Source organism: Streptomyces tubbatahanensis (genome assembly GCF_022699385.1).
GTDB lineage: Bacteria > Actinomycetota > Actinomycetes > Streptomycetales > Streptomycetaceae > Streptomyces > Streptomyces diacarni.
The window spans coordinates 3,601,611-3,642,500 of sequence record NZ_CP093846.1; the positions used below are offsets into that span (position 1 = coordinate 3,601,611).

Genomic DNA, 40,890 nt, shown 5'->3' on the forward strand with positions numbered 1-40,890 from the left:
GGAGCGGGAGCTGAGGGACGGCGGAGCCGAAACCCTCGCCACCTCGCTGCGTGATGTCCTCCTCACCGTCGACCCCCTGGCCCACGTGTGAGCCACCACCCCGCTGCCGTGCCAGGACCCCGCCGCATGCGGCCCGGCCGTGAAACAGAGCCGGGCCAAAACGGCGCGTGTGCCGCCACCGTCCGTACGCTGGCACCATGACCGACGCACCCACCCCCGAGAGCGACGAGCCCGCACACGACCCCGAGGTCCTGGAACTGGCCCAGAAGGTGTTCGACCTGTCCCGGCACGGCGACACCGACACCGTCGCCGCCTACGTCAACGCGGGCGTACCCGCGAACCTGACCAACGACAAGGGCGACTCCCTCCTCATGCTGGCCGCCTACCACGGCCACCCGGACACCGTCCGCGCCCTCCTCTCCCACGGCGCCGACCCCAACCGCGCCAACGACCGGGGCCAGACCCCCCTCGCCGGCGCGGTCTTCAAGGGCGAGGACGAGGTCGTACGCGTGCTCGTCGAGGCCGGTGCCGACCCACGGGCCGGCGCGCCGTCCGCCATCGACACAGCCCGCATGTTCGAGAAGCAGGAACTCCTGACCCTCTTCGGCACCCCCTGACGAGCTCCCCCTGGGCGGACACCCCCGCCCAGGGGGCTCTCCCGCCAACCCCCGGGTGCCGCACCGCTGGTGATCACTTCGGTTTGTGGGCCTCGATGAGGAAGCGGGCGGAGTGGGCGACGAACGGGCCGTCGTTCTGGATGCGGTCGTGCAGTTCGCGTAGCCGCGAGCGGTACGACCCGACGGTGAAGCCGGGCACCATCCAGACGACCTTGCGCAGGAAGTAGACGACCGCACCGATGTCGAAGAACTCCATACGCAGCCGCTCCGACCGCAGGTCGACCACCTCAAGACCGGCCTCCTCCGCCTCCGCACGCGCGTCCTCGGGGCGCCGGCGCTCGCGTGCCTCGGGCTGGGGGCCGAGGAAGTACTCCACCAGCTCGAACACGGAGGCGGGCCCCACGTGCTGGGCGAGGTAGGCGCCGCCGGGCTCCAGCACCCGGGCGATCTCCGACCACCACGCCCGTACCGGGTGCCGACTGGTCACCAGGTCGAACGCGCCGTCCGCGAACGGCAGCGGAGGCTCGTCGGTGTCCGCCACGACGATGACCCCGCGCGGGCGCAGCAGAGCCGTTGCCTTGGCGACGTTCGGCGGCCACGACTCGGTGGCAGCCATCGCGGGCGGCAGCCTCTCCGCCCCGGCGAGGACCTCCCCACCACCGGTCTGGAGGTCGAGAGCAGCGGACACGGTGGCGAGCCGGTCGCTCATCCGGCCCTGGTATCCCCACGAGGGGCGCTCCTCGGTCGCTCGGCCCTCCAACCACGAGAAGTCCCAGCCCTCCACGGAGACCGAGGCAGCCTCCTCCACGAGCTCCTCGAACGACCGAGCCCGCTCCGCGTCCGCATGTGCCATGGCCGCATCCTCCCCGCTCCCCCTGCCCCCGGCCAATCGCCTTTCTCCTCGTCAGGCCAGGGGCCTCCGCCTCGCCTACCCGGGGCAGGCCGGGCAGGCGAGACAGGCCGAGCAGGCCGAGCAGGCCGAGCAGGCCGAGCAGGCCGGGTGGCTCCGTGACGGCAACGTCCGGTGGGCGACCACGCCTTACGACCGGGTGGTGCCGAGACGTACCACCTCCCCGGTCTCCAGCGCGACGTAGAGATCTCCTTCGGGGCCGACCGTGAGGCCGTGCGGCTCCGCACCCGGGGACGGCAGGGGATGTTCGGTGATCCGGCCGTCCGGGGTGCAAGCCGCGATCCTGCCCGCCGCCCACTCGGTGACCCAGCACGTGCCGTCCGGTGTCCTCGCCACCGCGTGGGGGCGGCAGGCGCGGTCCGGCAGCGGATACTCGTCCACCCGGCCGTCCGTGGTGATACGGCCCAGCTGCCCCGCGCCGATCTCCACGAACCACAGCTCTCCCGAGCCGTCTTCCTCGCCTGGGCCGCTGGTGATGCCCACGGGGGCGGCACCCTCGGTGGGCACCGGGTGGACGGTGACCGTGCCGTCGAGGTCGATCCGGCCGATCGCGTCCGCCTGGTTCAGCGGGAACCACAGCGCGTCGTCAGGGCCGGCGACGAGCGCCGAGGGGAAGCCGTCGCACGGCAGTGGGAACTCGGTGACCTCACCGTCCGTCGTGATGCGGCCGATGCGGTGGGCGCTGGTCTCGGTGAACCAGAGGGCACCGTCCGCACCCGCCGCGATGCCGTACGGTCCGCACTCGGGCGTCGGCAGGGCGAACGACTCCGCCCGTCCCTCCACGGTGATCCGGCCGATGCGGTGGTCGCGGTAGCGGGTGAACCACAGGGCACCGTCGGGCCCCGGTGTGATGACCGTAGGCCCGCAGCCGGGGGCGTCCAGCGGGTGCGTGGTCACCCGGCCGTCCGGGGTGAGGCGGGCGACCGCACCCGCGTGGACCAGCGTCGCCCACAGGGCTCCGTCCGGACCGGTGACGACGTCGTAGGGGCCCGCCTCGGCGCCGAAGGAGGCCACCGTCCTCACCTCCGCCGACGAGCCGGCGCCCGACGGCGCCGCAGGGGAGGAGGTGGTCGCTGAGGGCGCATGTGCGTGTGTCACGGGCAGCTCCTGTCATCGGCCGCTCCCAGCGGAAGCGGTGCTTTTCCTTCCAGCGCGAGGTGGGCGCCGCGCCAGCGCTGCCGCAGCCTGCGGTCGTGGCTCACGACGACCAACGCGCCGTCGTAGGCCTCCAGAGCCTCTTCCAGCTCCTCCACCAGGGCGGGGGAAAGGTGGTTGGTCGGCTCGTCGAGCAGCAGGACATCGACCGGTTCCGTCACCAGCCTGGCCAGCGCCAGGCGTTGCCGCTGGCCGGTGGAGAGCCGGGCCACCGGCACCTCGAGCCGCTCCGCGGCGAACAGCCCCAGCGACAGCAGCCGTTCCGCGTGCTCCTCGATCGGCCCTGGCCGGCCCTCCGCATAGGCGTGGAGGAGCGACACCCCGGCGGCAGCCGCGATCTCGGGCTCCTGGGAGAGGTGGCCGATGCGGCCGCGCCGCGAGATCCGGCCGGTGCCGGGCTCCGCCCGGCCCGCCAGTACATCGAGCAGGGTGCTCTTGCCCGCGCCGTTCGGCCCCGTGACCAGCAGGCGCTCACCGGCCGCGACCGTCAGGTCCGTACGGGCCAGCCTGCCGCGCACGCTGACGTTCTCGGCGTCCAGCACCGTGCCGCGCAGGCCCGAGCCGCTCAGCGCAGCGGAGAACCGCAACGGCACGGGAGGTGGCGGGACGGGGTCGGCCAACAGGCGGCGCAACCGTTCCTCGGCGTTGCGCACACGGCCGGCGACGGACTGCTGGACACGGCCCGCCGCGCGGTCGTACGCCATCTTGTTGCCGTCCTTCATGGCCCGGCCCGGGGCGACCCTGCGGGCCGTGGTCGCCGCCGTCTCCCTGAGACGCTCCGCCTCCGTCCGCCAGCGCTCGTGAGCCTCCGCCCAACGGCGGCGAGCGGCCGCCTTCTCCGCGAGATAGCCCGCGTAGCCGTTGCCGTAACGGACCACCTGGTGCCGGTCGGCGTCCACCTCCCACAGCGTCGTCGCGACGCGTTCGAGGAAGGTGCGGTCGTGGGAGACGGCCACCGTCGTGCCGCGGCGGGTGCGCAGATGGTCCTCGAGCCAGCGCAGCGCGGCGTCGTCGAGGTGGTTGGTCGGCTCGTCCAGCAGGAGCACCTCGGGGCTCGCCGCCAGCAGCGCGGCCAGCCTCAGCCGGACGCGTTCTCCTCCGGAGAGGCCCCCCACGGTTCGCTCACGGGACAGCACCCCCAGGCCCAGCCCGTGCAGCGCGCGTTCGACGCGGGCCTCCGCCTCGTAGCCGCCACGCAGCTCGAAAGCTGTCAGCAGTTCGCCGTACTCCCGCTGCGCCTTCTGCGAGTTCGGGGACGGCCGCCCGGCAGCGTCGGTTTCCGAGATCGCCGCCTCGAGGACGCGCAGGCGCCGCTCCATGTCGCGCAACTCCCTCAGCGCGCCGTCGATGATCTGCTGGACGGTCAGCGCGGCAGGGAGCCGCTCTTCCTGGGCGAGATGTCCGACGCCGCCCTCGGCGTGGACGACGATCTCCCCCTGATCGGGTTTCTCCTGCCCGGTGAAAAGGCGGAGCAGTGTCGTCTTGCCCGAGCCGTTCTCGCCGACGATCCCCGCGCGTTCACCCGCCGAGAGCGCGCAGCTCACTCCGTCCAGAACCGTCCGGCCCGCATACGACTTCGTCACGGCCGAGGCCGAGATCTGGGTAGGCATCCATGCTCTCCACAGCGATCGAGGGTGAAGCGGCCGGGGCAGGCCGCAGGACCGGGGACACGCTTCGGATGAGCATCGGCACTTTCCTCGTTCCACGTCGTCGTACATGCGGGCAGCGCCCGCCACGGCTTTACCGCGACACCTGTCGCGTTAAGATGGTGACACGACGGCCCCCCGACCGCAAGAGCAATCCGAGGCCGGACCCGAGCGGGGATCCTGCGGCCCGGACGCGAGCGGAGATCCTGCGGCCCGGACGCGAGCGGAGATCCGCGGCCCGGACGAGAGCGGCCCGGACGCGAGCGGAAGAGAGCGGATACGAGAACGTGGGCGGGTGCGTGAGAAGGGCGAGAAGACCGGAGGCGGTGCTGTGGCGGTGACGAAGAAGGAAGCGGAAAGCGGCGGTGAGGTGGCGGACCCGCCGCCACCCGCGGCCCGACGCCCCGGAGGGCGGACGGCGCGCGTGCGCGACCAGGTCCTCGCGGCCGTCGGTCCGCTCCTGGTGGAGCACGGGTTCGACGGGCTGTCCGTGGACGCCGTGGCTGCGCGCTCGGGCGTCCACCGTGCGACGGTCTACCGGCGGTGGCGCGACGTCGGCGGGCTGCTCGCCGACGTGCTGGACGCGGCCGGCGCGGACAGGTGGACCGCGCCGGACACCGGCTGCCTCGAGGGCGATCTGCGGGCGCTGAACGAGGAGGTGCAGGACGCGCTGAGCGAGGAGTCCTCCCTGGCCATGGCGCTGATCGCCGCATCCTTCCGCTCCGCGGGAGCAGCGGACGCGCTCCGCCGGTTCTGGGAGGACCGCTACGAGCGGTGCGCGGACGTGGTGGAGCGCGCCGTGGCGCGAGGCGAACTCACCCCGCCCGTGGAGGCCCGGGGCCTGCTGGTGGCCGCGACCGCTCCGCTCTACCACCACCTGGTCCTGCTGCACGGCACCCCGGACCCGGCGCTACCAGGCGAGGCGGCGCGCACCGCGGTGCTCGCGGCGCGCGCGGGGGCGTTCGGCACGCGGAACCGCCCGGAGTAACCCCCGCAGCCGCCGAGGCGGAGCAACCCGGAATACCCGGCGCGCCCTCCGCGAGGACCTACGGGGCAGCGCCGTCCGCCCGCTCGGTGGTGCACGGCACCGGCTGTACGGTCCCGGAGAAGGGGCGCGGGGAGGGGCGCGCCCCGCCCCTGTTCCGCCACGCCGCCGTCCCCCGCCAGGCGCACCACGCACCCAGCAGACCGGTCAGGGCGATCCCGCACAAGGCGGCACGGGCCTGGCCCTGCGGGGCGGGTCCGCCGAGGTGGACGAGGACACCGACGACGGCCGATCCGACCGCGTTCGAGACGAGTTGCACGGTGTTGATGGCCGCGGCAGCCGTCTCTCCCTCGTGCTCGGCGGCGACCCCTCCCATGACGCGGGTCGTCAGGTGCGGCCAGGCGGTGCCGATGCCCGCGCCGCCCACCAGCAGCGCCACCACCCAGACGAGTGTCGCCCCGCTCTCCATCGTCCCGGCGACGAGCAGTCCCGCGGTCAGGTAGCCGGCCGTCACCAACAGCGGAGCGCCGGACGTCACCAGGCTCTTGGTGTGCGCCCTGGCCACTCCGGCGCTCGGGATCTCCCCCAGCGTCCAGCCCAGCGCGATGGCCGCTCCCGCGAACCCCGCCAGCAGGGGCGCGAGGCCCGCCAACCGCTGGCCGAACAGCGGGATGAACGCCTCCATCTGGGAGGCGACGGACAGCAGGGCGAGGGCCGCGTAGCACCAGGGGAGCGGTGAGGAGCGGGAGAAGGCCGAGCGGGGCAGTACCTGTCCGCCGCGGCGTCTGTCCCACGCGAAGGCAAGGGCGAGGCCGAGTGTGGCGGCCACCAGCAAGGCGACCAGTACGAGGGTCGAACCGACCAGGTTGCCGAGGCTGACGAGCAGGACGGACAAGGTCAGCAGCGCGATCGTCAGGGGCGAGACGGAGGGCGGTACGTCGCCGGTGCGGGTGCCGTCGACGCCCTGCGGCACCAGGACCGCCAGCAGGAGGGTCACCACCAGCAGCGCCACCAACGCGCCGCGCCACATGCCGACCTGGGCGAAGGCACCACCTGCCGCGGGACCCAGGAACGTGCCCACTCCCCACATGCCGGACACCAGGGCCGTGCCCAGGGCCCACAGCCGCTCCGGCAGTACGGACCTGATCAGCGCGTACCCCAGTCCGCACAGCAGCCCGCCGCCGAGTCCCTGCACGAAACGGCCCGCGAGCAGGATCTCCATGCCGGGTGCCGCGGCCCCGGTCGCGGTCCCGAGGGCGAACAGGCCGAGCGCGGCGAAGTACGCGTTGCGGGCACCGAGCCGCGGCAGTACGGCGCTCACCAGTGTGGAAGAGAGCACCGACGCCAGCAGGAAGACGGTGGTGACCCACGCGTAGAAGCGGTCACCACCGATCTCCTCGACGGCCGCGGGCAGCAGGCTCGTCGTGAGGAACACGTTGGTGGCGTACAGGCCGACGCCGCCCGCGAGGACGGCCACCACCCGGCGGTGGCGGCGTCCGAGGATCTCGCGCCAACGCCCCTGTTCCGCACCGTTTCCCCTGGACGAACCATCGCTCTCGGTCGGCATGCGGTGAACATAGAACCTCAGGTTGACCTGAGGTCAATGGCGTATCGTCCCCCCATGCCGTCACAGGAGCGGAGGCCGGGCGCGGGGCGTGGCCCGACGCCCCACCCGGTGCCCGAACCCCGCCCCAACGAGCTGCTCACCGTGGGGGAAGCCGCGTACCGCAGTGGCGCCACCGTCGCCGCGCTGCACCACTACGAGGAACTCGGCCTGCTCACCCCGCAGCGCACCTCGGGCAACCAGCGCCGCTATCCGCGCCACCTGCTGCGCCGCATCGCCCTGATCCGGATGGCGTCCCATGTCGGCATCCCGCTGGCCGACGTACGGGAGGCGATGGCAGGGCTGCCCGCCGACCGCGCGCCCAACCGTGCCGAGTGGCGGCAGTTGACGGGACTGTGGCAGGAGGCGATCGAGGAGCGGCTGGCCACCCTGCAGGAGATGCGCGACCAGTTCGTCGCCTGCATCGGCTGCGGATGTTTGTCCATGGCCCGCTGCTCGATCGTCAACCCGCGCGACCGGCTCGCCCCACGACCGCCGACGTGAGGATCCGACGCAGAGACCCGCCGTACAGATCCGACGGACAGATCGACGTACAGATCCGACGTGCAGAGCGGTACGGGCGCGGCACGTCCGCTCGTCACCCGTCGGCAGCCTCCACGACGTCGGCCACCACGCAGCTCACGTTGTCCGGGCCGCCCGCCTCGTTGGCGAGCCCGACCAGGGTGCGGACCGCGTCGTCAGGGTCGGTGGCCACGCTCAGCGTCTGTCGCACGCGTGCCGTGGGAACCACCGCGGACAGCCCGTCCGAGCAGAGCAGGTACCGATCGCCGAGACGGACGTCGTGGAGCCGCAGCTGTGCGCTCGGCGAGCTGTTCGCCCCACTCACCGGCGCGCTCGCGGTGCGTACGGCTTCCGTGTCGCTCCCGGCGCATACGGCCGTCTCTCCGCTGCCGCCGGTCAGGGCGCGCGCCAGCAGGGCACGCTGGGGGTGGGAGGCGGCCTCCTCGGGGCTGAGGCGCCCCTCGTCGATCATCGTCTGCACGACCGTGTGGTCATGGGTGATCTGGAACAGCCCGCCGTCCCGCAGCAGGTACGCACGGGAGTCACCGATGTGCACGAGGGCCAGTCGGGAACCGGTCCACAGGGCGGCGGTGAGCGTGGTGCCGCTCTCGTGGGACGCGTCGCCGGACGCCGCGGCACCGTGAACGGCGCGAGCGGCCTCGCGCACGGCGTCGCCGAGTACGTTGAGGAGTTCCCCGGCCGAGACGGCCACGGAACCGGACGAGGCGGCCACGGAACCGCTTACCGACGGTTCCGCGCAGCTTGCCGGCAACCCGGCACCGGCTGCCGGCGACTCGACGTCGGTCGCCAACCACCCGGCGTCGGTTTCCAGCCGTTTGAAGACGTCGACGGCTGCGGCGCTCGCCGTGCCGCCCCCGGCGCCGAACCCGTCCGCGACGGCCAGCAGGCGCTCGCCCGCGTACGCCGTGTCCTGGTTGTTTCCGCGTACCCGTCCGGCATCGGTCAGTGCCGCGTACCGGATGCCCAACGGAGCGCGTGGTGTCGGTGACGAAGGGTCGTGTGCGTGCCACCGGATGTTCTCGGTCGTCTCGTTCTGCTCGGTCATCTCGGGCCCTTCCTTTCCTGACAGGTGGTCGATGAGGAAGGTGGCCAGGTCGCGGCGGGCGGTGGTCTCCGCCTCCACCGCGGCCCAGTAGGCCCGCACCTCGCGCGCGGCGGCTCCGGCCGATGCCCCCGGGCGGGCGGAGGAGCCCGGCGCCCCGGCACCGCGGTCCGACTCCGCCAGCTCGCACACGCGTTGGATACGGGCGAGTGGCATGCCCAGGCGCCGCAGCCAGGCGACCAGCCTGGCCCGCTCCAGTTGCGCGGGCGCGTAGAGGCGGTAACCGCTGAACGGGTCCACCCTCGCGGGTGTCACCAGACCGAGCCTGTCGTACAGCCGCAGGGCCTTCGGCGACAGCCGTGACGCCTTGGCGAAGGCCCCGATGGTCAGCAGATCCGTGCCCATCCCACCCGCCCTCCCTCCCTCTTCGTACCGGGCACCGCGCCCGGCCCCGCCGATGCTCTGGTCTTCCCCTGGGTGAAGGTCAACGGCCCCGCCGACGCGACACTTGCAAGCAAGGTGCTTGCAAAAGTTAGCGGGCGGGTGCAGTCTGGGGACATGGCCTCGCTCAATGTCGGGAACCTCGGGGAGTTCCTACGGGAACAACGGCGCACCGCGAAGCTGTCGTTGCGGCAGCTCGCGGAGGCCGCCGATGTCTCGAACCCGTATCTGAGCCAGATCGAGCGCGGCCTGCGCAAGCCGAGCGCGGAGATTTTGCAGCAACTGGCCAAGGCCCTGCGGATCTCGGCGGAGACGCTGTACGTGCAGGCCGGAATTCTCGACGAGCGGGACCGCGAGGACCTGTTGCAGGTGCCGGCCGCCATCCTCGCGGACTCGTCGATCAACGAGCAGCAGAAGCAGGCGCTGCTCCAGATCTACGAGTCCTTCCGCAAGGAGAACGCACAGCACAGGGAGAACGCACAGCAACGGGCGGCGGACCCGCCGAGCGCGGCGTCCGCGGAGTAAGTCCGCCCGAACCCCACAATCAGCACAGAGCGCAACGACCGACCAGCGCGTCCCGGAAACGGAGCACGTACCGGAGCACGGAAACACACCTGCCGGAGCACGGAAACAGCGGAGCACGGGAGCACCGGGGCTCCCCGGACGAGCACCGGCGCGGCGCGCCGGAACACCGCACCCGTGCGGACCAGTCACGGCGGACGGCAACCCGCCGTACCGCCACGCGAGTTCAGCCACGAAAGGCGTACCCTCATGCCCATCGCGAACGACCTGCGCAAGTCCCTCACCGACCCGACGCCGCTCTACTTCGCCGCGGGTGTCGTCGACAAGATCCGTGAAGAGGCGCCGCAGGCACTCGCCTCGGTCCGCGAGACGGACCCCAGGGAAGTGCAGGCGAAGCTCACCCAGCAGGCCAAGGAGACGCAGGCCCGGGTCAGCGAGACCCTCGGCGGGATCGACACCGACATCAAGAAGCTCCGCGAGCAGGCCCAGCACTTCGCGCTCCAGGGCGTCGGCTTCGCCGCTGAGTACGCGGTCAAGGCCCGTGAGGCCTACGACGAGCTGGCCGTGCGCGGACGGGAGGCCGTCAAGAACTGGCGTGGCGAGGGCGACGGGTCCGGGGCCGCCGAGGTGACCGTGGAGCGCGAGCCCGCCACGGCCGTGAAGATCGCCGAGCCGCCGGCCGAGGAGACCCCCACGGACAAGACCTCCGCTGCGCGGTCCGCGGCGGCCGCGGGCAGGACGGCGGCCGACGGCGACTCCGAAGCCGCCACCGGCACCAAGACCACCGGCACCACGACCACCGGCGCCGAGGCCACCGCCGGCAAGAGCGCCGAGGGCAAGACCGCCGAGGGCAAGACCGCCGGGACCAAGGCCGCAGGCAGCAAGAGCGGCGCCGCCAAGACGGGTACCGCCCGCAAGGCCACCCCGGCGGCCCGGAAGCCGGCGCCGAAGAGCGAGTCCTGAGCCGCGTGGGCGCGGGTGGGGAGCGGACCGGGCACGATGCGCGTGCCCGGCTCGTTGTCCCCGTGCTGGGGTACGGTGGCGGCACAGCCGCCCGCAAGAGTCGGACACGGCTCCGAGACCGACCGGGAGTGTGAGCACGATGTTGTTCAACGGCTTCCAGCTCACCGTCATGGCGCTGATCAGCGTCGTGCTGCTCGCTCTGGCGGTGTTCGCCTTCGTGGACAGCGCGCTGCGACGGGAGGACGCCTACCGCGCAGCGAGCAAGCAGACCAAGCCGTTCTGGCTGATCGTCCTGGGCCTCACCGCCCTGGTGAACGTGTTGCAGATCCCCTTCTTCCTGCTGCAGATCATCGGCCTGATCGCCACGATCGTGTACATCGTCGACGTGCGCCCCGCCCTCAAGCAGGTCATGGGCAACGGCCGGCCCCGTGGCGGCGGCTGGGGCCGCCGCAGAGGAGGCAGCAGCAGCGACGGTCCGTACGGACCCTTCAACGGTCGGTGACGTCAGTGGCGCCCACGGCGCGGCCGGCTCCGGTCAGCGGGAGCGGTCCAGGAGAAGGACCGCCACGTCGTCGGTGAGTTCCCCACCGTTGAGGCGGCGGACCTCGGTCATCGTCGCCTCCAGCAGCCTCTCGCCGCTGGCACCCTCGGCCAGCCTGCGGGACACGATGTCGAGCATCCCGTGTTGGCCGAGCCGCTCCCTGCTGTCCGTACGGCCCTCGTCCACGCGCCCCTCGATCAGGCCGTCGGTGTACATCATCAGACTCCAGGAGCGCCCCAGGGTGACCTGCCGGCGTGGCCAGCGCGCGTGCGGGAGCAGCCCGAGCGCGGGCCCGCTCTCGTCGTACGGCAGCAGCCGGGGCGCCGCCCCCGCTCCGCCCGCGAACAGGGGGGAGGGGTGGCCTGCCAGGCAGATACCGGCGCTGCGGCCGTCGGGGGAGATGTCGACGGTGCACAGGGTCGCGAAGATCTCCTCGCTGGCCCGTTCGTTCTCCAGCACCTTCTGCAGGGTGCTCAGCAGGGCGTCCCCGCACAGCCCCGCGAAGGTGAGGGCGCGCCAGGCGATGCGCAGTTCGACGCCGAGGGCGGCCTCGTCGGGGCCGTGCCCGCACACGTCGCCGATCATGGCGTGGACGGTGCCGTCAGGGGTGCGGACGGTGTCGTAGAAGTCGCCGCCCAGCAGGGCGCGGGAGCGGCCGGGGCGGTAGCGCGCGGCGAATCGCAACTCGCTGCCTTCCAGGATCGGCCTGGGCAGCAGCCCGCGCTCCAGCCTGGCGTTCTCCTGGGCGCGCAGCCGGGTCTCGGTCAGCTGGCGCTGCGCCAGGTCGGCGCGCTTGCGGGCGACGGCGTAGCGGATGGCGCGGGTGAGCAGCCTGCCGTCGAGTTCGTCGCGGAAGAGGTAGTCCTGTGCGCCGACCCGTACGGCGTCCGCGGCCCGCTCGGCGTCGCTGCCGTCGGTGAGGGCCAGCACGGCGTGGCGCGGTGCCATGCGCAGGACGCGGCGCAGGATGTGCAGTTCGTCGGGCTCGGCCGGGGTCTCGGACGACGGCTCCACTGCGGGCGCCGGTGCCGCCTGGGCCGCCACCCGTCCCGCGGTGCGGTCTCCTGCGGTGGCGGGCTCTTCGCCGCTCCCGCGCTCCTCACGCGGCCCGTCGCGCCGGTCCTCCGGCCGCTCCTCGCGCACACCGTCACGCCGGCCCTCCGGCTGCTCCCCGCGCCGGCCCTCCGGCCGCTCCTCGCAGCGGTCCTCGCACGGCAGCGCGAGGTCGAGCAGGATGCAGTGGACGTCGTCGGTGAGCAGCCGTGCGGCCTCGGTGAGGTTGCGGGCCGTGCGGACGCGTACGGGCTTGCCGTAGGCGTCGAGCATGCGGGGCACGCTCACCACCCCCGCCGGGTCGTCCTCGATGACCAGCAGGGTCAGGCTGCCGCCGGTTCCCGGCGCGGCCTGCTGGGCCGGTGCCTCGGCGGGCTGCGCCGCCGTTCCGGCCGCGGGCGCGCTTGCGGGCATGCTGAAACCTCTCCCTCCCCCGAGGGCGTGGTGCGCGCCGGGCGGCGGCCACCATGGCTCGGCCCGGAACGGCGCGCGGTGGTCGGGCGCTCGTCATCCCGGGCTCTCCGGAGGGACCTTAGCGCCCTCGACTGCGCGGACGGAATGGCCCGCCTCGGTCGGCCCCTGTCATATGCCCCCGACGAAGAGGGAGTTCATCGCAGGTCGGAGCCGTATCCCGTGGCCGGTACATGACCAAGCTCACGCGCGGAAAGCCGCGAAAGGGGGCGAAGGGGCAGGTCCGGAGAGGTCGGCTCGGTCTCACTTGTCGGGACGTACCACACCCAGGATCGGCATGGAACCCGCCCCCTCGACGGTGATCTGCCGACCGGTGCGCGGCGCGTGCAGCAGCGCTCCGTCACCGACGTAGATCCCGACGTGGCTGGCGTCCTTCTTGTAGATGATCAGGTCGCCGGGGCGCATCCTGTCGACCGGCACGTGCGGCAGCTGCTTCCACTGCTCCTGCGAGGTACGGGGGATGCGCACGCCCGCGGCCTCCCAGGCGCGCATCGTCAGGCCCGAGCAGTCGAAGGTGTCGGGGCCCTCGGCGCCCCACACGTAGTCCTTGCCGAGCTGCTTGGTGGCCCACTCGATGGCGCGCCGTCCGGCCGGTGAGGCCTTGCCGTCGAGGCCGTCGAGCACCCCGGACTTCAGCCACTTCGCCTGCTTGGCCTCGGCCGCCTCGTCCTCCAGCTCGCGCAGCCGCTCGCGCTCCTCGGCCTTGAGGCCCGTCTCGATCTTCTTCGCCTGCTTCAGCCTGCCGTTGACCTTCTTCTTCGCCGCGGCCTTCTTCTTGCGGGTCTTCTCCAGCTTCTGCCAGGCGTCGGAGGCGTCCTTGGCGTCACCGCGGAGCTGCGAGCGGGTCTCGGTGAGGGTGCCGATGAAGGAACGGGTGGCCTGCTGACCCTTGTGCGTGAGGGAGAGTCCGCGCAGGAAGTCCTCCGGGTCGTCGCCCAGTATCAGCTTCGCGGCCGGCGGCACGCCGCCGCTGCGGTACTGGGCACGTGCCATGGCGCCCGCCGTGTCGTGGAGGGTGTCGAGCTTGCCCTGGGCGGTGTCGATCCGCTTGGCGAGTTCGACGATCCGCTTGCGCTGCTTCTTGGTGGCGGACTCGGCCGCGTTGTACGCGTCCGTCGCGGACTCCGCCTTGTCGTGCAGCCGCTCGATCTCCTTGCGGATCTCCTCCAGGTTCGGCCCACCGCCCCGCCCCCCGGAGCCGGCGCCCGCACCCGGCCGGTCCGGATCGGCGTGGGCGGTGCCGAGCGCGGGTCCCGCCAGCAGCACCAGGGCGCAGGCCACGACGAGCGGGCCGTGCCGTCCGGACGACGCGAGGGTCGAGCTGATCAGCGGCCGTCTCACCCGGGCCACCCCCATTTCCGTATGGTCAACTGGGGCCAGTGGAGCGGATAGTGCCATGCCGGTCCGAAAGACAACAGAGGAACGTACTGACGAGTATCAAACGGGCCGCCCCGCCCGGCGCCGTGGCCCGCCAGTGCACCGGGCTGACCGCCGAGGTTCACTCGGCGTTCACTCAGCTCCGTCGGCCGCTTCACCTGATCTGTCTAATTTCGGCCTTACGAAGAGCGCGGCACCCCCCACGACAGGGACCGCGCCCCATAGCCAGAGAGCCCGACGGCCGGCCGGCCGTCGCTCCCGGGCCAGGAAGGAACTGAACGACAGTGAAGCAGCTTCAGCGCACGAGCCGGCTCCGCACCGCAGCTGTCGGCGCTCTCACCGTGTGTGGCGCCCTGGTCCTGAGCGCCTGCGGCTCGGACGACAACTCCGGCGGTTCCGGCAGCGAGACCAGCAAGGCCGCCGGCAACATCAGCTGTGACGGCGAGGGCAAGCTGCTCGCCTCGGGCTCCAGCGCCCAGAAGAACGCCATGGACGTGTGGACGCAGACCTACCAGTCCGCGTGCGACACCACGCAGCTCAACTACAAGCCCACCGGCTCGGGCGCGGGCATCCAGGAGTTCCTCCAGGGCAAGACGGCCTTCGCGGGCTCCGACTCGGCGCTCGAGCCGGGCGAGGTCGCCAAGTCCAAGAAGGTCTGCAAGGGCGGCCAGGCCATCGATCTGCCGATGGTCGGCGGGCCGATCGCCGTCACGTACAACCTCGACGGCGTCGACGACCTGGTGCTGGACGCCGACACGCTGGCCAAGATCTTCGACTCGAAGATCACCAAGTGGAACGACCCGGCCATCAAGAAGCTGAACCCGGACGCGAAGCTGCCGAGCACCAAGATCCAGGCGTTCCACCGCTCCGACGAGTCGGGCACCACGGACAACTTCACCAAGTACCTGAACACCGCGGCCCCCGGCTCCTGGAAGCACGAGCCCGCCAAGGCGTGGGCAGGCAAGGGCGGCCAGGGCGCCGACGGCTCCTCCGGGATCGCCACCAACGTCAAGCAGAACGACGGCGCCATCGGCTACGCCGAACTGTCCTACGCCACCGGCAACGACCTGAACACCGTCAAGCTGGACACCGGCGCGAAGGAGCCCGTCGAGGCCACCACGGGCAACGCCTCCAAGGCGATCGCCGACGCCAAGGTCGTCGGCCAGGGCAAGGACCTCGCCCTGGAGCTCAACTACAAGACGCAGGCCGACAGCGCCTACCCGATCGTCCTGGCCACGTACGAGATCGTCTGCGACCAGGGCAACAAGAAGGAGACGCTGGCCGCGACGAAGTCCTTCCTGAAGTACACCGCGAGCGAGGACGGCCAGAAGGCCCTCGCGGAGAAGGGCTACGCCCCGATCCCCGAAGAGATCATCACCAAGGTCCGTTCGACGATCGACGGCCTGAAGTAAGCCTGGAGCAGGCCTCACCAGGCCAGAAGTAGGCCAGAAGTAGGCCAGGAGTAGGCCAGGAACAGGCCTGTCGGAGGGAGCGGCGGCGGTGCCGCACGCACCGCCGCCCCCTCCACCCACGCGACCCGTGCCCTGAATATCCGCACTTGCACGGAACGCCGAACGATCCGGTGCACCGCCGAAGGGCCACTCCGCGCACCCACACCGAGCGCGGCGGCCCGCACCAGTCAGACCGGAGAAACCATGGCTACCGATAACCCACCCGCGACAGCGGAACCCGCGGACCCCGCGGTCCCCCTGAAGGGCGCCACCCGGAAGGGCGACCGAATATTCCTCGGCCTCTCCAGGGGCTCCGGCATCACCCTCCTGGCGATCATGGCCGCGATCGCCGTCTTCCTCACCTGGCGCGCCGCACTGGCCATCAGCGCCGACGAGGCCAACTTCCTCACCGCCTTCGAGTGGGACGCCAACGCGACGCCGCCCCGCTTCGGCATCGCCGTCCTCGCCTTCGGCACCGTCGTCAGCTCGCTCATCGCGATGATCGTCGCCGTCCCCGTCGCGGTGGGCATCGCGCTGTTCATCTCGCACTACGCGCCGCGCAAACTCGCGACCCCGCTCGGTTACGTCATCGACCTGCTGGCGGCCGTGCCCTCCATCGTCTACGGCCTGTGGGGCGCCCTCTTCCTCGTCCCGCACCTGAGCGGCCTGTACGAGTGGCTGGACGACTACTTCGGCTGGAGCGGGATCTTCTCCTACGAGGGCGGCGCCGCGCGCTCCCTGTTCACGGCCGGCATCCTGCTCGCGATCATGATTCTGCCGATCATCACCAACGTCTCCCGCGAGGTCTTCCGGCAGGCGCCCAGGATGCACGAGGAGGCCGCTCTCGCCCTGGGCGCGACCCGGTGGGAGGTCATCCGCATGTCGGTACTGCCCTTCGGCCGCTCCGGCGTCATCAGCGCCTCCATGCTCGGTCTCGGCCGCGCGCTGGGCGAGACGATGGCCGTCGCCACGGTGCTCTCGCCCAGCTTCCTCATCCACGCCAGCCTGCTTCAGCCGGGCGGCGGCACGTTCGCGCAGAACATCGCCGCGGGCTTCAAGGAGGCCGGTGCCACGGGGCGGGACGCGCTGATCGCCTCGGGCCTCGTCCTGTTCGTCATCACCCTGCTGGTCAACGGCGCGGCCCGGCTGATCATCGCGCGCCGCAAGGAGTACTCGGGAGCGAACGCATGAGCCAGACCGTCATGGCCGACGCAGCCCCCGTCGACGCCTCGGCCCCCACCGCGTCCCTCTACCGGCCCCGGCTGCCGCGCTGGGCCCCGCTCGGCCTGGCCGCCGTCGCCGCCGCGCTGGGCACCGGCATCGGCCTGGTGGCCGGGCTGGACAGCCGCATCCAGTGGGGCCTGATCGCCGCCCTGCTCTACGTGGGCCTCACCGCCGTCCTCGCCGGAGCCGTCGAAGGCACCCGGCAGGCCAAGGACCGGCTGGCCACCAGCTTCATCTGGGTCTGCTTCCTGCTGGCCGTCCTCCCGCTGGCCTCCCTCATCTGGGAGACGGTGGCGCGGGGCGTCAAGGTGCTCGACGGGTACTTCCTGACGCACTCCATGAACGGCGTCATCACCATGGAGGCAGGCGGCGGGATCTACCACGCGCTGATCGGCACCCTCCAACAGGTCGGCCTCGCCACGCTGATCGCCGCGCCCGTCGGGCTGCTGACCGCGATCTACCTCGTCGAGTACGGCACCGGGCGGCTCGCCAAGGCCGTCACCTTCTTCGTGGACGTGATGACCGGCATCCCCTCCATCGTCGCCGGCCTGTTCATCCTCTCCTTCTGGATCATCATCCTCGACTTCGGCTACTCCGGGTTCGCCGGCGCCATGTCGCTGGCCATCCTGATGATGCCGATCGTCGTGCGCTCGACAGAGGAGATGCTCAAGCTGGTCCCCAATGAGCTGCGCGAGGCGTCGCTGGCGCTCGGCGTGCCGAAGTGGCGGACCATCCTCAAGGTCGTCCTGCCGACCGCGATCGGCGGCATCACCACCGGCATCATGCTGGCCGTAGCCCGCATCGCCGGCGAGTCGGCCCCCATCCTGCTGCTGGTCTTCGGCTCGGCCTCGATCAACGGCAACCCCTTCGAAGGCGCCCAGTCGTCCCTGCCGTACTACGTCTACGAGCAGTGGGCCAACGGCAACGAGCCCTCCTACGACCGCGCCTGGGCGGCCGCCCTCGTGCTGATCGCCTTCGTCATGATCCTCAACCTGGTCGCCCGCGGCGTCGCCCGCTGGAAGGCCCCCAAGCACTAAGGGAGTGATCCCCGTGGCCAAGCGCATCGACGTCAGCGGCCTCTCCGCCTACTACGGCAGCTTCCGCGCCATCGACGACATCTCCATGACCGTCGAGCCGCGCTCCGTCACCGCCTTCATCGGCCCCTCGGGCTGCGGCAAGTCCACCTTCCTGCGCACCCTCAACCGCATGCACGAGGTCACCCCGGGCGGGCGGGTCGAGGGCAAGGTGATGCTCGACGACGAGGACCTGTACGGCACCGGTGTCGACCCGGTCTCCGTGCGCCGCACCATCGGCATGGTCTTCCAGCGGCCCAACCCGTTCCCGACGATGTCCATCTACGACAACGTGGCGGCGGGCCTGCGGCTCAACGGCGACCACAAGAAGAGCGAACTCGACGGGATCGTCGAGAAGTCCCTCAAGGGCGCCAACCTGTGGAACGAGGTCAAGGACCGGCTGAACCGGCCGGGCTCCGGCCTCTCCGGCGGCCAGCAGCAGCGGCTGTGCATCGCGCGGGCCATCGCCGTCGAGCCCCAGGTGCTGCTGATGGACGAGCCCTGCTCGGCCCTCGACCCGATCTCCACCCTCGCCATCGAGGACCTCATCGGGGAGCTCACGTCCCGGTTCACCATCGTGATCGTCACGCACAACATGCAGCAGGCGGCGCGGGTCTCCGACCGCACCGCCTTCTTCAACCTCGCCGAGGTGGGCGCCCCGGGCAAGCTCGTCGAGATCGACGACACCGAGCGCATCTTCTCCAACCCGTCCGTCCAGGCCACCGAGGACTACATCTCAGGACGCTTCGGATAGCCGCTCAGGCGGCCCCTCGACGGCCCGCGGTGCTGCATGGCGGTGCCACCGCGGGCTTCTTCCTTCCCCGGTGTCCTGTGGCCGGCGCCCGGCGTCCGGCGTCCGGAGTCCGGCGTCCTGTGACCTGTGACCTGTGACCTGTGACCTCGGACAGACTTCGGCGCCCTGCCCTCTCCGATGTCGGAGAGGGCAGGGCGCCGGGGTTCGGCCGTGGCGTGCCAGGGATCAACCGAGCCCGGCAGGATTGAGTCGAGCCCCGGCAGGGGCTCAGCCGGGCCGCGTCAGCCGAAGACGAGTTTGACCGCCCAGAAGATCAGCGCGGCGACGACGGCGGCCGCCGGCATGGTGATGAACCAGCCCATGATGATGTTCTTCGCGACGCCCCAGCGCACCGCGCTGACCCTCTTCGTCGCACCGACACCCATGATCGCCGAGGTGATCACGTGCGTGGTCGAGATGGGCGCGTGGAACATGAAGGACGCGCTGTACATGACGGACGCCGCGGTGGTCTCCGCGGCGAACCCCTGCGGCGGGTCCAGCTCGATGATCCGCCGCCCCAGCGTCCGCATGATGCGCCAGCCGCCGGCGTAGGTGCCGAGCGACAGCATGGCGGCGCAGACGATCTTGACCCAGACGGGGATCTCGTTGTGCTGCTGCACGTCGGCGATGGTCAGCGCCATGACGACGACGCCCATCGTCTTCTGCGCGTCCTGGAGGCCGTGTCCGAGCGCCATGCCCGCCGCCGAAACGGTCTGCGCGATACGGAAACCGCGCTTGGCCCGGTGGGGGTTGGACTTGCGGAAGAGCCACAGGATGACGCACATCACCAGGTAGCCCAGGACCAGGCCGACGATGGGCGAGAGGAACATCGGCAGGACGATCTTCTCGACCACCCCGGACCAGTAGACGGCGATCCCACCGGCCAGCGCCGCCCCGACCATGCCGCCGAACAGCGCGTGGCTGGAGGAGGAGGGGAGACCGAAATACCAGGTGACCAGGTTCCAGGCGATGGCACCGACGAGCGCGGCGAACAGGATGCCCATGCCGCTCTCGCCGTGCGGGGTCTGGATCAGTCCCTCACTGACGGTCTTGGCGACTCCGCTGCCGAGGAAGGCGCCCGCGAGGTTCATCACCGCGGCCATGGCCAGCGCCGCGCGCGGGGTGAGCGCCCGGGTGGAGACCGACGTCGCGATGGCGTTCGCGGAGTCGTGGAAGCCGTTCGTGTACGTGAATCCGAGCGCGACACCGACGGTCACGATCAGCGCGAAGGTGTCCACGGAGCGTCAGGACTCCTTGACCGCGATGGTCTCGACGGTGTTGGCCACGTGCTCGAAGGCGTCCGCCGCCTCCTCGAGCACGTCCACGACCTGCTTGAGTTTCATGACCTCGATCGCGTCGTACTTGCCGTTGAACAGGTGGGCGAGCAGCTTGCGGTGGATCTGGTCGGCCTGGTTCTCCAGCCGGTTGACCTCGATCCAGTACTCGGTGAGGTTGTCCATGGTCCGCAGATTCGGCATGGCTTCGGCCGTCAGTTCGGCAGCCCGCGACAGCACCTCGATCTGCTGTTCGACCCCCTTGGGCAGCTCCTCGATCTGGTAGAGGACGACGAGGTCGACGGCCTCCTCCATGAAGTCCATGATGTCGTCGAGGGAGGACGCCAGGTTGTAGATGTCCTCGCGGTCGAACGGGGTGATGAAGGAGGAGTTGAGCTGGTGGAAGATCGCGTGCGTCGCGTCGTCCCCGGCGTGCTCCGCGGCGCGCATCCGCTCGCCGAGTTCGGTTCGCGCGGAGGAATCCGCCCCGAGCAGTTCCATGAGGAGTTTCGAGCCGGTCACGATGTTGTCCGCGGAGGCCGCGAACATGTCGTAGAAGCTCGTCTCCCTGGGGGTCAGACGAAAGCGCACTGGGGGTCCTCGGATGCCTCGATGACGGTCTCGTTGATGCTAGGCGCATCATCCGGCCACAGCGAACCGGCGTCCCCCCAGTGTCACCCATGTCAGCCCGCGCGTTGAAGCGGGCTCGGAGAAGTCCGGTACCCTATACCCACGAGGGGTATGAAAACCCCGGTGCCACGGCCCCGCCCGCCCCTCACCACCACCTGGAGGACCGCATGACGCCGCCGCCGCAGCCCATCCCCGAGACACCGGACACTGTGGCCGAAGCCACCTCCCAGTGCTGCTCCGCGCACGCGGCCACCGGGGAGCACGGCTACACGAAGAACAAGGAAGCTCACGTCAAGCGACTGCGCCGCATCGAGGGCCAGATCCGGGGCCTCCAGCGGATGGTCGACGAGGACGTCTACTGCATCGACATACTCACGCAGGTCTCCGCCTCCACGAAGGCCCTCCAGTCCTTCGCCCTCCAGCTCCTCGAAGAACACCTGCGGCACTGCGTGGCCCATGCGGCACAGGACGGCGGCGCCGAGATGGACGCCAAGGTGGAAGAGGCCACCGCCGCCATCGCCCGCCTCCTGCGCACCTGAGCCCCGCGGAGGGCCACGGCTACGCGGGCGGGTGCTTTCGGCCGGGTCCTACCGGGTCGGGCCGGGGGCCTCGTCCAGCTCGCCGGCGGCGCGGCGGAGCACCTCGTCGATACGGGCCCGGCTGAGGGGTCCCTCCGCGGCGGAGGCGGCGATCATCAGCTCTCCGCACAGCTCGATCTCGGCGAGGGCCGCGTGGTCCTGGTGATCCTGCGTCAGCGCGCGCCGCCGGCAGCGGCTCCCGCGGCCGTCGCCTCCGTTGTCACGCTTCGGTACAGGCACACGTATCACCTCCCGTGCTCCACGGATCCACCGGGCGGGAACGCCACGGCCGGGCCGGGGGCCCGGCTTCCCAGCGTAGGGAGTACCACACCGTCCGCGCATGGCACTTCCGAACCATTTACCGGATCAACGCCCGGTCACCCAGCCGCGATCTTCCCCGCCCAGATATCGCCGGCCTCGGGCATCGCGATCCGGGCCTCGACCCCGAAGTCGCCCAGCCTGGTCGTCGACGAGACGGTCAGGTCCATGTCCGGCGGAACGGAAGACTCCGCGCTGCCGGTGGGGTCCGCGCCCACGGGATCCCCGCCGGTGGCTTCCGTGGTGAATGAGAACCGGTGCTGCACCTTCCGCAGCCGGCCCTGGGCGTCCAGATAGGCGTCGAACGGCACCGTACGGCCCGAGAACCCCTTCTGAGCCGCCCGCAGCCGGTGCCGGGCCCGCGGCGGCGCCGCATCGGCCGCGCGTTCGATGTCGACCACACCGCTGTAGTGCCACACCCGCTCGCCGTCCAGCTCGGTGGCCCCCTCGAAAGCGATGCGCCGGGCGCCCCTCAACAGCTGAGCCGCGGTGACCGGGTCCGTCGCGCCGCCCGTCACCAGGTTCCCGTCCGGCAGCCCCGCGGTCGCCACCCGCACCCACTTGTCGGCCGGCACACCCGCGCGGTTCTTCATGTACAGCGCGTCCGGAGTGATCAACTCGGTGACGGGCCTGCGCTCCCCGGGCCGCGCCCCGTCCGCGCCGGGCGGCAGCGTCACCCGCAGCCTCCCGGTGGCCCGGGACAGATCGAAGAGGCCCGACCCCTCGATGGTGACGCGCGTACCGCCGCTGGCCATCTCCATGGCCGTCCGCACCCGCGCCGAACCGGCCCGCGTGAGGGCTTCGGCCGCCCTGACGACGGCGGCTCCGCCAGGGCCCGAGGGGCGCGCCGCCGTGGGAGGACCGTCCGTGGCGACCGCACCGTCCCCGGAACACCCCGTGAGCGCCACGGCGGCGAGCGCGGTGCTCACCGCCGCCACCAGCACGGAAGAGCTCACCGCTTCGCCCCGCGGGAGCCGTCCCGGCCGTCCCGGGCGTGCGGCCCGTCCCTGCCGCCGCCCCGGTCCACCCGTGCGCCCTCTGCGCGCCGTGCGCGCCCCGCACGCCGCCGTGCGCGCCATGAGCCGCGTCAGCCCTGTCCGCCCCGGCCATCCCGGCTGTCCCAGCCGCCCCCGTCGCCGCACTGTCATCCCGCCGACCTCTCGTTCCCGGTCGCTGCCGTACCGGTCGCGGGCCGGTCCGGATCCGTCGGTTCATCGGGGGCAACGAGGCCCTGGGAGCGGCCGTCACGGCCCCAGTACGGTGGTCACGTGCGAGAGCGAGCCCCCGAACACCAGCCGGACCGTCTCCCCGCGGCCCACCCCGGGGCCGCATCCGACGGTCCCGGGGCCGGACGGGTCGTCCCGCCGAGGGACGCGGCCGGGACCGCACCCGCGGACGGAACCGCAAGCACGAGCGCAGCCGCGCACACGAGCGCAGCCGCACCCGCAGGCGGAGCCTCGCCCGTGGACGGAGGCCCACATCCGGACGGCGGCACGGCCGTGGACGGAGGCCCACATCCAGACCGCGGCACGGCCGTGGACGGAGGCCCACTGTCGGACGACCGTCCGGCCGTGGACGAAGGTGCCCGTCTGGACGGAGCCGCCGCGCACGTCACCGCGCTGCACGAGCGAGGGGCGTTCTGCTCTGCCTCGTGCGCCTGCGGCTGGCGCGGAGCGGCGCGCCGCGCCCGCGACCGGGCCCGCGCGGACGCCCGCGCACACCAGGACGCGCACCAGGACGCGCACCGAGGCCCCGCCCCGCACACGCCAGCGCCCCCGCCGGGCGGACCGGCGGGGGCACTGTAAGCCAGCTCTCGGGGACGGGGACGGGGAGGGGGAGGGGAAGGGGGAGCCGTCGGGGACGGGTGTTCAGGCCGCCAAGTCGCGGCCCGAGCTGCGGCGCGCGGTGGCGCCCTCCCGGTGCTCGGCGGGCCGGCCGTCGTCCTCCGTGGACGTCCGCGCGGCCGCGCCGCCCGCCCACAGGAGCGTCTCGATCCTGGCGTTGCCCGCGACGAGCCGGACCAGCGGGGTCAGCGCCCACATGGCGACCGGGGCGAGCAGCAGGGCGACGGCGGTGCCCAGGGCGAGGCCGCCGATGACGTCGGTGGGGTAGTGCACCCCCATGTAGACGCGGCAGAAGCCCTCCAGCACGGCGAGGGCGATGGCGACGAGTCCCGGCTTGCGCTGGACCATGAAGATGCCGACGGCGATGGCCATGGTGAGCGTCGCGTGGTCGCTCACGAACGAGAAGTCGGTCTTGCCCTGGACCAGGACCTCCACGCCCTGATGGTCCAGGAAGGGCCGGGGTCGCTCCACGAAGCCGCGGATGGGGATGTTGACGGCCAGCGCGACGAGGGCCGCCACGGGCGCCCAGACGAGCCCGGCGAAGCCGCCGAGGGCCTCGTCCCGGCTCTCGCGCCTGCGGGTGACGCCCCACCAGGCCCACAGGGCCAGGGCGACGAGCCCCACGGCGATGCCGTACTCCCCGACGTACTCCATGATCCGGTCGGCCCACGTGGGTGCGTCTTTGGCCAGGCCGTTGATGTCGTAGAGAAGTTCGACATCGGGGTTGTCCCAGAGTGCCATCGCGGTGCGGCCCCTCACTTCGGCGGTGTGCTCATGGCTGGATCTGCGCTGACGACCCCCCGTGGTCGCGGTGCGGAAGTCCCGTTCCGCGGAGAAAAACGCGCTGCGGCAGGCGAACCGTTCCTTACGTACCGAACGATCACCAGGACGTTACCCAAGGGTGACCCATAGACGCAGCTCAGGACCTATGCCTCACGGATTGTTGACGTAATCCCTGCCCTGCGTACACAACCGTGCGCCCCGGCTGTGCGCACGCGGCGCGGCTCACTTGCCGGTCGGACGGGTCGCTCCGAAGTAGTCCGGGGAATCGATCGGGTCGTACCGGATCTTCGCTCCCGTGTAGGGGGCGTTGATCATTTTGCCACCCCCGACGTAGATGCCGACGTGGTGGATGGAGCGCGAGTTGGTCAGATCGTGTGCAAAGAAGACCAGGTCCCCGGGGAGCAGCTCGTCCCGCTTGGGATGCGGCCCCGTGTCGTACTGGTCGTTGGCCACGCGCGGCAGCTCGACCCCGACCTTCTTGTACGCCGCCTTCGTCAGCCCCGAACAGTCGAACCTGCCGCCCTGCTCCGGCGTACCGTTGCCGCCCCACAGATACGGGGTCCCCAGCTTGCTCTGCGCGAACGCGATGGCACCCGCCCCCGCCTTCGTGGGGCTCAGCCGGCCGCTGGGCGCGGAGAAGCTCTTCTCCATCCTGCGGATCGTCGACACGTAGTTCTTCGTCTCGCTGTACGGCGGCACCCCGTTGTACTTGATGACGGCGTACGGGCCCGCGTTGTACGCGGCGAGCATGTTGTTCGTCGCGTCCCCCGGCACGTCCTTCACGTTCTTCGCCAGCGAGCAGTCGTACTTGGCAGCCGACGGAATGGCGTCCTCCGGGTCCCACACGCTCTTCTTGCCGTCACCATTGGCGTCGAAGCCGTGCACCGACCAGGTCGTGGGGATGAACTGCGCGATGCCCTGCGCCGCCGCGTTGCTCTGCGCGTCGGGCTGGAAACCGCTCTCCTGCTTCAGCTGCGAGGCGAGAACCGCCGGGTTGAGGGCCTCGCAATAGGTGCCCCACTTCTGCACGAGCCCCGCGTAGGCGGCCGGAACCGATCCCTTGGCGAGCGCGACCGCGCCTCCGGCGCCGCCGAAGAGGCTGGCCGCGGCCACGTACGTACCCACCACGAGCAGCGCGACGAACAAGGAGAGCACTCCCAGCCCGCCACCCACCGCCAGCAGCCACACTTTCTTCCGGCCCACGCCCCAACCCTCCCCCGCAGGACACCAGTTCCCCGCACGACAACTGGGCTCATCATTCCAGCCCCCGCGCCACAAAGGAACGGCGGACAGGAGGCGCCCAGGTGAACGCGTCGCCCGTCCACCCCCCCCAGCCCCTTACCCGGCCCCGTCCCCCGGCCGCCCGGCCGCTCAGGACCCCGGCATGACCCACGAGGGGCATCAACGGCGCACAGGCGTACGGATGGGTGGGGGGATGGGTGTACGGGTGGGTGGGGGTTCGGGTGGATCGGCGTGCGGGTGGATCGGCGTGCGGGCTGAGGGGCGTGCGGGCGGAGGGGCGTGCGCGTGCCCGGCCGGAGCGACGGCGCCCCGGCAGCTCCGTCGGTCCGCGCCCCGCGCCCCGCGCCCCGCGCCCCGCGCCCCGCGACAAAACTCCCGTACCGGTGGGCACTTCGGGTAAGCGCGACGCTCCCCTTGTCACCAGGCCATGGCACAATCCGTCAGAGACAAACCATGAAACGAGGCGGTGAGTTCTCCATGTTCCTGGCGGCTGAAAAGGGCGACATCACCACCATCATCGGCGGGATCGCGCCCGACTGGGGACCGTTCGGCTCCCTGGGCCACGAAGCACGCGTGATGATCGAGGTCATCATGGCCGTGGCGATCCTGCTCTGCCTGGGCATCGCCATCTGGGGCGCGGCCAAGCAGCGCATCGGCGCGACGGCCCTGCGCGACACCTTCAGCGCCGAGCAAGGGAAAGGCCTGATCGTCGCCGGACTGACCGGAGTGTTCATCATCGGCTCGCTCGGCACCCTCTTCACCATCGTCTACGGCATGGCCGTCTAGCGGCGGACCGACGGTTCGACGCTCAGGTGGGCCGATGGCCCGTGGGGCCGGAGGGCCGAAGGGCCCGTGGCCGGAGGGCCGGTGACCGGGGGCCGGTGGCTGGAGTGCCGTGAGGCCGGTGGCCCGGTGGGCCGACGGCGACCTGCCGCCCCTCCCGACGAGCGACACCGTCCCCGCCCGTGCCCCAGCGGCCCCAAGAGCCCGAGGAGCCCCATGGACATCGTGAACTCCGCCCTCGACGACTACCTGCTGGCGCACTGCACGCCCGCCGACGACCTCCTGCGTGACCTGGTCGAGGAGACCCACGCGCTGGAACCCGGCACGACGATGCAGATCACGCACGACGAGGGCGAGTTCCTCACGATGCTCGTCCAGCTCACCCGGGCCACGACCGCCGTCGAGGTCGGCGTCTTCACCGGCTACTCCTCGATCTGCATCGCCCGCGGGCTGCCCGCGGACGGGCGCCTCATCGCCTGCGACGTCTCCGAGGAATGGACGGCAGTCGCCCGGCGCTACTGGCAGCGGGCCGGCCTCACCGACCGCATCGACCTGCGCCTCGCCCCCGCCGCCGAGACCCTCCGCGCGCTGCCGCAGGAACCAGGCGTCGACTTCGCGTTCATCGACGCCGACAAAGCGGGCTACCCGACGTACTACGAGGAGCTGGTGCCGCGCCTCCGCCCCGGCGGCCTGCTCGTACTCGACAACGTACTGCGCGCGGGCCGCGTGGTGGACCCGGCCGCACAGGACGAGGCGGACGTCGCCATCCGCCGGATCAACGACACGATCACCGCCGACGACCGCATGCAGTCCGTCATGCTGCCGCTGCGGGACGGCGTGACACTCGCGCGCAAGCGCGCGTAGCGCGCGGCACCCGGGCCCGAACACGCGACACGGCTGCGCGCTGCCTCCTCCCTCTCGCCCACCCGGCACCGGACAGCGCGCGACCGTGCCCCCGCAGGAATCCCGCCACCGAGCTGCACGGAGCACCCCGCCTGTCCGCGGTCGACACCCGTTCGCGGTTGACACCTGTCCGTGGTCGACACCTGCCCGCGGTCGACCGCCGCCCCTCAGCCGTGGCCCGGCGCGAACGGGTCCGTCTCCGAGAGCAGCTTGTCGATCCGCGCCTTGTCGACCTTGTTCGTCACCTCCTCCGCCTCCTGGCGGTCCCGGACGCACTTGGCCAACGTGAACGCCGACGTCACGACGAAAACCAGACCGAGCGCCAGAAACCCGCGCTCCCACTGCCCCACGGGCAACCGCACGATCCCGACGAGCAACGCCGAGAGCGCCACACCGAAAGCAATCGCCGACTGCACGAAGAACGCCGTCGTCGTCGGCCGTTGAAGCGAACGAGTCGTCTCACTCATGCCCACAGCGTGCAGGCGGGAGCCGGCACGCACATGGGTACGGATACTCATCTCCCGCGCCTCCGCCGCTGAGCACGCGGGGGCGCACCGCGCGCCCCCGGACTCCCCGCGAGCCCTCCCCCCGGCGGACGTTCACCGGCTGCACGCCGCCCACCCCACCGGGGCGGGCGTAGACGGCCCACGAGCGGCAAGAACGCACACGGCGCACCGGCGAGGCGTTCGGCATGCTGCCGAACACCTGGCTTGCACACGGCACATGCGCGGTGTGACCCCGCTACCGTCATGTGAGGGGACAATGCAGTGACGGCAGTTGAGCGACAGAGGTCGAGGGGGCCAGCCCGGCATGAACATCGGCGGCGGCGACGAGTACGACGGGCGTACTCGCACGAGCGACTACGCGCCCGGCGCGAGTGAGGGCAGCCGGACGACGACGCGGACGCGCCTACCGGGCAACGAGGCAGGCGGCAGCGGCGGCCGGCCGCCGACCCGGCCGGGGCGCAGCCTGATCACCGTCGTCGCGGTGGTCGTCCTCCTCATCGCCGCCATCGCCTTCGCCAACCGCGGAGGCGGAGGCGGCGAGGGCGGCGGAGCCGCCTCCGACGACTCCCGGGGCGGCGACTCCCGAGCCCAGCCCACCGCCCCCACCGGTGAAAAACCCGTGAAGAACTCCTCCGACACCACCATCCCCTCCGGCTTCGCCCACACCGAGCAGGGAGCACAGAGCGCCGCGGCGAACTATGTGGTCGCGCTCGGCGGTGAGGGCATGTACACCGCTGCCGGGCGCGAAAAGATCATCGACTCCGTCTACGCGCCGAGCGTCGCGAACAAGAGGCAGGCGGACCTGGGCGAGGCTTATGGAAACCCGAAGTTTCTCGAGAAGGTGGGGCTGGGCAAGGACGGCAAGGCCCCCAAGGGCTCGACGTTCGTGGCCCGGGCGACCCCGGTCGGTGTGAAAGTGATCGATTACGCCGACGACAAGGCGAAGGTCGCCGTCTGGTATTCCACTCTCTTCGGCCTGGCCGGTGAAGGCTCCAAGCACCCTGTCGCCGAGAGCTGGTACACCAATACCTTCGACCTGGCCTGGAACGAGGGTGACTGGAAGGTCAAGGACGTCAAGCAGAAGGACGGTCCGACACCGATCGGCAAGGATCAAGCAGCGTCTCCGGCTGAGGAGATGGCCGACGCAGTGGATGGGTTCGGAGGGTTCACCTATGCCCGCTAATCGACGCCGGATGTTCGCCGTCGGTGCCGCCCTGGCCGGCGCACAGGCAGTTGCCCTGCTGTCCGCCAACCGGGCGGCGGCCGACCCGGGGGACCCCTGCCTGGGGCCGGCAAACGAATACTGCTCGGAAGGCGGGGAAGGGGGCGGCGGGCCCGGGGGTCCTCCTGACGTCGCTGACCCCACCGACCCCCTCTCCTCCCTCGCAAAGGGCTGTGCCGAAGCCGCCAGTTGGACGGTGGAGAAGTTGGCGAAGCTCGTGGATTCGACGACGAAGGTCGACTTCACGAATACGGAGTTCCTGCGGCAGTACGCCGTGGTGTTCGCGGCGTCGACGATTCTGACGCTGACGCTGTGGCTCCTGGCGGTGGCGAAGCGCGCGGTGCGGGGGGTGCCGTTCACGGAGGCGTTGACGGAGGCGGTCGGCTTTCTGTGGCTGACGGTGCTGGCGTCGGCGTTCACGCCGCTGATCCTCTACACCGTGGTGTCGGCGACGGATTCGGTGACGGAGATCGTGGCGGCCGGTACGGACAAGGAGACGGACAAGTTCTTCGGTACGTTCTCGGAGGCCTTGAAGAAGGGCGACGACATCGGCGGCGGTCCGATCATGCTGATCGTGGTGTCGCTGGTGTCGGTGCTGGCGGCCGGGGTGCTGTATCTGGAGCTGGTGGTGCGGGCGGCGCTGCTGTACGTGGGGGCGCTGTTGGGCACGGCCGTCTACGCGGGGCTGGTCGACAAGAATCTGTGGGGGCATGTGCGCCGCTGGGCGGGCATCATGATCGCTGTGATTCTTGTGAAGCCTGTGATCGTGATCGTGCTGGGCCTCGCGGGTGCGCTCGCGGGCGGGGAGGGCCCTGATTCGGTTTCGGCGGTGGTGTCGGGGCTCGCGATCATCCTGTTGGCGATCTTCGCGAGCGCGATGATCTACCGGTTCGTACCGGGGTTCGGCGACGACATCGCCAATCACCGCAACGCGGTGCGCACGTCGTCGCGTGGGGCGGCCGCTGTGGTGTCGTCGCCGGCGGCGCTGGTGCGTCAGGGCATCACGACGCACGGTGGCCGTGGGGGCCAGAGCGCGGCCGCCGCGAACGCGGCCGGTTCGGGTTCGGGCGGCGGCGGCCAGGGCTCGGGGCAGGCCGTCACGGGCGGCGTCGCCGCGCACAGTGCGCGTGGCGGCGGCGGTGGTGGTGGCGCGGAGGAGGCGCCCCCGCCCCGTCAGGCGGCACCGGCACCGGCCCCGGCAGCGAGCGCCACGCCGCATTCGGCGCGGCCGCCGCGCGGGGGCTCGGCGGGTTCCGGGGGTTCGGCGGGCCGCTCGAACCCCCCGCGGCCTCGCCCTTCGGGGGGTGACCGCGGGTGACGACGCCTTCGCACACGGCGGGTTCGGGTCTTTCGACCCAGCGCCGTACGTACATGATCGGCAAGGCGCGGCCGAACGCGATCGTCGGCAAGAACCGTGACACGGGCGAGATCGCCGCGATCGTGGTCGGCGCGTTCCTCGGGATGATGAGTGGTCTGCTGATTCCCGTGCTGTCTCTTCGTATCCCCGCGCTTGTCGGTTTTCCGGCGTTGGCGCTGGCTGCGGTCTATGTGCCGTACAGGGGCCGTACGTTCTACAGGTGGTTCGAGATCAACCGTTCCTACAAGCGGCTGTTGCGCCGCGGTACGACTTACCGTTCGAACGCGGCGGAGGCGGGTACGACGCTCGACGGCCGCGAGGTGGAGATCGGCCCGCCGCCTGGTGTGGGCCGTATCGCGTGGATGTCGGCGCCGTTCGGTCCGGACGAGATCGCCGTTCTGCTGCACGCGGACCGGCGTACGGTGACGGCGGCCATCGAGATCGAGGGTCCGGGCGTCGGGTTGCGGGACAGTGAGGACCAGGAGGCGCTGGTCGACCGTTTCGGCACCCTGCTGAAGCATGTGGCCAACGGTGACGGCTATGTCACGCGGCTGCAGATGCTCGCCCGTACGCTGCCCGCGGATCCGGACGCGCACGCGAAGGATGTGGCGCAGCGGGGCGATGAGCGTGCCGCGGGGTGGCTGCGCACGTCTTACGACCAGTTGCAGTCGATGGTCTCCACCTCGAGCGAGCAGCATCGCGCGTACCTGGTGGCGTGTATGCAGTACGGCCGGGAGCTGGCCGTCGAGGGGGACACGATCGCCAAGGCGGCGCGGCGTACGGCGGGCCGCAAGCTCTCCCGTGACGAGGGGCTGGCGATAGTGATGGCGCGCGAGCTGACGGACATCTGTGCCCGGTTGGCGGAGGCGGACATCAGGGTGCGGCAGCCGCTCGGGCAGGCCCGGCTCGCTTCGCTCGTGCATTCGATGTACGACCCCGATCACCCCATCGACCACATCCAGGCGATGTCCAAGCGCAACGCGTGGCCGGCCGAGCTGGACGCGGTCGAGCCGACGTTCCTCCAGGCCAAGACGCGGGAGTCGACGACGCGCGCCCCGTGGTGCCATGCCACCGCGTGGGTCAAGGAGTGGCCGATGACGCCGGTCGGCGTCAACTTCCTCGCTCCGCTGCTCGTGCACACTCCGGACGTCATCCGCACGGTGGCCGTGGTGATGGATCTGGAGCCGACCGAGCTGGCCATCGAGCGGATGCTGACGGAGAAGACGAACGACGAGGCGGAGGCCAGCAGGTCGGCGAAGATGAACCGCACCGTCGACCCGCGTGACCTCGCCGCGCACGGCCGCGTCGACCAGCGGGGCGAGGATCTGGCCTCGGGCGCGGCCGGCGTCAACATCGTCGGCTACCTCACCGTCTCCTCCCGGTCCCCTGAGGCGCTGGCCCGCGACAAGCGCACGATCCGCGCGTCGGCGGGCAAGAGCTACCTGAAGCTGGAGTGGTGCGACCGCGAGCATCACCGCGCTTTCGTCAACACTCTCCCGTTCGCCACCGGAATACGGCGCTGAGGCGCGGAAGGAGCCCCGCATGAGACCTGACTGCTCTGTCTGTGTCGGCGCCGTACCGCCGCCCCACCCTCGCCGCACCGCCGCTCCAGGCCGGAGGTAGCCAGCATGGCCGCGCTCGATCCCCTGTCCGCGATCACCGAAGCCTTCACCAGCTTCCTGTTCGGCAAGACGGAGACGACCCGCCTGCCCGTCCGTACGTCCACCGGGCAGGCGCAGGCCGTCTACCTGCCGACCGCCGCGCCCGGACTCGGCGACTCCGGCGTCATCATCGGCCGCGAGGTCTACAGCGGGAAGGGCTACATCTACGACCCCTTCCAGCTCTACGGCCAGCAGCTGCCCGCCCCGCACTGGCTGGTGCTGGGCGAGTCCGGCAACGGCAAGTCGGCGCTGGAGAAGACGTACGTGCTGCGTCAGCTGCGGTTCCGCGACCGGCAGGTGGTGGTGCTGGACGCGCAGGGCGAGGACGGTGTCGGCGAGTGGAACCTGATCGCGGAGGAGATGGGCATCACCCCGATCCGTCTCGATCCGACGGCGGCGCTCGACCAGGGCATCCGCCTCAACCCGCTGGATCCGGCCATCACCTCCACGGGACAGTTGGCGCTGCTGCGCACCATCATCGAGGTCGCGCTGGGCCACGGTCTGGACGAGCGCTCCGGCTTCGCCCTCAAGGTGGCGCACGCCTATGTCAACGCCACGACGGCCGACCGGCAGCCGCTGCTGACGGACATCGTCGAGCAGCTGCGGCATCCGAAGCCGGAGTCGGCCGAGGCGATGAACGTGGCGCTGGACGACGTCCGCGACTGGGGGCTGGACGTCGCCCTCGTCCTCGACCGGCTGGTCGACGGCGACCTGCGCGGCATGTTCGACGGCCCGACGACGGTCGGTATCGATCTGGACGCCCCGCTGATCGTCTTCGACCTCTCCCACATCGACCGCAACTCCATCGCCATGCCGATCCTGATGGCGATCGTCGGCGTCTGGCTGGAGCACACCTGGATCCGGCCCGACCGGCGCAAGCGGATCTTCCTGGTCGAAGAGGCCTGGCACATCATCAACAGCCCCTTCGTCGCCCAACTGTTCCAGCGGCTGCTCAAGTTCGGGCGGCGGCTGGGCCTGTCCTTCGTCGCCGTCGTCCACCACCTCTCCGACGTCGTCGACGGTGCGGCCGCGCGGGAGGCCGCCGCGATCCTCAAGATGGCCTCGACCCGGACGATCTACGCGCAGAAGGCGGACGAGGCACGGGCCACCGGCAAGGTGCTGGGCCTGCCGCGCTGGGCGGTGGAGATCATCCCGACCCTCTCGCCCGGTATCGCCGTGTGGGACGTCAACGGCAACGTGCAGGTCGTCAAGCACCTGGTCACCGAGGCGGAACGCCCGCTCGTCTTCACCGACCGCGCCATGACGGAGAGTTCAGCCGACCGGGACACCGCCTTCGAGACGGCCCTGGACGCCGATCTGGAAGCGGAGAGCGAGGCGCGGGCACTGGCGATGGAACGCTCCTCGCCCGGCCGCTCGTCGGGCTCCACGGTGGCGTGACCCCGCGCGGGCGCGCGCCCCACGTACAGGTGCCCTGCCGCGCCCGACCCACCGCGCCCGACCCACCGCGTACCCCGCACAGGTGGTCCGCTGAAGGGGATCTTGCCGCGACCGGCGTCCCCCGATTGAATACCGGTGCCGATGCGATACGACGACCGTGAGAGGGGCCGCCGCTCCGGCGGCCACGACCCGCACCGGCCGCGCCGCGCGGCCGGTGGGGGAGACGGTGGCGTCCCCGACGGACTGCTGGTGGGCGCACTGGCGTTCCTGCTGGGGCTCACCGTCTTCGTGTGGACCGCGACGGGCCTGGCCGGCCTCTTCGCCCACGGCGCCTGGCCGGACGACGTCACCTTCGGCAGGACCCCGCTCGCCATCCGGGGGCTGGTCACCGAGCCGCACGACATCGCCGGCGCCTGGCCAGGCACCCCGCCGGGGCAGCTGTCGGGCTACGGCCTGTTCTGGGGCATCTTCGTCAGCCAGTTGATGGTGTTGATGGTGCTCACGGTGTTCGTGATGGGGACGGTCGCCCGCGCACGCGCCGTACGGAAGGCCAGGCGCCTGGTCCGGGAACGGGAACGGGAGGAAGCGGAGACCTTTCACACGAAGGGGTCCGTGCCGCTGTCCCCTGATCCGGCCCCGCAGACACCTGGTGCCCCGCAGACACCTGGTGCCCCGCAGACACCTGGCTTCCAGCAGTCACCTGGTTCCCCACAGACACCAACCTCCCCGCAGCCTCACCCCAGCGCACCGCAGGCGCGGTCGGCACACCCGCAAACCGAACAGCAGGCGTCCCGCGCAGCGCAGGGGCCCCACGCAGCGCAGGCGCCGCACGACGTGCCCGCGCGGCAGTCGCAGCCGTGGCCGGCCGAGGCCGCGCCGCCAACAGCGTCACCCACGGCCTCACCGACGCCGTCCGGCACGCGGGACGTGCCCTCGTCATCCCCCGCCGACGCACCTGCCGTTCCTTTCCCCTCCGCACATCCGACCGGGCCCGCGCCCCTCGGCTCCGAAGCCGGTGCGACGGCCCTCGCAGGAGGCCTCGTCGGGGGCCTTGCGGGGAGCCGGCGCACGACGGCCGACGCCGCGGGCGGCCCGGGCGCGGACGGCGATCCCGTCGGCCGGGTCCTCGAAGCGCCCGGTGCCGCCCTGGTCACCTCGGCGACGCCGGACCTGTGGGCGGCGACGAAAGCGGCCCGCGCCAAGCTCGGTCCTGTCCACCTCTTCGACCCGACGCACGCCTGCGACACCCCCGACCGCATCCGTTGGTCGCCGCACCACGGTTGCGCGGACCGTACGACGGTCGCCTCCCGGGCGACGGCTCTGCTGGCACCGCTGCGCTCCCCGCGCCCCATCGACGCGACGACCCACAGCACGGCCGAAACCCTGCTGCGCTGCTGGCTGCACGCTGCGGCGCTGGAGAAGCGCCCGTTCCGCGAGGTGCACCGCTGGGCGCTGGCGACGGGTGGGACGGCGGACGCCGTACGGATCCTGCGCACGCACCCCAAGGCGACGGCGGGTGCAGCGGGGGAGCTCGAGGCCGCACTCGCCGGGCATCCGCAACTGCGTGCTGACGCGGTCGCGTTGATCCGGAGGGCGCTGGCTCCTCTGTCGCAACTGCACGTGCGCAACGCGTGTTCGGCCGAGCGAGCCGACAGGCTCGCGATGGAATCGTTCATCGCCGAAGCGGGCACACTGTATGTAGTGGGCGCGGAGCCGGAGGTGCTTCCGCTGCTGAACGCGCTCATCGAGAGCGTGGTCGAGCACGGCCGCCGCATGGCCGCACGGTCATCTGACGGCCGGCTCGACCCACCACTGACGACGGTGCTGGAGTTGGCCGTCACGCCTTCCTCCTGACTGACGCCCGTCGGTGCGTCTCCGTCCGCGTCGCGGCCTCACCTTTTCGACTCGCACACACGTCCGCCACAATGACGTGCATGCGTCACAGCGGCCCCACGCACTCTCCCCTCTCCGCCGGCGACAGCACGGGGGATGAGGCCCACGGAGCCCCGAGCGGCCACCACCCCGCTGCCCCGGCCGACCCCCCTGACCCGGCCGACCCCGCTGCCCCGGCCGGCCCCGCTGACCGGCAAGGGCACGGACTCGCCTCCCCGGGCGGCCCGGTCCCGCACACCACGTCGGACGGGCCCGCGCAGCGCAGTGACGCGGCTCTGACACAGGATCTCCGCGCGGGCGACCCGTTCACCGGGCAAGCGGCCCTCGACGAGCTCTACCGGCGCCACCACCCGGCCGTGCTGGCCTACGCCCGCACCTGCTGCCGGGACCCGCACACGGCGGAGGACCTCGGTTCCGAGGCGTTCGCCCGCACGCTCCAGGCCGTACGCGCCGGTGGCGGCCCGACGGAGGCGTGGCGGCCCTACCTCCTCACGGCTGTCCGTCGTACGGCAGCCGCCTGGTCCGAGACGGCACGCCGCACCGAACTGGCGCCCGACTTCGACCGCTGGCTCTCCGAGACCCCCGCCGAGGCCCACACAGCCCGCGGCGCGCACGGCGCGGAAGAGAGCGCCGAGGAACGCATGCTCCGCAGGGAGGACGGCCGACTCGCCCTGCGCGCCTTCCGCGCGCTCCCGGAGCGCTGGCAGGCCGTGTTGTGGCACAGCCTGATCGAGGAGGAGCCCGCCACGGCGACGGCCACCCAACTCGGGCTCAGCACGAGCGGTCTGGCCTCCCTCACCGCCCGGGCCCGCGAAGGGCTGCGCGAGGCCTACCTGGCGGCGTACGCCGAACGCACCAGTCGCGCCTCAGGACCGGAAGCCGACGCGTGCCGCCGGTACGCCACCGCGCTGGCCGCCTCCGTACGTCGCCCCCGCAGCCGGGCCGGGCGCCGTGCCGGGCGCCGCGCCGCCGGGGACCTGGAGCGCCACCTCGCCGAGTGCCCCGCCTGCGGTCAGGCAGCGCGGGAACTCACCGAGATCAACGACAGCCTGCGGGGCGTCCTCCCCGCCGCCGTCCTCCTGTGGGCCGGCGGTGCCTACCTCGCCAAGACCGCGGGCGGTGCCACGGCAGCCGCGACCGCCTCGGCGACAGCGGCGACGGATGCGACGACGGCCGCGAACGTGGCAGCCGAGGCGGCAACGGCGGGGAAGAGCGCCGCCGTCTCCGGGGCCGCCGCTCACACCGCCGGCCACGCCGCCGGAACCGGCGCCGGAGCCTCGGGGGCCGGCGCAGGGGCCTCAGGGTTCGGGGCAGGGACCTCAGGGGCCGGAGCAGGAAGCCTCGGCGGCGGTGCGGCCGCGACGGCCTCCGGCGCGGCCTCGACCACGGCCGGGATCAAGATCGGTGCCGGCGTCGGTGCCTCGCTGCTGGCGCTGGCCGTGGGCGGATTCGTCTTCTTCCCGGACGGCCAGGACGAGCCCCGCGCCGCCGCTCCCCGGCACACGCCCGCCACCTACGCACCGCCGACCGGCACCCGACCCACCCCGACCCCGGCGAAGAGCAGTCCGCCCCCGTCGCCGAGTCGCACGCAGACGGAGCGGAAACCCAGCAGGCCTCCCGCCCAGCCCGCCGACGCCCGTACCCGGCTGCGGATCGCCTCGACCGGCCGCTGCATGGACATCGCCGACGCCGCGGGATCCGCTCCGCACGAGGCACCCTGCACCGGCGCGGCCTCGCAACAGTGGGACCTGCTGCTCAACAAGCCGGGCCAGGAAGCACAGCTGCGCAACCGCGCCACCGGCCTCTGCCTCGTCCACACGGGCACCGAGACCGACGGTGCACCGGTACACCAGCAGTCGTGCGCCTCGGAGAACCGCACCGCCCGCTGGACGTACTTCCCGCAGGACGACGGCACCATGGCCTTCGCCCAGCAGGGGTCCCGCCTCTACTTCCTCGGGCTCGACGCCTGGCACGACGCCGCGCAGGGCAAGGCCCACCCGTCCACCATCGGAACGACGGCGAACTACTACAACACCCCGTCTCTGCGCTTTCGCTACGACGGCGACCCGCTGGACCGCTGATGACGCGGCCCCCGCGGGTCGCCGTCGCCGTGGTCGTCGACGACGCGTGGGCGACACCCACGCCCACGCCCACGCCGTGCCTACACCTGTTCTTACGCCTGACGCATGCGGAAGGTCGTGGCGTCGCCCACCGTCACGGGGTCACCGCCCGAACGGTGCACGAGGTGGTACGCGTCCAGTTGGTCGCCCACATTGGCGTTGACCCACCAGTGCTGCGCGGACTTACCAGCCGCGCAGCCGGCCAGTACCGCGCGGCCACCGCCGCGCTTCTCCAGGCACCGTTCGCCCAGCTTGAACTTGTAGTAGCCGCGTCCGCCGATCTCGCGCACCCACGTCTGCTCGTCGCCGCCGCAGGCCACGAGTCCGAGCTTTGACGACTGCGGGCCCCGAGCGGCCAGGCACTTCCCGCCATCCGCGTCCACCAGCCGGGCCTTCACCGCCCTGGCCTGCCGGTTCCTCATCAGATACGGGCTCCGCGCCACGTTCTCCTCGGGGTGCGTGGCCAGGTAGCTCCCCTTGGCCGGGCGCGGATGGAAGTAGGCGAACCCGTCCAGGCCGCAGTCGAGTACCGACGCGGCACGCGGACCGTCACAGCGCGGGGTCTCGTCGTAGCCCCGGCAGATCGGATCGTTGCCCTGGGCCTTGTCCTCGTCGCAGTGCGAGACGCCGAACTGGTGCACCATCTCGTGCGTCAACGCGCTCTCGCTCGCGCAGCCCCAAGACACCTCGGCCCACCCGCCGTGCGACGTGGCCCGCGACTCGGGACTCGGCGTCCCCGCCGTGCCACAGCCGTCCGGTTCGCCGGTGTCGTAGAAGAAGAGCTGACGGTGCGTCTTCTCCCACTCGGCGAACTGCGCCTCACCACCCAGCCGCCGCGTCAGCTCCTTCTCGACCACGGCTCGTGCTGCTTCCCGGGCCTGCTGCATCGAGTGCTTCTCACCCAGCCCGGTGACCTCGACGCTCAACACCGTCGGCCTGCACTCCTCGTCCTGGACGAAGCGCGGCCGACGGCTCTCGTCGTAACCCGCGTAGCGCTTCGCGCTGGCCTCGAAGGTCTGGTCGATGTCCCAGAGCACCTGCCGCACGGCCTGCGGACCACCCTCACGTGGAGCGGTCCCCTGCCGGTGCACGTAGACGGCCTGGTAACGCCCCTTGCCGTCGCCGTCCTCGCCGTCGTCGCACGCCACGGCCCCCACGGGTGCCGTCTCCACCGCGTCCGCGACCTCGGCCGCCGTCCTCGGAGTGGACTCGTCCGCCCACCCCGGCATGCCTATCGCGCTCCACACGAGCGCGAGTGCCACCGCGGCACCGCCTCCGGGAACGATGAACTTCCAGCGCCTGTCCCGGTGTGCGCCGCCTCCGGACCGCTTCCTATGCGTCTTCACGCAGCCTCCTGTTCGTGGGGGTACACAAACGGAGAGCACTCACGGCCGGCACCGTCCCGCGCCGTGACTCAACCGTTATCGCGCAGCGCGAGAACGGCCGAGCGCCTCGCAAGAACAGGGCACGGGCGGGCTCAAAGGGAATGCCAGCCGGGGGGCGAAGCGGGTGCGACCGGGCTACAAACCCCGTAAACGCAAAAAAGAAAGCCCCGTTGGCGTGTGCCAACGGGGCTTTCCTCACAAAGAGTTCGGCGGCGTCCTACTCTCCCACACGCTCCCGCATGCAGTACCATCGGCGCTGAAAGGCTTAGCTTCCGGGTTCGGAATGTAACCGGGCGTTTCCCTCACGCTATGACCACCGAAACACTACGAAACACAACCGGCACAACCCCACCACACGTGGGGGTGCTCGGGTTGTTGTCTCAGAACCCACACAGTGGACGCGAGCCTCTATGGACAAGCCCTCGGCCTATTAGTACCGGTCACCTCCACCCATTACTGGGCTTCCAGATCCGACCTATCAACCCCGTCATCTCCAGGGAGCCTTACCCTCTCAAAGGAGGCAGGAGTCCTCATCTCGAAGCAGGCTTCCCGCTTAGATGCTTTCAGCGGTTATCCTTCCCGAACGTAGCCAACCAGCCATGCCCTTGGCAGAACAACTGGCACACCAGAGGTCCGTCCGTCCCGGTCCTCTCGTACTAGGGACAGCCCTTCTCAAGACTCCAACGCGCGCAGCGGATAGGGACCGAACTGTCTCACGACGTTCTAAACCCAGCTCGCGTACCGCTTTAATGGGCGAACAGCCCAACCCTTGGGACCGACTCCAGCCCCAGGATGCGACGAGCCGACATCGAGGTGCCAAACCATCCCGTCGATATGGACTCTTGGGGAAGATCAGCCTGTTATCCCCGGGGTACCTTTTATCCGTTGAGCGACGGCGCTTCCACAAGCCACCGCCGGATCACTAGTCCCGACTTTCGTCCCTGCTCGACCCGTCAGTCTCACAGTCAAGCTCCCTTGTGCACTTACACTCACCACCTGATGACCAACCAGGCTGAGGGAACCTTTGGGCGCCTCCGTTACCATTTAGGAGGCAACCGCCCCAGTTAAACTACCCACCAGACACTGTCCCCGATCCGGATCACGGACCCAGGTTAGACATCCAGCACGACCAGAGTGGTATTTCAACAACGACTCCACGAACACTGGCGTGCCCGCATCACAGTCTCCCACCTATCCTACACAAGCCGAACCGAACACCAATATCAAGCTATAGTAAAGGTCCCGGGGTCTTTCCGTCCTGCTGCGCGAAACGAGCATCTTTACTCGTAGTGCAATTTCACCGGGTCTATGGTTGAGACAGTCAAGAAGTCGTTACGCCATTCGTGCAGGTCGGAACTTACCCGACAAGGAATTTCGCTACCTTAGGATGGTTATAGTTACCACCGCCGTTTACTGGCGCTTAAGTTCTCAGCTTCACCACACCGAAATGTGACTAACCGGTCCCCTTAACGTTCCAGCACCGGGCAGGCGTCAGTCCGTATACCTCGCCTTACGGCTTCGCACGGACCTGTGTTTTTAGTAAACAGTCGCTTCTCGCTGGTCTCTGCGGCCACCCCCAGCTCACACTGCAAAAGTGATCACCAGGTGTGGCCCCCCTTCTCCCGAAGTTACGGGGGCATTTTGCCGAGTTCCTTAACCATAGTTCACCCGAACGCCTCGGTATTCTCTACCAGACCACCTGAGTCGGTTTAGGGTACGGGCCGCCACACACCTCGCTAGAGGCTTTTCTCGACAGCACAGGATCATCCACTTCACCACAAACGGCTCGGCATCAGGTCTCACCCCTGTAACGAGGAACGGATTTACCTACTCCTCGGGCTACACCCTTACCCCGGGACAACCACCGCCCGGGATGGACTACCTCACTGCGTCACCCCATCACTCACCTACTACAGACTTGGACCGTCGGCTCCACCACTCCCGAAACCCGCAAAGCTGCACGGACGGCTTCACGGACTTAGCATCACCTGATTCGATGTTGATCGCTGCATAGCGGGTACCGGAATATCAACCGGTTCTCCATCGACTACGCCTGTCGGCCTCGCCTTAGGTCCCGACTTACCCTGGGCAGATCAGCTTGACCCAGGAACCCTTAGTCAATCGGCGCACACGTTTCTCACGCATGTATCGCTACTCATGCCTGCATTCTCACTCGTGAACCATCCACAACTCGCTTCCACGGCTGCTTCACCCGGCACACGACGCTCCCCTACCCACCCCAACAGGCGTTAGCCCTCACGTTGGAGTGACACGACTTCGGCGGTGTACTTGAGCCCCGCTACATTGTCGGCGCGGAATCACTTGACCAGTGAGCTATTACGCACTCTTTCAAGGATGGCTGCTTCTAAGCCAACCTCCTGGTTGTCTCTGCGACTCCACATCCTTTCCCACTTAGCACACGCTTAGGGGCCTTAGTCGATGCTCTGGGCTGTTTCCCTCTCGACCATGGAGCTTATCCCCCACAGTCTCACTGCCGCGCTCTCACTTACCGGCATTCGGAGTTTGGCTAAGGTCAGTAACCCGGTAAGGCCCATCGCCTATCCAGTGCTCTACCTCCGGCAA

36 protein-coding genes and 2 rRNA genes (2 of these 38 running past the window's edge) are annotated in these 40,890 nt (G+C 70.8%); 21 read left to right on the forward strand and 17 right to left on the reverse strand.

What is annotated here, in order from left to right; translation table 11 throughout:
• Both MMF93_RS15420 and MMF93_RS15425 read left to right on the forward strand, forming a co-directional pair.
• Positions 1-91, forward strand: partial view of an HAD family hydrolase gene (locus MMF93_RS15420; RefSeq protein WP_242751897.1) — the 3' end only. The gene continues 641 nt to the left of window position 1, outside the view; only the last 91 of its 732 coding nucleotides appear in the window; the start codon falls outside the window, past its left edge; its stop codon occupies positions 89-91.
• Positions 92-197: 106 nt separating this feature from the next.
• Positions 198-617: an ankyrin repeat domain-containing protein gene (locus MMF93_RS15425; RefSeq protein ID WP_242751899.1), complete on the forward strand. Its 420-nt coding sequence runs from the start codon at positions 198-200 to the stop codon at positions 615-617.
• Between the two features lie 73 nt (positions 618-690).
• Here the strand turns inward: MMF93_RS15425 and MMF93_RS15430 are convergent, their stop codons facing one another.
• The 3 genes from MMF93_RS15430 to abc-f all read right to left on the reverse strand — a co-directional run bounded on the left by MMF93_RS15430 (position 691) and on the right by abc-f (position 4,292).
• Positions 691-1,470, reverse strand: coding sequence for a class I SAM-dependent methyltransferase (locus MMF93_RS15430; protein WP_242751901.1), 780 nt, complete (start codon positions 1,468-1,470; stop codon positions 691-693).
• A 186-nt stretch (positions 1,471-1,656) separates the two neighbouring features.
• Positions 1,657-2,550 (reverse strand): Vgb family protein, encoded by an 894-nt coding sequence (locus MMF93_RS15435; protein ID WP_242757587.1) that lies wholly within the window; start codon positions 2,548-2,550, stop codon positions 1,657-1,659.
• A 71-nt stretch (positions 2,551-2,621) separates the two neighbouring features.
• Positions 2,622-4,292, reverse strand: a complete 1,671-nt coding sequence (abc-f, locus tag MMF93_RS15440; protein WP_242751903.1) for a ribosomal protection-like ABC-F family protein — start codon at positions 4,290-4,292, stop codon at positions 2,622-2,624.
• A gap of 373 nt (positions 4,293-4,665) precedes the next feature.
• Here abc-f and MMF93_RS15445 point away from each other — a divergent pair, with 373 nt between their 5' ends.
• Entirely contained in the window at positions 4,666-5,316 is a 651-nt protein-coding gene (locus tag MMF93_RS15445) for a TetR/AcrR family transcriptional regulator (protein ID WP_242757588.1), read from the forward strand.
• Positions 5,317-5,374: 58 nt separating this feature from the next.
• Here the strand turns inward: MMF93_RS15445 and MMF93_RS15450 are convergent, their stop codons facing one another.
• Complete coding sequence (locus MMF93_RS15450) at positions 5,375-6,880, reverse strand: MFS transporter (RefSeq protein ID WP_242751917.1); 1,506 nt, start codon at positions 6,878-6,880, stop codon at positions 5,375-5,377.
• Between the two features lie 54 nt (positions 6,881-6,934).
• On the opposite strand from MMF93_RS15450, the gene soxR reads away from it, so the two are divergent.
• Positions 6,935-7,420, forward strand: a complete 486-nt coding sequence (gene soxR, locus MMF93_RS15455; protein ID WP_242751919.1) for a redox-sensitive transcriptional activator SoxR — start codon at positions 6,935-6,937, stop codon at positions 7,418-7,420.
• Between the two features lie 94 nt (positions 7,421-7,514).
• Here soxR and MMF93_RS15460 read toward each other — a convergent pair whose 3' ends face one another.
• Entirely contained in the window at positions 7,515-8,906 is a 1,392-nt protein-coding gene (locus MMF93_RS15460; protein WP_242751921.1) for a MerR family transcriptional regulator, read from the reverse strand.
• Between the two features lie 153 nt (positions 8,907-9,059).
• Here MMF93_RS15460 and MMF93_RS15465 point away from each other — a divergent pair, with 153 nt between their 5' ends.
• From MMF93_RS15465 to MMF93_RS15475, 3 genes are all read left to right on the forward strand, one after another.
• Positions 9,060-9,467 (forward strand): helix-turn-helix domain-containing protein, encoded by a 408-nt coding sequence (locus tag MMF93_RS15465; protein ID WP_242751923.1) that lies wholly within the window; start codon positions 9,060-9,062, stop codon positions 9,465-9,467.
• 246 nt (positions 9,468-9,713) lie between these two features.
• Entirely contained in the window at positions 9,714-10,427 is a 714-nt protein-coding gene (locus MMF93_RS15470) for a hypothetical protein (RefSeq protein WP_242751925.1), read from the forward strand.
• A 139-nt stretch (positions 10,428-10,566) separates the two neighbouring features.
• On the forward strand, positions 10,567-10,929 hold the full coding sequence (locus MMF93_RS15475) for a DUF2516 family protein (protein WP_114024370.1): 363 nt from the start codon (positions 10,567-10,569) through the stop codon (positions 10,927-10,929).
• Between the two features lie 33 nt (positions 10,930-10,962).
• Here the strand turns inward: MMF93_RS15475 and MMF93_RS15480 are convergent, their stop codons facing one another.
• Both MMF93_RS15480 and MMF93_RS15485 read right to left on the reverse strand, forming a co-directional pair.
• Positions 10,963-12,435 carry a PP2C family protein-serine/threonine phosphatase gene (locus tag MMF93_RS15480; protein ID WP_242751927.1) on the reverse strand — a complete coding sequence of 491 codons (1,473 nt, stop codon included), beginning with the start codon at positions 12,433-12,435 and terminating at the stop codon, positions 10,963-10,965.
• A 300-nt stretch (positions 12,436-12,735) separates the two neighbouring features.
• Positions 12,736-13,833 carry a C40 family peptidase gene (locus tag MMF93_RS15485; RefSeq protein WP_242757589.1) on the reverse strand — a complete coding sequence of 366 codons (1,098 nt, stop codon included), beginning with the start codon at positions 13,831-13,833 and terminating at the stop codon, positions 12,736-12,738.
• Positions 13,834-14,153: 320 nt separating this feature from the next.
• Here MMF93_RS15485 and pstS point away from each other — a divergent pair, with 320 nt between their 5' ends.
• The 4 genes from pstS to pstB all read left to right on the forward strand — a co-directional run bounded on the left by pstS (position 14,154) and on the right by pstB (position 18,371).
• A complete protein-coding gene (gene pstS / locus MMF93_RS15490; protein ID WP_242751929.1) occupies positions 14,154-15,281 on the forward strand; it encodes a phosphate ABC transporter substrate-binding protein PstS in 1,128 nt (375 codons plus the stop codon).
• 243 nt (positions 15,282-15,524) lie between these two features.
• Positions 15,525-16,511 carry a phosphate ABC transporter permease subunit PstC gene (gene pstC, locus MMF93_RS15495; RefSeq protein ID WP_242751931.1) on the forward strand — a complete coding sequence of 329 codons (987 nt, stop codon included), beginning with the start codon at positions 15,525-15,527 and terminating at the stop codon, positions 16,509-16,511.
• On the forward strand, positions 16,508-17,581 hold the full coding sequence (gene pstA / locus MMF93_RS15500; RefSeq protein WP_242751933.1) for a phosphate ABC transporter permease PstA: 1,074 nt from the start codon (positions 16,508-16,510) through the stop codon (positions 17,579-17,581). The genes pstC and pstA overlap by 4 nt, the downstream gene beginning before the upstream one ends.
• 13 nt (positions 17,582-17,594) lie before the next feature.
• Entirely contained in the window at positions 17,595-18,371 is a 777-nt protein-coding gene (gene pstB, locus MMF93_RS15505; protein ID WP_242751935.1) for a phosphate ABC transporter ATP-binding protein PstB, read from the forward strand.
• Positions 18,372-18,652: 281 nt separating this feature from the next.
• Here the strand turns inward: pstB and MMF93_RS15510 are convergent, their stop codons facing one another.
• Complete coding sequence (locus MMF93_RS15510; protein WP_114024377.1) at positions 18,653-19,648, reverse strand: inorganic phosphate transporter; 996 nt, start codon at positions 19,646-19,648, stop codon at positions 18,653-18,655.
• A gap of 6 nt (positions 19,649-19,654) precedes the next feature.
• The gene (locus MMF93_RS15515; protein WP_027738658.1) at positions 19,655-20,275 is read right to left on the reverse strand and encodes a DUF47 domain-containing protein; all 621 of its coding nucleotides are present in this window, start codon (positions 20,273-20,275) and stop codon (positions 19,655-19,657) included.
• A 206-nt stretch (positions 20,276-20,481) separates the two neighbouring features.
• Here MMF93_RS15515 and MMF93_RS15520 point away from each other — a divergent pair, with 206 nt between their 5' ends.
• Positions 20,482-20,853 carry a metal-sensitive transcriptional regulator gene (locus MMF93_RS15520; protein WP_242751937.1) on the forward strand — a complete coding sequence of 124 codons (372 nt, stop codon included), beginning with the start codon at positions 20,482-20,484 and terminating at the stop codon, positions 20,851-20,853.
• Between the two features lie 48 nt (positions 20,854-20,901).
• Here the strand turns inward: MMF93_RS15520 and MMF93_RS15525 are convergent, their stop codons facing one another.
• Positions 20,902-21,132: a hypothetical protein gene (locus MMF93_RS15525; protein WP_114024378.1), complete on the reverse strand. Its 231-nt coding sequence runs from the start codon at positions 21,130-21,132 to the stop codon at positions 20,902-20,904.
• A gap of 137 nt (positions 21,133-21,269) precedes the next feature.
• On the reverse strand, positions 21,270-22,166 hold the full coding sequence (locus MMF93_RS15530) for an SCO4651 family lipoprotein (RefSeq protein ID WP_242751939.1): 897 nt from the start codon (positions 22,164-22,166) through the stop codon (positions 21,270-21,272).
• A 615-nt stretch (positions 22,167-22,781) separates the two neighbouring features.
• On the opposite strand from MMF93_RS15530, the gene MMF93_RS15535 reads away from it, so the two are divergent.
• On the forward strand, positions 22,782-23,015 hold the full coding sequence (locus MMF93_RS15535; RefSeq protein WP_242751941.1) for a hypothetical protein: 234 nt from the start codon (positions 22,782-22,784) through the stop codon (positions 23,013-23,015).
• Between the two features lie 63 nt (positions 23,016-23,078).
• Here the strand turns inward: MMF93_RS15535 and MMF93_RS15540 are convergent, their stop codons facing one another.
• Complete coding sequence (locus MMF93_RS15540) at positions 23,079-23,795, reverse strand: phosphatase PAP2 family protein (protein ID WP_242751943.1); 717 nt, start codon at positions 23,793-23,795, stop codon at positions 23,079-23,081.
• Between the two features lie 264 nt (positions 23,796-24,059).
• The gene (locus MMF93_RS15545) at positions 24,060-25,040 is read right to left on the reverse strand and encodes a C40 family peptidase (protein ID WP_242751945.1); all 981 of its coding nucleotides are present in this window, start codon (positions 25,038-25,040) and stop codon (positions 24,060-24,062) included.
• 516 nt (positions 25,041-25,556) lie between these two features.
• Between MMF93_RS15545 and MMF93_RS15550 the strand changes: the two genes are divergently transcribed.
• The gene (locus tag MMF93_RS15550; protein WP_242757590.1) at positions 25,557-25,865 is read left to right on the forward strand and encodes a hypothetical protein; all 309 of its coding nucleotides are present in this window, start codon (positions 25,557-25,559) and stop codon (positions 25,863-25,865) included.
• 213 nt (positions 25,866-26,078) lie between these two features.
• Complete coding sequence (locus MMF93_RS15555) at positions 26,079-26,726, forward strand: O-methyltransferase (RefSeq protein ID WP_242751947.1); 648 nt, start codon at positions 26,079-26,081, stop codon at positions 26,724-26,726.
• Positions 26,727-26,932: 206 nt separating this feature from the next.
• On the opposite strand, the gene MMF93_RS15560 is transcribed toward MMF93_RS15555, so the two are convergent.
• Positions 26,933-27,232, reverse strand: a complete 300-nt coding sequence (locus MMF93_RS15560) for a YiaA/YiaB family inner membrane protein (protein WP_181861085.1) — start codon at positions 27,230-27,232, stop codon at positions 26,933-26,935.
• A 343-nt stretch (positions 27,233-27,575) separates the two neighbouring features.
• On the opposite strand from MMF93_RS15560, the gene MMF93_RS15565 reads away from it, so the two are divergent.
• The 6 genes from MMF93_RS15565 (at position 27,576) to MMF93_RS15590 (ending at position 36,883) form a co-directional block, all read left to right on the forward strand.
• Entirely contained in the window at positions 27,576-28,454 is an 879-nt protein-coding gene (locus MMF93_RS15565; protein ID WP_242751949.1) for a DUF8175 domain-containg protein, read from the forward strand.
• Positions 28,444-29,811, forward strand: a complete 1,368-nt coding sequence (locus MMF93_RS15570) for a hypothetical protein (RefSeq protein ID WP_242757591.1) — start codon at positions 28,444-28,446, stop codon at positions 29,809-29,811. The genes MMF93_RS15565 and MMF93_RS15570 overlap by 11 nt, the downstream gene beginning before the upstream one ends.
• Before the next feature lie 53 nt (positions 29,812-29,864).
• Entirely contained in the window at positions 29,865-31,373 is a 1,509-nt protein-coding gene (locus MMF93_RS15575) for an SCO6880 family protein (protein WP_114024385.1), read from the forward strand.
• A gap of 105 nt (positions 31,374-31,478) precedes the next feature.
• A complete protein-coding gene (locus tag MMF93_RS15580; RefSeq protein ID WP_242751951.1) occupies positions 31,479-32,909 on the forward strand; it encodes an ATP-binding protein in 1,431 nt (476 codons plus the stop codon).
• Positions 32,910-33,050: 141 nt separating this feature from the next.
• Positions 33,051-34,763, forward strand: a complete 1,713-nt coding sequence (locus tag MMF93_RS15585; protein ID WP_242751953.1) for a hypothetical protein — start codon at positions 33,051-33,053, stop codon at positions 34,761-34,763.
• A gap of 80 nt (positions 34,764-34,843) precedes the next feature.
• Positions 34,844-36,883: a sigma-70 family RNA polymerase sigma factor gene (locus MMF93_RS15590; RefSeq protein WP_242751955.1), complete on the forward strand. Its 2,040-nt coding sequence runs from the start codon at positions 34,844-34,846 to the stop codon at positions 36,881-36,883.
• Between the two features lie 92 nt (positions 36,884-36,975).
• Here the strand turns inward: MMF93_RS15590 and MMF93_RS15595 are convergent, their stop codons facing one another.
• The 3 genes from MMF93_RS15595 to MMF93_RS15605 all read right to left on the reverse strand — a co-directional run.
• On the reverse strand, positions 36,976-38,268 hold the full coding sequence (locus MMF93_RS15595) for a ricin-type beta-trefoil lectin domain protein (protein ID WP_242751957.1): 1,293 nt from the start codon (positions 38,266-38,268) through the stop codon (positions 36,976-36,978).
• A gap of 243 nt (positions 38,269-38,511) precedes the next feature.
• Positions 38,512-38,628, reverse strand: a 5S ribosomal RNA gene (gene rrf / locus MMF93_RS15600).
• A gap of 89 nt (positions 38,629-38,717) precedes the next feature.
• A 23S ribosomal RNA gene (locus MMF93_RS15605) occupies positions 38,718-40,890 on the reverse strand (it continues 954 nt past the right edge of the window).

Bases quoted from the DNA above. Each gene is read 5' to 3' on its own strand.
- soxR (WP_242751919.1), top strand. From the start codon at position 6,935: ATGCCGTCACAGGAGCGGAGGCCGGGCGCGGGGCGTGGCCCGACGCCC.
- MMF93_RS15550 (WP_242757590.1), top strand. From the start codon at position 25,557: ATGTTCCTGGCGGCTGAAAAGGGCGACATCACCACCATCATCGGCGGG.
- MMF93_RS15540 (WP_242751943.1), bottom strand. From the start codon at position 23,795: ATGGCACTCTGGGACAACCCCGATGTCGAACTTCTCTACGACATCAAC.
- MMF93_RS15565 (WP_242751949.1), top strand. From the start codon at position 27,576: ATGAACATCGGCGGCGGCGACGAGTACGACGGGCGTACTCGCACGAGC.
- MMF93_RS15520 (WP_242751937.1), top strand. From the start codon at position 20,482: ATGACGCCGCCGCCGCAGCCCATCCCCGAGACACCGGACACTGTGGCC.
- MMF93_RS15590 (WP_242751955.1), top strand. From the start codon at position 34,844: ATGCGTCACAGCGGCCCCACGCACTCTCCCCTCTCCGCCGGCGACAGC.
- MMF93_RS15475 (WP_114024370.1), top strand. From the start codon at position 10,567: ATGTTGTTCAACGGCTTCCAGCTCACCGTCATGGCGCTGATCAGCGTC.
- MMF93_RS15575 (WP_114024385.1), top strand. From the start codon at position 29,865: ATGATCGGCAAGGCGCGGCCGAACGCGATCGTCGGCAAGAACCGTGAC.
- pstC (WP_242751931.1), top strand. From the start codon at position 15,525: ATGGCTACCGATAACCCACCCGCGACAGCGGAACCCGCGGACCCCGCG.
- abc-f (WP_242751903.1), bottom strand. From the start codon at position 4,292: ATGCCTACCCAGATCTCGGCCTCGGCCGTGACGAAGTCGTATGCGGGC.
- MMF93_RS15570 (WP_242757591.1), top strand. From the start codon at position 28,444: ATGCCCGCTAATCGACGCCGGATGTTCGCCGTCGGTGCCGCCCTGGCC.
- MMF93_RS15555 (WP_242751947.1), top strand. From the start codon at position 26,079: ATGGACATCGTGAACTCCGCCCTCGACGACTACCTGCTGGCGCACTGC.
- MMF93_RS15480 (WP_242751927.1), bottom strand. From the start codon at position 12,435: ATGCCCGCAAGCGCGCCCGCGGCCGGAACGGCGGCGCAGCCCGCCGAG.
- MMF93_RS15470 (WP_242751925.1), top strand. From the start codon at position 9,714: ATGCCCATCGCGAACGACCTGCGCAAGTCCCTCACCGACCCGACGCCG.
- pstA (WP_242751933.1), top strand. From the start codon at position 16,508: ATGAGCCAGACCGTCATGGCCGACGCAGCCCCCGTCGACGCCTCGGCC.
- MMF93_RS15450 (WP_242751917.1), bottom strand. From the start codon at position 6,880: ATGCCGACCGAGAGCGATGGTTCGTCCAGGGGAAACGGTGCGGAACAG.
- MMF93_RS15560 (WP_181861085.1), bottom strand. From the start codon at position 27,232: ATGAGTGAGACGACTCGTTCGCTTCAACGGCCGACGACGACGGCGTTC.
- MMF93_RS15460 (WP_242751921.1), bottom strand. From the start codon at position 8,906: ATGGGCACGGATCTGCTGACCATCGGGGCCTTCGCCAAGGCGTCACGG.
- MMF93_RS15430 (WP_242751901.1), bottom strand. From the start codon at position 1,470: ATGGCACATGCGGACGCGGAGCGGGCTCGGTCGTTCGAGGAGCTCGTG.
- MMF93_RS15425 (WP_242751899.1), top strand. From the start codon at position 198: ATGACCGACGCACCCACCCCCGAGAGCGACGAGCCCGCACACGACCCC.
- MMF93_RS15580 (WP_242751951.1), top strand. From the start codon at position 31,479: ATGGCCGCGCTCGATCCCCTGTCCGCGATCACCGAAGCCTTCACCAGC.
- MMF93_RS15465 (WP_242751923.1), top strand. From the start codon at position 9,060: ATGGCCTCGCTCAATGTCGGGAACCTCGGGGAGTTCCTACGGGAACAA.
- MMF93_RS15585 (WP_242751953.1), top strand. From the start codon at position 33,051: ATGCGATACGACGACCGTGAGAGGGGCCGCCGCTCCGGCGGCCACGAC.